This is a genomic window from Nitrospirillum pindoramense, from assembly GCF_007827955.1.
Taxonomy (GTDB): Bacteria; Pseudomonadota; Alphaproteobacteria; order Azospirillales; family Azospirillaceae; genus Nitrospirillum; species Nitrospirillum amazonense_B.
The window spans coordinates 56,403-111,938 of sequence record NZ_VITR01000004.1 but is presented as its reverse complement, the minus strand read 5'-3'; the positions used below and the strand labels follow the sequence as shown (position 1 = coordinate 111,938).

Genomic DNA, 55,536 nt, shown 5'->3' with positions numbered 1-55,536 from the left:
ACAAGCTGCGCTGGATGGACCGGCTGAAGGCCCACGCCAGCAGCCTGCTGGCCAGCGAAGTGCCCTTCGTGCTGGGCGGCGACTACAACGTCATCCCCGAGGCGCGCGACGTCTACGACCCCGCCGCCTGGGTGACGGACGCCCTGTTCCGCCCGGAAACGCGCGCCAAATTCCGTGAGATCACCCACCTGGGCCTGGTGGAAGCCTTTCGCGCCGTGCACCCCACGGCCGAGCGCGCCTACAGCTTCTGGGACTACCAGGCCGGCGCCTGGCCGCGCGACATGGGCCTGCGCATCGACCATTTCCTGCTGTCGCCCCAGGCGGCCGACCGCCTGGTCGGCTGCGCCATCGACAAGGGCCCGCGCGGCCAGGAAAAGGCGTCCGACCACACGCCCGTGGTGCTGGAACTGGCGGCCTGAGCCCGCCCTTCCTTACCCTTCCCGCTTGCCGGTCAGCAGCTCCACGGGGCCGCTGAACGGGTAGAGGAATTGCTGGACGAAGCCGCCGGGGATGGGCTTCACCGTGCCGTACTTCTCCGGCCAGCGGTCCTTGGGCTGGTGGTAGGTGCGGAACACCAGATCCCAGAAAGGGGTGTGGGCGCAGTAGTTGCGGTCGAGCGCCTCTTCATCCGAGGCATGGTGCCAATGGTGGAACTGCGGCGTCACGATGACGTAGCGCAGCCAGCCCAGATCCATGGCGATGTTGGAATGGATCAGCACCGCCTGGATGGACACGAAGATCAGGTAGGCGAACACCGTGTCCTGCGGGAAGCCCAGCAGGAAGATGGGCACCAGGATCAGCGAGCGGGTGATCAGCACCTCCAGCACATGCAGGCGGGAGCCGGAAAGCCAATCCATATGCTGAGGCGAGTGGTGGACAGCGTGCAGGCGCCACAGCCAGGGGATCTCGTGATAGGCGCGGTGGCTGGCATACTCCACGGCGTCGGCCGCCAGGATGACCAGCAGGAAGCGCACAAATCCAGGCAACGCCGCGACCTGTGTCTGCAGCCAGCCATTGACCGCCCAACCGAAGAAATCATGGGCGAAATGGTTGGACGTCAGCAGAAAGGCGCCGATCAGCAAATGGTTCACGGTGAAATAGCTGAGGTCCAGCCGCCACCCCTCCCGCAGCACCGGCTGGTCCGGGGCTACGCGGGGCAACAGGCGCTCCAGCAGGATGAAGGCGCTGCCGGTGAAGAACAGGTCCAGCACCAGCCAGTCCAGCCCCACCCAGGTCCGGGCCTGGTCGAAATCCTCATACGGCACATAGGGTCCGCCCAGAAGCAGGGCCAGCACCACGCCGCTGATGCCGATGAGACCGGCCCGCCGGCGCCGGTTCAGGACGCACGCCCCCAGACCCAGAAACACCCCCACGCCCATGGACAGCGCCAGGATCAGGCGCAACAGATCCATGTCGTAGTGCGGCCGCAGCTCCGGCGTCGTCAGCCAGGCGGGATAGCGCAGGCACAGCACCGCGCCGATGCTGAGCAGGCCGATGGCCAGGGAGATGGTGCCGGCCGCCTGGCTTGACATCAGCCGATGCCAGAGGCCGGGCGCCGACGCGACGGAATTGATCATGTCTGGGGCCTGACTGTTCACCGGGGACATACCCCCCTCCTGCGGCGGTGGAACCGTATGTCACAAATCAATAAGGAACCCAGCCTGGCAAGAACCCCGCCTCGCCGCAACCTTCGTGATGTACCCGGCACTCGTCGGCTGCCGGGCTGCTGCGCGCCATATACGATGGCGTAAACTGTCCCATCTTTGTCCGCCAAGCCCATTATCCCGTGCTAGGTTGGGGGCTAGCATCCAAGCCATCGCCCAACCCTGATGGCAGGAAATAGTCCTCATGAACCCTATGGCAACCCCCACCGCCCTGATCGTCATCGACGCGCAGGAGTCCTTCCGCCATCGGCCCTATTGGGTGGACGCTGAGTATGATGCCTATCGCCCGGCGCAGCAGGCGCTGATTAATGGCGCCAAGGCGCGCGGCGTCCCCGTCGTCCAGATCTTCCACGTGGATGGCGAGGCACCGTTCAGCCTGGCGTCCGGCACCATCCGCACGCTGGAGGGGTTGGACATCACGCCTGACGCGGTGTTCCACAAGGCGCGGCACAGCGCCCTGGTCGGCAGCGGGCTGGACGTCTGGCTGATCAGCCACGGCATCCGCCGGGTCATCATCTCCGGCGTGCGGACGGAGCAGCGCTGTGAGACGACCACCCGCCATGCCTCCGACCTGGGCTTCGGCGTCACCTACGTGACGGAGGCGACATTGACCTTCCCCATGACCGACGCGCACGGCCGCGTCTGGCCCACGGCGGAGATCAAGGCCGCCACGGAATTGGTGCTGGACGGCCGCTTCGCCCGTATCGCCACCGTCACGACGGCGTTCGACGCATGATCGCCACTCCCACCACCCTGCCCGTCTATGTGGTGCTGCCGCCCCGCACGCTGCTGCTGGACGTGGCGGGGCCGGTGGAGGTGCTGCGCCGGGCCAATGTGGAGCAGGACGACGTGCGCTTCGCCGTTCGCTATGTCGGTCCGGCGGCATCGCTGATCACATCCATCGGCCTGACGGTGTCGGGCGTGGAGCCCTTGCCCGAAACGCTGCCGGCCGACGCCATGGTGATGGTGGTCGGTTCGGTGGAACAGATGATGGGGGACGCGGGGCCGGAAGCGACCGATGTCGAGGCGGGCAATCAGGCCATCGTCGACTGGCTGCGGAGCCGCGTCCAGGCCAGCCATCGGCTGGTCAGCATCTGCGCCGGGGCCCTGCTGGCCGGCCGCGCCGGTCTGCTGGATGGGCGGTCCTGCACCACCCATCACAGCGACTGTGAAACGCTGGCGCGGCTGGCTCCGCACGCGCGGGTGCTGGAAAACCGGCTGTATGTCGAAGATGGCAAGGTGGCGACCAGCGCCGGCGTCACCGCCGGCATCGACCTGATGCTGCACCTGGTCGCCACCTTGCTGGAGCCGGCCGTGGCCCTGGCCGCCGCTCGCGCCCTGGTGGTCTATGTGCGGCGGGCGGGCGGCGATCCGCAATTGTCCGCCTGGCTGGAGGGGCGCAACCACGTGCATCCGGCGGTCCACCGGGTGCAGGACGCCATCACCGCCAACCCCGCGCATCCTTGGACGCAGGAGACACTGGCGGCGGTGGCCGGGGCCAGCCCCCGCCATCTGTCGCGGTTGTTCAACGACCATGCGGGAATGACCCTGCCGGACTATGTGAACCGGCTGCGGGTGGCGCTGGCGGCCCAATTGCTGGGCCATACGCGGCTGGACATGGAAAGCGTGGCGGAGCGCGCGGGCTTCGCCTCGACCCGGCAAATGCGGCGGGTCTGGCGCCTGTACCACCCCACGCCACCCAAGGCGGCGCGGGGATCGGGGGCGGGATGACGCCCGGAAGCTAGGGAAATGCCTTAGAAGCTGTGGATACGGGCCACAGCCACCTGGTCGTAGGCATTGGCCTGGCGGCCAGCCAGGCAGGCGTTCAGATGGTCGGCACGCTGGGCGCCCTGCTCCGCACCGGGATACAGATCGAACGCCGACAGCGAGCAACTGGAGAAGGCGGGATTTTCATCGGCCACCTGGACATAATCATGGTCCGGCGCGCCGGTGCAGGCGGCGATGGGCAGCAAAACGCCCAGGGTGGGTAACAGACGGGTGGGCAGCAGGCGGTGCACCCAGTGATTGATGGCCTTGGTCATGGCGTCATCCCCAAATTTCAGCTCGTTCCGTATCGCAAATCTAGCGAAGCGAAGCCGAGCCGGGAGTGACGGGCGTCATAAACGCGCAGATCAGCGGACATGGGCGCCCCCCGCCCACCGCATGCCAAGCGGAGGGGGCACCACCATCGGGAATATCCGGGGGCAATCAGCCCTGCGCGTCCTGATGCGCACGCCAGGCGTGGGCCAGGCGGACGAAGCCCGCCACGTCCACCTCCTCCGCCCGCGCCGTTGGCGGGATGCCCGCCGCCTCCAGCAGGGATTCCGGCTGCGCCACCAGGCCCTTCAGGCCGGCGCGCAGCATCTTGCGGCGCTGGTTGAAGCATGCTGCCACCACCCGTTCCATATCCTTGAAGGACGGGGCGTCGTCCGGAAGGACGCGCGGGGTGATGTGCACCACCGCCGACATGACCTTGGGCGGTGGGGAGAAAGCCTGCGGCGGGATATCGAACACCAGGCGGGCCTCGGCCAGCCATTGGCTCATCACCGCCAAGCGGCCGTAATCCTTGGTGCGCGGCACGGCGACGATGCGCTCCACCACCTCTTTTTGGAACATCAGCGTCAGGCTGCGGAACTCCCGGATCTGCCGCAGCCATCCCACCAGCATGGGCGTGCCGACGTTGTAGGGCAGGTTGGCGACGATGGCGCGCGGCGCCGGGGCGATGGCGGTCATGTCCACCGCCAGCGCGTCAGCCTCCACGATGGTCAGGCGGCCGGCGGCGGCCTCAACGACATCGGCCAGGGCAGCGACGAAACGGCTGTCCCGCTCCACCGCGATCACCGCCTTGGCATCGCTTTCCACCAGGGCGCGGGTCAGGCCCCCGGGGCCGGGCCCCACCTCAATGACGGTGACGCCGGCCAGGTCGCCGGCGGCGGCGGCCACCCGGGCCGTCAGGTTCAGGTCCAGCAGGAAGTGCTGGCCCAGCGCCTTGCGGGCGCCCAGGTCGAAACGGGCGATGACGTCGCGCAACGGCGGCAGATGGGCAAGGCTGGTCATGGGGCGATCTTGGAACGGGAAGGGATCAAGCGGGGGACTGGGCGCGCTGCCGCGCCAGGCGGTCGGCCGACAACAGGGCCGCCACCAGGCTGGACGGGCTGGCCTGGGCCGTGCCCGCCAGCGACAGGGCGGTGCCGTGGTCCGGCGAGGTGCGGATGAAGGGCAGGCCCAGGGTGATGTTGACCCCGGTCTCGAAATCCAGGGTCTTCAACGGGATCAGGCCCTGGTCGTGGTACTGGCAGAGGACGGCGTCATAGGCGGCGCGGGCGCCGGCATGAAACAGCGTGTCGGCCGGCAGCGGGCCGGTGACCGCCAGTCCCTCCGCCCGCAAGGCGGCGACGGCGGGGGCGATGATCTCGATCTCCTCCCGCCCCATGGCGCCCCCCTCCCCGGCATGGGGGTTCAGGGCGGCCACGGCCAGACGCGGCTGGGCAATGCCGAAATCACGGCGCAGCGCCTGACACGTCGTCCGCGCCGTGTGCAGCAGCACCGCCGGCGTCAGCAGGCCGGGCACGTCCTTCAGCGCCACATGGATGGTGGCCAGGGCGACGCGCAGCCCCCCGCCCTCCAGCAGCATCACCGGCTCCTCCGTCATCCCGGCCAGGTGGGCCAGATATTCGGTGTGACCGGGATGGCGGAAGCCGGCGGCGTACAGGCTGCTTTTCTGGATGGGGTTGGTGACGACGGCGGCCGCCCGCCCCGCCCGCACCAAGGCCACGGCCCGGTCGATGCTGGCGATGACGGCGGCGCCGTTGGCGGGGTCCGGCTGGCCGGACACCACCGGCGCGGTCAACTCCTGGCGCAGCACCGGCAGGGCGTCGGCGAAGACGGCGGCGGTATCGGCCGGATCGGCTATCTCCCGCACCGGCACGTCCAGGCCGGTGGCGTGGGCCAGGGCCAACAGGCGGTCCGGGCTGTCGATCAGGAAAAAGGGCGGGATTCCCCGGTCACGCCGCAGCCGCCAGGCCATCAAGGCGATCTCGCCGCCGATGCCGGCCGGTTCGCCCATGGTCAGGGCCAGGGGCAAGGGGGACGAAGGAAGCGGCGCGGTCATTAAACGGATCGGGGGGCTGTCGCCCCCCGCCCCTCAGCTACGGATGTCGATGGTGGCGGCCCGCCGCAGGTCGCGCAGGTTGCGCCGCTGCAGCATGTCCATGCGCTCGCCGCCGATCATGTTGGCCACCTGGTCACGCGGCGGGGCGCTGCCCTCCGGCACCTTGCGATCGCAGACCATCAGCAGCATCAGGCCGGCCTGGGTTTCCAGCGGATCGGTCGCCTGGCCGACGCCCAGCCGGCCGATCAGCTTGGCCAGCTCACCCGGGATGTCACCCAGGCGGGTCATGGGCTGCGCGCGAGTGGTGGAGCCCGGCAGGTTGGCCTTGGCGGCGGCGGCGAGAGCCTCGCAGCTGTGCGAGGTGTCACCGATCTTCTTCACGGTCTGGCCCAGGGCCTGGATGTCGGCACCGGGCGGCACCGGCACCACAACCTGGCCCACCGACACCTGGATGTCGTTGGGATCGCCGCCGGTGACGGTGCGCTCGTCGCGCACGAGGAAGATGTAATAGCCGCCGGCGCCGCGCAGCGGCACCGAGACCTGGCCCGTGGGCAGGCGCTGCAAGGCGCGGTCCAGCGCCGGCTCAAGCTGGCCCTGCTGCACCCAGCCCATGTCGCCGCCGGCCGCCGCCGTGGCGCTCTGCGAGAACTGCTGGGCGACGGCGGCGAAATTGGCGCCGTGCGTGATTTCGCCGACCAGCTTGTCGGCCAACTGGTGGGCGTCCTGGTCCAGCTTGGGATTGTCGACGGAGATGAAAATCTCCGTCAGCAGGTATTCTGGCTTGCCCGCGTTGGCGATAATGCGCTGGGTCCGGGTGTCGATCTCCTCATCGCTCACCTGGATGGTGGGACGGATACGCCGCTGCACCACCTTGTTCCAGGCGATGTTGGCGCGCATCTGGTCCTTCAGGGCGGCGACGGGAACCCCGCTGCGTTCCAGGGTGGCCGCGAACTCTTCCGGCGAGGCCGCCTTGTTCTGCTTGGCGAGGCGCGCGAACTCCCGGTCCACCTCCTCATCCGTCACCACCAGGTTCTGCTTCTTGGCCTCCTGCAGTTCCAGCTTCTCATCGATCAGCAGGCGCAGCACCTGAGGCTTCAGCTTCTGCTCCACATCCGGCGTGTCGGGCAGGCCCGTGTTGACGATGGCCAGGCGCATGCGACCGGCCAAGTCGGTCTGGGAGATCGCCTCGTCATTCACCACGGCGACGATACGCTCCTCCTGCTGCCCCTGCGTGGCGCTGACGCGCGGGCCCACGGCCAGGCCGTTGGCGGCGTTGGCCGTCCGGGGGCCGGCCAACTGCGCCAGCGCGGGCGTGGCCAGGCTGGTGGTCAGCGCCAAGCCAAAGGCAAGCACGGCAGCGGCGGAACGGCGGGAGAATTGGATCATCTGACCTTACCGGGAAAAGCAGGGAACGGAACTTATAGTGCCAAGGATGGGGGAAGGCAAACGGCCGCCGCGCGCCACGGCGCGGCCGCTCAACCATCCTCCAGATGCAGCAGGGCGGCGGCACCCAGCATGAGGCAGACCCCCGCCGGCGCCCAGGCGGCCAGGAACACCGGCAACACGCCGCTGCGCCCCAGCGCCTGGATGATGTTCTGGCTGACGAACAGCACCAGGGCGGTCACCAGGCCGGTGCCCAGCATCTGCAAGGTGCCGCCGCGGCGGGCGTGGCGCAGGGAAAAGGTGCCGGCCAGGAAGACCATGGCGCAGAAGAAGGCGGGCACGGCCAGCATCGATTCGTAATACATGCGGTGCCGCACCGACGACAGGCCGGTCTGTTCCAGGGTCTGGATGAAACCAGGAAGTTCCCAGAACGACAGGGTGTCGGGCTGGGCGAAACTTTCCTGGATGCGGGCTTCCGTCAGGTCGGTGGGCAAGGCCGTGACGTCGACATGCTGGGTGGGCCGGCCCGGACGGTTCAGCCAGGCGTTGCGCAGCACCCACTGCCCCTTCTGCAATTCCGCCGTATCCGAATCCAGGCGGCCCACGGGAATCTGGTCGGTGCCGTTGAACAACAGGATGGTGACGGTGCGCAGGTTCACCGGCTTGCCCGGCCCCACCGACTCCGCATGGATCAGGTAGTTGCCGTTCTCCCCCTCCTGCACCTGCCGCAGCCACACGCCCGAGCGGGCGACGTCCAGCGAACTTTGCTGTCCGCGCAGGTAACGGCTTTCCAGCTGCTCATAGCGGGTCAGCATGGTGGCGAAGACGGGACTGAGCAGGGTGATGTTGAGAATGCCGGCCGTCATGGCGGTCAGCAGCACTGGCGTCATGAACTGCCAGACCGAAATGCCGGAGGCGCGCACCACCACCAGTTCCGCGCTGCGGGTCATGCGGAAGAAGGTGTACATGGCGCCGAACAGCACGCCGAACGGAAAGATTTGCTGTCCGATCTCCGGCAGCTTCAGCAATGCCATGCCCAGGACGATCTGGAAGGTGGCGTCGGTCTTGGCGGCGGCACGGCGCAACAGCTCCACCGTGTCCAACAGCAGGACGAGCGCCAGCATGCCCCCCAGGATGACCAGGAACCAGAAGACGAATTGCCGGGTGATGTAGACGGACAGCGTGGGCGAGATGCGCATGATGTCAGGCCACCTTTCCGCCCAATGATCCATCCAGGGGCGGGCCACCGAGCGGCGGGGGCGCCTTGCGGGGGCCTCCGCGGCTCACCCGGCGCCAGTTCTGCAGATACCAATAACCGACAAGCACCGGGGCGATGCCGACGACATACAGCACGGCGTTGAAAAGCTGGGTTTTGACCGCGAGGTTGGAGATGCCCAGCATCATGGCCTGCAGCAACATGCCGCACACCACGGCCAGTGAAATGCGGCGGGCCTGGCCGCGGCGCGAGAACTCACCCGACATCAGGGCCGTCAGCGCGATCATGGCGAAGGCCGGCGCCAGCAGCGGCGTGGCGAAGCGCTGGTGCAGTTCCTGGTTCAGGCGTGGGCGCAACTGGGTATCCGTGGGGTTGCCGGTATCGAACAACAGGTCGCTCAAGGTCCGCTCACGCGGGTCGGGCCAGCGCGGGGCCTCCCCGGCGTTCAGCACCTTGAGGTCGACGGTGTAGCGCTTGAATTCCAGGTTGGAGGCGTGGCCGGTGTCGCGGTCATATTCCTGGCGCACGCCGTCATAGACGATGACGCGGGGCCCGGCCTCCGCCGTCACCAGGATGCCGTGGTCGGCGATGGTCATCACCGGGCGCTGCGGCTTGCTGCTGTCATAGATGATCAGGCCGCTCAGCATCCCCTCCGCCCCACGCTGGCGGACGTAGACGGTCTTGCCCTCGCCCACGTCGTTGAAGGTGCCTTCACGCAGCAGGACGGAGGAATAGTCGGTGCGGATCTCCTCGCGCAGGCGCACGAACTCGCGCTGGGCCGCGGGCGCCAGGAACAGGTTAAGCAACAGGCAGAGGAACAGGACGATGGCCGACAGCTGCAGCGCGGGCCGGGCCAGGGTCAGCGGCCCCATGCCGGCCGCGCGCATGACCACCAGCTCGCTGTCCAGCGTCAGGCGGTTGTAGGTGAACAGCGTGGCGATCAGCACGCCCCAGGGCATCACCAGCGCCAGGAAGGTCGGCAGGGTGGAGAACGCGAGGCGCAGGAACATGGTGATCGGCGCCCCGCCCTCGACCACCAGCTGGATCAGGCGCAGCGATTGCGTCATCCAGATGGTCGAGGACAACCCGGCCGTGATGAAAATCATCGCCACGACGAGGTTGCGCGACAAATACCGGCCGATCAGATTCATCGTGCTCCACAACAAGAAAAGACGGAACCGGCGCCAGCCAAAAGGGCGTCCCCCATTCCGCCATCCGGCACCGCGAACGCACCCTGAGGCACGCCCTTGGCCCGGCCACTATAGGGCCCCACAATTTGGCGAAACCAGGGCGCTTTGCCCCGGCCCCCGAAAGAGGGCAGCCGTAGTGGGACCCCGCCCACAGGGCTTGGTACGCTGTTCTTATCGACTCCCGTCTCCGGAAACAACCGCCAGGGACAAAAGGACTGGATTTCGAGCGTTGACGAACAACATTGAGAAATCCTGTATAGGACTAGGAACGCCATAAGGCGAAGCCATCCGGACGGGGTAAAGGCGCCGCGTGGGCGCCGCCGTCCCAAGGGACCACCAAGAGAGGCAAGATGAAGATCGCTTACGCCCAGAACGCCCTGCCGCAGTCCGGCGTGCTGGCCATCACGGTATCGCAGGGCCGCGGGCTGGGCAGCCTGGGCGCCGAGCTGGACCAGAAGGCCGGCGGCGCGCTGGCCCGCGCCATGGAGGCGGGCCGCTACACCGGCAAGGCGGACGAGACGCTGACCCTGCTGGCGCCCGCCGGCACCGAGTATTCGCGCATCCTGCTGGTCGGCATCGGTGCCGCCGAGAAGGTGACGGATCTGGCGGCCCAATCGCTGGGCGGCACGGTCGCGGCCAGCCTGGCCCGCGCCGGCGACTCCGACGCCACGCTGGTGCTGGACGGCCATGACGGCCTGGTGCTGTCGCCGGCGGCCTTCGCCGCCCATGTCGGCTACGGCGCCCGCCTGCGCTCCTATCGCTTCGACAAGTACAAGACCAAGGAACCGAAGGACCAGAAGCCGACGCTGAAGAAGCTGACGCTGGCCACCGCCGAGCATGCCGCCGCCAAGAAGGCCTATGGCAAGCTGGACAAGGTCGCCGACGGCGTCTTCCTGACCCGCGACGTCGTGTCCGAGCCGCCGAACGTCATCTACCCCGAAACCTTGGCCGAGCGCTGCCAGGCCCTGACCGAGCTGGGCGTCAAGGTCGAGGTGCTGGACGAGAAGCAGATGAAGAAGCTGGGCATGGGCGCGCTGCTGGGCGTGGGCCAGGGCTCGGCCCGCCCGCCGCGGCTGGTGATCATGCGCTGGGACGGCGGCGAGAAGGGTGCCGCCCCCCTGGCCTTCGTGGGCAAGGGCGTCACCTTCGACACCGGCGGCATTTCGATCAAGCCGGCCGCCGGCATGGAAGACATGAAGTGGGACATGGCGGGCTCCGGCGCCGTCATCGGCCTGATGGCCGCCCTGGCCGGCCGCAAGGCCAAGGCCAACGTCGTCGGCGTGGTGGCCCTGGTGGAGAACATGCCCGACGGCAACGCCCAGCGCCCCGGCGATGTGGTCACCACCATGTCCGGCCAGACGATCGAGGTGCTGAACACCGACGCCGAGGGCCGGCTGATCCTGGCCGACGCCCTGTGGTACACCCAGGCGACGTTCAAGCCGCGCTTCATGGTCGACCTGGCCACCCTGACCGGCGCCATCATTGTCTCGCTGGGCAACGAGCACGCCGGCCTGTTCTCCAACAACGACGAACTGTCGCAGCGTCTGACCGACGCCGGCCTGAAGACGGGCGAAACCCTGTGGCGCCTGCCACTGGGGGCCGCCTATGACAAGGACATCGACTGCGACGTCGCCGACATGAAGAACATTGGCAGCCCGGGTAAGGCCGGCAGCATCATCGGCGCCGTCTTCCTGCAGCGCTTCGTCAACGACGTGCCGTGGGCCCACCTGGACATCGCCGGCACGGCCTGGAGCAAGAAGGACGGCGGCACGGTGCCGAAGGGCGCCACCGGCTACGGCGTCCGTCTGCTGGACCGGCTGGTCGCGGACCACTACGAAGGCTGACAAAAGCCTTCGCGGTCAGGGTAAGATCGGGGGCGGCTCAGCCAAGGGCCGCCCCCTTTTTCTTGCCGCGCGGATCGCCCCCATGACCGAGGTCAACTTCTACCACCTGCAGCGCAGCAGCCTGGAGCAGACCCTGCCCGACCTGCTGGAGCGGTCGCTGGCGCGCGGCTGGCGGGCGGTGGTGCTGTCGACCATGGAGGAGCGGTCGGAACAACTGGCGCAGCATTTGTGGACCTGGCGGCCGGACAGTTTCCTGCCCCACGGCACGGCCAAGGATGGCCACGCCGCCGACCAGCCCATCTGGCTGACGGTGGTGGATGAGCGGCCCAACGACGCCCAGGTGCTGTTCCTGACCGACGGCGCCACCAGCGCGCGCATGACCGACTACGTCCGCGTCTGCGACATCTTCGACGGCATCGACCCCGACGCGGTGGCCGCTGCGCGGCAGCGCTGGAAGGCGGCCAAGGAGGCCGGCTTGGACCTCACCTACTGGCAGCAGACCGACAAGGGTTGGGAGAAGAAGGCCTGAGCCGGCCCGAACTTCTGAGTCCCCTCAACTTCTGTGCATATGCAGCATGGACGGGCACGCCGCCCCTGGAAAGATGGCGCCCGGCCCTTATTTAAGCCCGATGAACAGCCTATCCATCGCGCGCATCCTGCTGGTCGAGGACGACCCGGCGATGCGCACCCTGATCCTGCGGGTGCTCAAGGAAAACGGGTTCGAGGCCACCGGCGTGCGGGACGGCCGCGACATGGCCGACGCCCTGGGCCAGGGCAGCTACGACCTGGTGTTGCTGGACGTCATGCTGCCGGGGCAGAGCGGGCTGGACATCTGCCGGGAATTGCGGCGGACCAGCCAGGTGCCCATCATCATGGTCAGCGCCCATGGCGAGGAGATCGACATGGTGCTGGGGCTGGAGATGGGCGCCGACGACTACGTGCCCAAGCCCTTCCGCGCCAAGGAGTTGCTGGCCCGCATCCGCGCCCTGCTGCGCCGCGCCGCCAACAACGGCAACGGCGCCGGCTCCATCGGCTCCACCCCCCAGGACGTCATGGTCTTCGCCGGTTGGCGCCTGGACCGGCGGCGGCGGGAATTGACCGACCCCGAGGGCGTGGCGGTCGACCTGTCGGGGGCAGAGCATGACCTGCTGGTGAGCTTCCTGGAAAACCGGCAACGCGTCATCGGCCGGGAGCGGCTGCTGGAACTGTCCCGCGCCCGCCTGGGCGAGGTGAATGACCGCAGCGTCGACGTGCTGGTCAGCCGGCTGCGGCGCAAGCTGGGGGATGAGAACCGGCTGATCCGCACGGTGCGGGGGGTCGGCTACATCTTCACCGCCGACGTGGCCGTCCTATGACCCCGCCGTTTGTCCATCGTTGGGCGCATCTGTGGCCGCGCAGCCTGATCGGCCGCCTGGGCGTCGTGCTGTTCGGCGCCGTGCTGCTGGCCGTCATCGGCAACGCCATCGTCCTGGCCCAGGCCGAACAGGACTATGGCGACGAAACCCAGACCTGGCACATCGCGGAGCAGGTGGAGACGGCGGGCCACGTGCTGTCGGCCATCCAGCCGGAGCGCCGCGCGGCGGTCGCGGACTCCCTGTCCTCCCCCTTCCTCGCCTTCACCTGGGTGCCAAACCCGGCGGAGCGCGCCAGCCAGGGCGACAATCCCGCCAGTTGGCTGCTGCGCCATGAGATGATCGAGCATCGGCCGACGCTGGCGGGGTTGGATCTGCGGCTGCGCACGGGCACCGAAACGCCATCCAAGACCTTCGATGGCGACCTGCGGCTGGCGGACGGCAGCATCCTGCGCTTCGGCGCCACCGACCTGCCGGCCTATGTTCCCGTCCTCTATGCCCAACTGGGGTCCATCGCCCTGCTGTCCATCGGCGTGTTGCTGATGGCGCTGTTCCTGGTGCAGACGCTGGCGGCCCCCCTGAAGATGTTGGTGAAGGCGGCGGACGCGGTGGGCAATGGGCCCCCCGTCTTCATCCCCGCCCGCGGCCCGCAGGAAATCCGGCGCGTCGCCCTGGCGTTCAACGCCATGCAGCGGCGCATCGACCGCTTGATCACCAGCCGGACGGAGGCGCTGGCCGCCGTCTCCCACGATTTGCGCACCCCCATCGGACGCCTGCGCCTGCGGGCGGGCTTCCTGCCCGGCGCGGAGGAGCGCGCCGCCTTCGACAGTGACCTGGATGAGATGGAAGGCATGGTCAACGACCTGCTGGACTATCTGGGCGGGGAGGAGGACCCCGAGCGGCCGCGCCGCACCGACCTGCCGGCCCTGCTGTCCACCCTGGTCGACAGCGCCGTCGACGCCGGCCACGCGGCCCGGTATGACGGGCCGGACCGGCTACCCCTGACCCTGCGCCCGCTGGGCATGCGGCGCGCCTTTTCCAACATCATCAACAACGCCATCGCCTATGGCGGCGGCGCCCGGGTGGCGGTGCGCGACACCGCCAGGGCCGCGGTCGTGTCGATCAGCGACGATGGCCCCGGCATCCCGGAGGCCCAGTTCGAGGCGGTGTTCGAGCCGTTCCACCGCCTGGAGGAATCCCGCAACCGAGGGACAGGGGGCACGGGCCTGGGCCTGACCATCGCGCGCCAAGCGGTAACGCGGGAGGGCGGCAGCATCGCCCTCAAAAATCGTCCGGAAGGCGGCCTGACGGTTATCATTACGATACCGAAACAGGATGAGATGCCTCCGAAGCCGACCCAAAAGATCGCCGGACACACTTTGTCATAATCGAAACGTATCCGGGAAAAACTCGGGCGTTAGGTCTAGGGGGCCCCCAACGGGGACGGTTATTCGGGCATCACGCCCGCCGCCGTCCGGCCGGGGATCACCGACTGAAACGCGAGGGTCTTCCCATCATGGACAGCATCATCGACGGCGTGTCGCATTTCCGATCCGTTGTGTTCCCCGAACAGCGGTCGCTGTACCGCAAGCTGGCCCACCACGGGCAGCAGCCCAAGGCGCTGGTGATCTCCTGCGCCGACAGCCGCGTGGTGCCGGAGATCATCACCCAAAGCGGCCCGGGCGAGATGTTCGTCTGCCGCAACGCCGGCAACATCGTGCCGCCCTTCAGCCAAATGAACGGCGGCGTCTCTTCCGCCATCGAATACGCGGTGGTGGGGCTGGGGGTGAATGACATCGTCGTCTGCGGCCATTCCGACTGCGGCGCCATGAAGGCCCTGCTGAAGCCGGAGGCGCTGAAGGACATGCCCAACGTGGCCGCCTGGCTGCGCCACGCCGAAAGCGCCCGCCATGTGCTGCGCGAGGCGTACAGCCTGCTGCCCGAGGCGGAGGCCGCCCGCGTGCTGGCCATGGAAAACGTGGTGGCCCAGTTGAACCACCTGCGCAGCCATCCTTCCGTCGCCGCCAAGCTGGCCTCCGGCCAATTAAACCTGCACGGCTGGTTCTTCGACCTGGAGAACGGACACATCCTGGCGCTCGACGGCGACACGGGGACGTTCCTGCCCGTGGGGGATAGGAACCAGACGCTGCAGGTGGCCGTGCGCGGCATGCGCCGCGCGGTCGCCGATCCCTGCTGCGCCCATCACGCGGCCCACGTCACAGCCGCCGAATAAGCGGCCGCCCGAAAAGGGCCCCTGTAGAAGGGATTGGAAACATGCACCGTTTTTTTCCCGCCACGCTGGCGCGGGACCTCCCCGCGTCCATCGTGGTCTTCCTGGTGGCGATGCCGCTCTGCATGGGCATCGCCATCGCCTCCGGCGCGCCGCCTGAAAAGGGGCTGATCACCGGCATCATCGGCGGGATCATCGTGGGCCTGTTCGCTGGCTCCCCCTTGCAGGTCAGTGGGCCGGCGGCTGGCCTGGCGGTCATCGTCTTCGAACTGATCCGCGACGCCGGCATCGGCGCCCTGGGGCCGGTGCTGATCATGGCCGGCCTGATCCAAATGGCGGCGGGCATGCTGAAACTGGGGCAATGGTTCCGCGCCATCTCCCCCGCCGTGGTTCACGGCATGCTGGCCGGCATCGGCGTGCTGATCGTGGCGGGCCAGTTGCACGTCATGCTGGACGCCAAGCCACAGGCGGGGGGCCTGGCCAACATCCTGGCCGCCCCCGCCGCCTATCTCGGCCTGTTCCCGTTCAGTGGGGAAGCGGCGGAGGCGGCGCTGGGCCTGGGCCTGCTGACCATCGCCACCATGCTGGTGTGGGAATGGGCACGGCCGCAACGCCTGCGCCTGGTGCCGGGCGCCCTGGTGGGCGTCGTCGCCGCCACCCTGGCCGCCACGCTGCTGAACCTGCCCGTCGCCAAGGTGGCGGTGCCGGAAAGCCTGTGGGCGGCCATCCAGCCGCCTGACGTCGCCAACGGCTTCGGCCTGTTCGAGCCCAAGCTGATCATCATGGCGGTGGCCATCGCCTTCATCGCCAGCGCCGAAACCCTGCTGTCGGCGGCGGCGGTGGACCGCATGCACGATGGCGTGCGCACCAACTACAACCGCGAACTGACGGCCCAGGGCGTGGGCAACCTGCTCTGCGGCTTCGCCGGCGCCCTGCCCATGACCGGTGTCATCGTCCGCAGTTCCGCCAACGTGCAGGCCGGCGCCGTCAGCCGCACCTCCGCCATCCTGCATGGCGTCTGGATCCTGGGGGCGGTGGCCCTGCTGCCTTGGCTGCTGCGCGCCATCCCCATGTCGGCCCTGGCCGGCGTGCTGGTCGTCACCGGCTATCGCCTGGTCAGCGTCGCCCATGCCCGCCACCTGTTCGAGCGCTACGGCGTGCTGCCCGCCACCATCTGGGCCGTCACCCTGGTCACCGTGGTCGCCACCGACCTGCTGACCGGCGTGCTGGTGGGCCTGGGCCTCAGCCTCATCGAGTTGCTGCCCCAGGTGCGCCGCCTGCGGCTGCTGGTGGTCACCCGTGAACGGGAGGAAGGCGAGTGGGAGGTGGTGCTGTCCGGTTCCGCCAGCCTGGTGCAACTGCCCCGCCTGGCCCAGGCGCTGGAAAGTCTGCCGCCCACCCGCCGCGTCACCCTGCGCCTGCGGTCCCTGTGGTTCATGGACCATACCTGCGCCGAACTGATCAGCGGCTGGATGGACCGCCGGCGCGCCCAGGGCGAGCGGGTGGTCATCGACGATGGCGACGTCGCCCGCCACCAGGCCTTCGCCGCCAAGCTTCAGGTCAGCCACGGCTGACCCCCATCCCTCAAGACCTTACGCATCAGATCTTACCCATCACGAGGAGGAAACCATGAAAATGACCAAGACCCTGGCCCTGATCCCCGTCCTGGCCGCCCTGGCGGCCCCCCTGGGCATGGCCCACGCCGCAGGCACCGCCGAGGCGCCGACCATCACCATCACGGCGGCCCAGACCGACGCGGCCCGCCGCGTCTGCCGCGACACCCTGGGCCTGGCCCCGGCCAACGTGGACTACGCCGCCTGCGTCGAAAGCCTGAAAACCCAGGCGACCGCGGCCCGGCAGCCGCAGCCCGAAGCGCGGGCCTGCGCCGAGATGGGGCATACCCCGGGCGGCACCGACCATCACCAATGCGTCGCCCATCTGGCGGCCGCGGTGGGCCATGCCCAGACCCCGCTGAACTGAGCGGCTTCAGCGTTATCCCTTCATCTCGATCCTTCCATCGGGCGGCGTTCCTGACTGCCCGGGTGCGGCTCCCATCCACCCGGCCCCTACCCTAGCGTCCGCCCGTGCCCATCCCTCCTCACCGGAGGGGTGGGCTTTTTTTATCCCCGGCGCCACCCTGTCCCAAGGGCGGCATCTGAAAGTAATTTATCAACAAAATCATTAAGTTGCAGGTACCTCTCCAGCACGGCGACACGTCGACATTTAACGCTTCGTTTACATGTTTGTGGCCTGCTGGGAGGAGCGGCGCCCCAAGCCGCCATGCCTTTCGACGAAGCCCCGCGCAGACGGGGCCGCTTTGCTGGACCCCGAATCTGGAGGAAGCCCCCCATGTCGCTGCCAACCGCCGCCGCCCTCCCCTCCGCGCAGCCCGGCAGCGTGGCCGCCGGCGCGGCCCTGGTCCGGGTGATCAATACCAACGAACGCCTGGACGGCCTGGACGCGGGCACCTTCCGCTTCGGGGAGCGGCCGGCGGCGCTCGCCTTGGCGTTCATCTCGCCGCACCTCGATTTCCAACGCCAGGTGGAGGCGCTGCGCCGGCTGGCGGGAAGCACGCCGCTGCTGGCCATGACCACGGCGGGGGAGCTGTGCGGCGGCACCGGCCAGACAGGGCCCCTTTACTGTGCCGCCGGTGACCGGTGGTCCACCAGCGTCGTCCAGGTCTTCTCCCCCGACCTGTTCGCCGGCGTCAGCATCCACACGGCACCGCTGTGCAATGAGGATATCCGGCAAGGGAAGCCGTCGCGCACGCGGGAAGAGCGGGTGGCCCGCATCGGCGAGGGCCTGGCCGGGGTCAAGCCCGCCTTCGCGGTGGACTATCGGGACACACTGGCCCTGACCTTCATCGACGGCCTGTCCAACAGCGAGAACTATTTCATGGAGGCGGTGTACGCCAGCCGCCGCTTCCCCTGCCTGTTCGTCGGGGGGTCGGCCGGAGGCAAACTGGACTTCAAGAACACCTACCTCTACGCGGACGGACGGGTGCTGGAAAACCGTGCCGTGATCGCCTTCCTGAAACTGGCGCCCGGCAAGCATTACGGCGTGCTGAAAAGCCAGAACTTCGAGCGCACGCCCACCCGCTTCGTGGTCGCGGAGGCGGATCCCGACCGCCGCACCGTGAGCGCGGTGATCGACCCCGCCACCGGCCGGGTGGACCGTTTCGCCGATGTGCTGGCACGCACCCTGAAGACCACCCCGGCCCGCGTGCTCGACACCCTGGGACGCCAGACCTTCGGCATCGAGATCGGGGACGAATTGTTCGTGCGCTCCGTCGCCGCCGTCGATGCCGACAGCGGCGTCGTCAGCTTCTTCTGCGACGTCAACACGGGCGATGAACTGCTGCTGCTGCGCGCCACCGACTTCGTCGACCAGACGCGGCGGGACGTGGCGGCCTTCCTGCGCGACAAGCCGGCCCCCGTCGCCGTCCTTCTGAACGACTGCATCCTGCGTCGGCTGAATAATGACAAGCAACTGGGCGGTCTGACCGGCCTGTGGACCGCGCCCACGGCGGGCTTCTCCACCTTCGGGGAGCTGCTGGGCGTCAACATCAACCAGACCCTGAGCGCCCTGGTCTTCTTCGAACAGGTGCCGGGCCAGCCCTTCCACGACGCCATCGTGGACAATTTTCCCATCCACTATGCCAGCTTCGTCAACTACTTCACCTACACGACGCTGAAGCGGGCGGAACTGATGAACAGCCTGCGGTCGGGCATCATTCATCGGCTGATCGACCACTTCAACGCCAGCGCCGGCCTGGGCGAGGCCTTCGACCAGGTGCTGAAGGAGACGCACGAGATCCGGCAGACCATCAACCGCATCCGCGATGTGGTGATGTCCAGCCAGAAGGCCGCGGAGGACAATGCCGACACCAGCACCCTGGCGGCGGAGTTCGGCCGCATGGCCCAGGCCATGACCGGCCTGCGCGACGTGCTGAAGATCATCGACACCATCGCCGGCCAGACCAACCTGCTGGCGCTGAACGCCACCATCGAGGCGGCGCGCGCCGGTGAGGCCGGCCGCGGCTTCGCGGTGGTGGCGACGGAGGTAAAGAAGCTGGCCACCGACACCAAGACCACCCTGGGCAAGACCCAGGCCAACATCGCGGGCATGGAAACCAACCTCGCCACCCTGGGGGAGCACATCCAGAAGGCGCGCGACCAGTTCGCCAGTGCCCACGACCGCTACCGCGGCGTCTTTGGGCAGATGAACGAGGTGTTCGACAATACCGCCCGGATAGAGCGGACCCTGGAATCCCTGGGCACGATGGTCGCCAGCCAACAGCGCAACATGGATGAGGTGTCCAGCGACATCGCGCTGCTGAACCGTCTGGAGTGAGGAGGCGTCTGGAAATGGGGGCCCGGCATAAGGGAACTGGCAGAGACGGTGACATTCACAGCATGCCGGGGACGTGATACAGACGGCTTGTAAGATGACTAACTTGTACATCTTATTTGCCTTCTCATTCCCGCTTCCCGGTCCGCCATGCATCCCTATCTGCGCTCCTTCCGCGCCACCCAGCCCGCCTTGCCGCCGGTGGAGCGCATCCGCATCGTCGCGGGGGCCTTGCTGGGCATCCTGCTGACCACGCTCATCAGCCGCTGGTGGCTGGGTGACGGACAGGGCCTGCCCTATCTGGTGGCGCCCATCGGCGCCTCCAGCGTGCTGGTGTTCGCGGCCCCGGCCACCCCCCTGGCCCAGCCCTGGGCTGTCTTTGGCGGCAACGTGGTGTCAGGGCTGGCGGGCGTGGTGTGCGCGCGCCTGATCCCGGACCCGGTGATGGCGGGCGCCGGCGCGGTGGCCCTGGCCGTGCTGGGCATGTCGCTCCTGCGCTGCCTGCACCCGCCGGGCGGGGCCGTGGCGCTGACGGCGGTACTGGGCGGCCCCGTCATACACGCGGCGGGCTTCAGCTTCATCCTGGCACCGGTGGCGGCGAACACGGCGATCCTGATCACCATGGGCCTGGCCTTCAACAACCTGACCCGCCATCGCTATCCCCACGTCGCCCCGGCCCAGCCGACCCCGACCGCGCGCAACAACGCCGGTTACACCATCGCGGACCTGGACCAGGTGCTGGCGCATTATGGGGAGCAGTTGGACGTCGACCGCGACGATTTGGACGCTGTCTTCCGCCAGGTGGAGGCGCGGGCCTATCAGCGGCGCCACGGTGACATCCGCTGCGGCGACATCCGGTCGCGCGTCCCGGCGGCGGTGGGGCCGGAGGATACGGTGGCGACGGTGCGCGGCCTGATGGCGGACTATCATATGCGCAGCGTGCCGGTGACGGACGAGACCGGACGCCTGTTGGGCGTCGTGCCGCCGCAGCCCGCCAGCGTCGCTGGCCGTCAAGGCATCCGCCGCCTGGTGCAGCCGGCCGTGGCCGCCCTGGCGAGCACGCCGGTGGTCAACATCCTGCCGGCCATGACCGCCGGCGCGCATGAGGCCATGGTGGTGGACGAAACCGGCCGCCTGGTGGGCATGGTCACCACCGCCGACCTGCTGTCCGCGCTCTACGGCAACGAGGCCATCGTGCTGGCGGGATAAATCCTTACCGCTGCGCCTTCTCCCGCAGGTCGCGCCATTTGTCGACGTTGCGGTTGTGCTCCGCCAAGGTGGCGGCGAAGGCGTGGCCGCCGCTGCCGTCGGCGACGAAGTAGAGATCGTCGCTGGCCAGCGGGTTGGCCACGGCGCGCAGGGCCTGGCGGCCGGGGTTGGCGATGGGGCCGGGCGGCAGGCCGGCCACGGCATAAGTGTTGTAAGGTGACGCCACCGCCAGATCGGCATGGGTCAGCGTGCGGCCCAGGGGCCCGGCACCGTTGGTCAGGATATAGATGACCGTGGGATCGGACTGCAGGCGCATACCCAGCTTTAGGCGGTTATAGAAAACGGCGGCGATATGGGGCCGCTCGGCCGGGACGCCGGTTTCCTTCTCCACCAGCGAGGCCAGGGTCACCATCTCCTCCGGCGACTTCAGCGCCACATCCGGCGCGCGGGCCTGCCAGATCTCGTCCACCGTCTTGCGCATGGCCGCCTGCATGCGCTCCACCATCTGCGCACGGCCATAGTTCAGCCCGAAGAAGTAGGTTTCGGGCAGCAAGCTGCCTTCAGCCGGCTTGTCCTTGATGGTGCCTGACAGGGCGGGCTCCGCCTCGATCAACGCCACGATCTGGGCGGAGGTCAGGCCTTCGGGAATGGTCAGCCGGTGCACCACCGTCTTGCCGCTGCGCAGCAGCGCGACCACATCCTTCAGCGAGACATGGGCCGGAAAGGCGTATTCGCCGGGCTTCAGCACCTGGCTGCCCGCGCCCAGTATGCTGCTGATACGCACAGCGGCGATAAGGTCGATGTCGCCGCGCACCACGCCGGCCTCCGCCAGCGTCTGCCCCATGGCCTGCAAGCCGCCCCGCGACGAGACGACGACGATGCTTTCCTGGGCCAGCGGGCCGGGATCGACATACCGATGATAGCCCATCCAGGCCATCGCCGCCGACACCAGAACGACCAAGGCCGCCGCCTGGAACAGACGGCGGCCCAGGGAAGACGCGGGCCGGGATTGAGGTCCCGGGGCCGGAACCTTGTCGGTCACGAGCCGGTGTATTCCTTGACGATCAGCGAGGCGTTGGTGCCGCCGAACCCGAAGGAGTTCGACAGGGCCGCGCGCACCCGGCGCTTCTTCGACTTGTGCGGCACCAGGTCGACACCGGCGCACTCGTCGGACGGATTGTCCAGGTTCAGCGTCGGCGGCACTTCCTGGTCGCGGATGGCGAGCACGGAGAAGATGGCCTCGATGGCACCGGCCGCCCCCAGCAGATGGCCGGTGGCCGACTTGGTGGAGGACATGGAGGCGGTGTTGAGGGCCTCACCGAACAGGCGCTTCACGGCGCCCAACTCGATCAGGTCGCCCAGGGGCGTGGAGGTGCCGTGGGCGTTGACATAGTCGATGTCGGCCGGGGTCATGCCGGCGCGCTTCAGCGCCATGGCCATGGAGCGATAGCCGCCGTTGCCATCATCCGCCGGGGCGGTGATGTGGTGGGCGTCGCCCGACAGGCCATAGCCCACGACCTCGGCATAAATCTTGGCGCCGCGAGCCTTGGCGTGCTCCAGCTCTTCCAGGACGACGACGCCGGCACCCTCGCCCATGACGAAGCCGTCACGGTCCTTGTCATAGGGGCGCGAGGCCTTTTCCGGGGTCTCGTTGAAGCCGGTGGACAGCGCGCGGGCGGCGGCGAAGCCGGCCACGCCCAAACGGTTGATGGCGGCCTCGGCGCCGCCGGCGACCATGACGTCGCAGTCATCCCACATGATCAGGCGCGCGGCGTCGCCGATGGCGTGCGCGCCGGTGGAGCAGGCGGTGACGGCGGAATGGTTCGGCCCCTTGAAGCCGTGGATGATCGAGACATGGCCGGAGACCAGGTTGATCAGGGCCGACGGAATGAAGAAGGGGGAAATGCGGCGCGGGCCCTTCTCGGCCAGCAGCAGCGACGTTTCATAGATGGAGGACAGGCCGCCGATACCGGAGCCGATCATGACGCCGGTGCGTTCACGATCCTCTTCGGTCTGCGGTTCCCAGCCGCTGTCCTTCACCGCCTCGGCCGCCGCGGCGATACCGTAGACGATGAAATCATCCATCTTCTTCTGGTCCTTGGGCGGGACCGACAGGTCGGGGTTGAACGTGCCGTTCGTGCCGTCGCCCCGGGGAACCAAGCCGCCGACCTTGGCCGGCAGGTCGGACACGTCGAAGGTGTCGATGGCGCGGATGCCCGATTTGCCGTCGAGCAGCTGTTTCCACGAGTGCTCAACGCCCGTGCCGAGAGGGGTTACCAACCCGAGACCGGTGATGACGACGCGACGCATGGGTCAGACCTGTACTTAGTTCCGGAATGAAGCAAGGGCCTGGAATCGCATGTCATGGGATCCGTCACGGATCCGGCGCCCCCAAAGGCCCTGGAAAATCAGCAAGCGCTTTATCGGTTCCAGGCGCCGCGCCAGCGCGATGATGGCGGCGCGGCGCCTGAATTCCGGGAAAGCGGGGGATTAGCCCTGCTTGCTGGAAATGAAGTCGATGGCGTCCTTCACGGTCAGGATCTTCTCCGCCGCGTCGTCCGGGATCTCGATCCCGAACTCTTCCTCGAAGGCCATGACGAGTTCAACGGTGTCGAGGCTGTCGGCACCCAGATCGTCGATGAAGCTGGCGGTGTCGGTGACCTTGCCCTCTTCCACACCCAGGTGCTCGACGACGATCTTCTTCACCCGTTCGGCGATGTCGCTCATTTCCTATACCTTCCCGAATTTCAATGTTGGGGTTGTTTACTGACTTGTCTGATCGGCGGGGCACGTCCGTCAGGACGAATTCGAGCGCCCATCCTTTGGAAAAGTGCCGTCAGATACCACAGGTAGGCTCATCTTGCCTAGCGCCCGCAGGAACTGGGACACCCACAAAGGGGGACGCCCTCGCCAAGAGCGGGACCCGCCGATACTTAGGGGCGCCCCGCGAAAGGACAAGCCCCCAGATCGACGGGACCCGATCAGATCATGGCCATGCCGCCGTTGACGTGCAGTGTCTGGCCGGTGACGTAGCCTGCCTCGGTGGAGGCCAGGTAAAGCACGGCGGAGGCGATTTCGTCCGGCGTGCCCAGGCGACCGGCCGGCACGCCGGCGGTCAGCTTTTCCTTCTGCGCATCGGGCAGCACGTCGGTCATCGCGGTGGCGATGAAGCCGGGCGCCACGCAGTTGGCGGTGATGTTGCGCGAGGCGACCTCGGCGGCCAGCGCCTTGGTCATGCCGATCATGCCGGCCTTGCTGGCGGCATAGTTGACCTGGCCCGGGTTGCCTGTGACGCCGACGATGGAGGTGATGCCGATGATGCGGCCCCAGCGGCGCTTCATCATGCCCTTCACCACGGCGCGCGACAGGCGGAAGGCCGCGGTCAGGTTCACGTCGATGACCGACGCCCAATCCTCATCCTTCATACGCAGGATCAGGCCGTCGCGCGTCAGGCCGGCGTTGTTCACCAGGATGTCCACCTGGCCCAGCTTGGCCTCCGCGTCCTTGGCCAGGGCCTCCACGGCTTCCGGATCGGACAGGTTGGCGGGCACGACCACGGCGCGGTCGCCCAGTTCGGCGGCCAGCGCCTCCAGGGCCTCGACCTTGGTGCCGGACAAGGCGACGGTGGCGCCGGCCTGGTGCAGGGTGCGGGCGATGGCGGCGCCAATGCCGCCGGAGGCGCCAGTGACAAGCGCGGTCTTGCCGGTCAAATCGAACATGGGATGGTCCCTATCGTTCTTGCGGGGTTTGTCCGTTCAGGCCTTGAGGAAGGCGTCGATGTCGGCGGGCAGCCCCAGCGACACGGCCGTCATGTCCTTGTCGATGCGCTTGGCCATGCCGGCCAGCACCTTGCCGGCGCCCAACTCCACCAACTGCTCCACGCCCTGTTCCTTCATGAACAGCACGCTCTCGCGCCAACGCACCGACCCGGTGACCTGCTCCACCAGCAGGCGGCGGATCTCGGCGGGATCGGTGACGGTGCTGGCGATGACATTGGCCACCAGCGGCACGCGCGGCGCCTGGATGGCGGTGCCGGCCAGCGCCTCGGCCATGGCGTCGGCCGCCGGCTGCATCAGCGGGCAGTGGAAGGGGGCGGAAACCGGCAGCAGCACGGCGCGCTTGAAGCCACGCTCGGCGGCGATGGCGATGGCGCGCTCCACGGCCGTCTTGTGGCCGCTGATCACCACCTGGCCGGGCGCGTTGTCGTTGGCGGCGGTGCAGACCTCACCCTGGGCGGCATCCTGGGCGATGGCGCGGGCGGCCTCGAAATCGGCACCGATGATGGCGGCCATGGCGCCCACGCCCACCGGAACGGCGCGCTGCATGCTCTGCCCGCGCAGCTTCAGCAGGCGGGCGGTGTCGGCCAGGGTCAGGGCCCCGGCGGCGCAGAGGGCGGAGTATTCACCCAGCGAATGGCCGGCGACGAAGCGGGCGGCCTTGGCCAGGTCCAGCCCGCCGTCCTTCTCCAGCACCCGGGCCACGGCCACTGACACCGCCATCAGGGCCGGCTGGGCGTTCTCGGTCAGGGTCAGCTCGTCCAGCGGCCCCTCGAACATCAGGGCCGACAGCTTCTGCTTCAGCGCCTCGTCCACCTCACCGAAGACGTCGCGGGCGGTGGCGAAAGCATCGGCCAAGTCCCGGCCCATACCCACGGCCTGGCTGCCCTGGCCGGGAAACACGAAAGCGCGAATCATATGCGAATACCCTGGAAGCTCATTCCGGTGCGATGCCCCTTCCCCCAAACACGGGCCAGGACGGAAAACCCCGCCGCAGCCTGAAACGGGCACCGCAAGTCGCGCCATGCATACCGCCTGCGATCAATCTGTCAATCATCATTACAGCGGACGTCCCCTGGTTGACGTGGGCTGCGCCTGGGTTTTTGGCGTCGTCAGGCGGCTGTCCAGGGTATGAAGGGGCGTCCATGGCCCTCCGGCGTCTCCGGGTTCAGGAAGACCGACAGCGCCTCGGGCGTCACGTCGGCCTCCGCCGTGAGGCGGCGCGCCAGCTCGGTCGCGGCGGCGCGCATGCGCCCCGGCGGGCGGTCCAGCCAATAGCTGGTGGGGTTCAAGGCCGTGCGCGGGTCCACCCGCACCACCCGGCCGCCCTGGATTTGCGATTGCGCCAGGGGCGGCCGCGCCAGCGCGATGCCCAGCCCACAGGCACAGGCGTCCAGCACCAGATTGTAATCCTCGAACCGGCGGTCCTGTGGACGGGGCTTGTAGTCCAGGCCGTGGGCGGCGAACCAGGCGCGCCAGCCGGTCGCGTCAGAGTCGTGGATCAGGGGGAAGGCCAACAGCCGTTCGGGATCGCCCTGCCCCACCGCCGCCGCCAGGTCCGGCGACGCCAGGGGATAGCACCACTCCTCGAACAGTTTCAGCGACACCCGGCCGGGCATGGCGCCCCAGCCGCAGCGGATGGCCAGATCCATGCCCTCATCCGCCAAATCCAGGGGGCGATGGTCCACCGACAGCAGAAGGCGCAGGGCGCCGCCCGGCTCCGAGTCCCGGCCCTCCAGCAGGGTCAGGCGCGGCATGAGCCACAGCCCGCAGACCGAGGGCAGCGAGGTCAGCCGCACCACCGCCGTGCCCCTCGGCTCCGTCCAGCGGTTGGAGGTATCGGCGATGAGGGCGAAAGCCTCGCTGGTGCGCTGGAACAGCCGCTGACCGTCCGGCGTCATCGCCACGCCGCGCGCCTGGCGGTGGAACAGGCGTAGGCCCAGCCATTGCTCCAGCTTGGCGATCTGGCGGCTGACGGCGCCGTGGGTGACGTTCAGGGTGTCAGCCGCGGCGGAAAAGCTGCCGGTGCGGGCAGCCGCCTCGAAGGCGCGCAGCGCGTCCAGAGGCGGCAGGGGGTGTGAGCTGTGATCCATGCTCACAGTTGGCTGCTGATTTCATCGATTGTCAATCAGCTGGGGTCGGCGCGTACTGCATCACCTATCGCCCCCTGTCCGGAAATCCGCGATGTCCTCCACACCGCTCGCCCCCACCTGCGACTCCGCCGCCGCCATCGGCATGTCCCCCGCCAAAGGCAGCCGGCTGGACGGCGGCACCTTGGCCATCGTCGTGGTCACCGTCATCATCTGGGCATCGGCCTTCGCAGCCATTCGCGCCGGACTCAAGGCCTTCGGCCCGCTGGAATTGGGGGCGGCGCGCTTCTCCATTGCGGCGGTGCCGGCGGGGCTCTACCTGCTGATGACCCGGCCCGCCCTGCCCCGCCTGAATGAGGTGTGGCGCTTCGCCGCTGGCGGCCTGCTGTTCGTCGCGCTCTACACCGCCCTACTGAACCTGGGGGAGCGCACGGTGCCCGCCGGCGCCGCCGCCTTCATCATCAACATCAACCCCATCATCACCGCCGTGCTCGCCTCCTTCCTGTTGGGGGAGCGATTTGGCCGCTGGGGCTGGATCGGCACCGCCGGGTCGTTCAGCGGCATCGGCCTGATCGCGCTGACCGAAACGATGGGGAACGAGGCAGTAGGCAGCGGCGCCGGCCTGCAGCTGGGCTGGGGCGCCCTGCTGGTGCTGGGGGCCGCCCTGTGCAATTCCATCACCACCGTGGTGCAGAAGCCGCTGTTCGCCCGGCACAAGGCCCTGACGGTGTCGGCCAGCAACATGGTAATCGGCGCCCTGGCCCTGTCGCCCTGGCTGCCCGGCGCCTATGCCCAGGCCCAGACCGCCCCCTTGCCCGGCCTGATGGCCTCCCTGTATCTGGGCGTCATGCCCAGCCTGGTCGCCTACGCCACCTGGACCATTGTGCTGTCACGCATGCCCGCCGCCCGCGCCAGCAACTTCCTGTACTGCGCGCCACCCCTGGCCATGCTGCTGGGCTATCTCTGGCTGGGGGAGGTGCCGACCGTGATGGGCGTCATCGGTGGCCTGATGGCACTGGGCGGCGTCGCCATCGTCAATCTCAAGCGCTGAGGCCATCTCCCTTAAGGACAAGGGAAATTCCGTACCGGCGAGACGGGTATAGCAGGTAGAATGCCCCGTCCCGCCTTCTCCGCCGACGGCCCCCCTTCCATGCCGCTTCCCAGGCCCCGGTTCCTTCTCCCCGCCCTCATTTTGATGTGCGTTGTTGGTGCCGCGGCGGCGAGCCTGATGCCACCCCGCGCCGCCTTCCATCAGGCTCCCTTGCCCAACGACATCTATGTCTGGCAGCGCGCCTGGACGCCCGCCTTGGGCCAGGCCATGGACTTGGCGGCGCCAGACATCACCGCCTGGCGCGTGCTGGCGGCGGAGGTTTCGGCGGACGGCCATATCGCCCCCGCGCTGTTGAACGATGGGCGGCTGGAGGCCTTGCGCGCGCATCTGGCCGGACGGCCGGTCATCCTGGTGGTGCGCATCGACGGCCGGCTGACCGAGGGCGACCCCGCCCCCCTGGTAACCACGGCCCTGGCCTCGCTGGAGCGGTGGCGCGAGGCTGGAGTCGGGGTGGCGGGCCTGGAGATCGATCATGACTGCCCCACCGCCCGCCTGCCCTTCTACGCCCGTTTCCTGACGGACCTGCGCGCGCAATTGAAGGACAGGGGGCTGACCGGCACGCGCCTGTCCATAACCGCCCTGCCCACCTGGCTGCCGGCCCCGGCCCTGGCCGAGGTGGTGGCCGTGCCGGATGAGGTGGTGCTGCAGGTCCACGCCGTGGCCGCCCCCACCGATGGGCTGTTCAACCCGGCCCAGGCCGCGCGCTGGATCGCAGCCTATGCCCGGCGCTTCCACACACCCTTCCGCGTCGCCCTACCCGACTATGGCGCGCGGGTCAGCTGGAACGCCGACGACAGTCTGGCGACGGTGGAGGGTGAGACGCCCCTGCTGGGGGGCGGCGCGCATGCCAACGAGTTGATGGCCAGGCCCGCCGATGTGGCGGCCTTCCTGAAAGATCTGCGCGCCCAGGCGCCGGCCAACCTCACCGGCGTCGCCTGGTTCCGCCTGCCCACGGCCGAGGATCGCCGCGCCTGGTCGCTGGCCACCTGGGCGACCGTCGCACGTGGGGGAATCCCCGTCGGGCATCTCACGGCGGTGACGCGGCCCACGGCCACGCCCGGCCTGTCCACCCTGGTGCTGGTCAACGATGGCGCCGCCGATGCCGAGCTGCCATCCGGCCTGGATCTGCCGACCGCCTGTCCCTTGGGCGACGGCGCCAACGGTTATGCCCGCGATCCCCTGGCCCCCCAGACGGCCCCCCGTCTGGTGCGCCTGTCCCCCGGCCTGTTGCACCCCGGCGACCAGCGGTCCGTCGGTTGGGTGCGGTGCCCCGACTTACCCTCATCCCCGGTGATCCATGTCCGTCCGTAATAAGCGCCGTGCCCTCGCCCTGTCCGTCCTGCTGCTGACCGGCGCCGCCGGCATCGCCATCGCCTGCGGGCCGGACTTTCCCTGGCAGTTGCTGGACCGCCGCGACGTGACCCTGGCGGAGACGCCGGCCAACCCCTTCGCCTGGGAGGCGGCACATCTGGTGCCCGCGCCCACCGACACGATGAAGGCGGTGGAGAACCGCTGGGCGACCGACGACACGCGCGCCAAGCTGCGTATCGATGCCGAAACGACGGGCCTGAGCCCGGAAGCGGCCAGCCTGATCAGTGCGATGCGCGCGGCCGGCGACGGCGACAAGGCCTACGCCCAGGGGGAGAAGCTGCCGGCCGCCGTGCGCCTCTACACCGCCGCCGCCGTGGATTACCAGGCCGGCCGACTGGACCAGGCCGCCACCCGCTTCCAGGCGGTGCTGGACCTGCCGGCGGCGGAGGCGTCACCCCGCGCTGTCTGGGCCGCCTATATGCTGGGCCGGGTGGCGGCGAAACGCGAGCAGGCGGACACGGCGGTGGCCGCCTTCGCCAAGGCCCGCAGCCTGGCCCAGGCCGGCGCGCCCGACCCGCTGGGCCTGGGCGTGGCCAGCCTGGGCGAGGAGGCGCGGCTGCATCTGACACGGGCGGGGCTGTCGGTTCACGAGGCGACGGATGACGACACGCCGGCGCGCGCCGTTTCCACATATGCCGTCGAAATTCGCGCGATCGGCCCGCTTGATTCCGCCGCCCTGAGCCAGGCGATAAGCCTTTACGCACAACAAGCGGCTCATGACTCTTTCCACGGCGTGGAAGCGCTTTATCTCATCGGCACTTATTTGCTGGATCATTCGGCACCGTTGAAGACCGCCGTTACCGATCCACTGGTCCAACGCCTGTTGGCCGCCCATGTCCTGGCGTTCGAGGCGGACACGCCCAGTTGGCGGCCTCACCGGGGCATGGATCCGACAACGCCGCCCACCCCGCACCTAGGGGCGTTGACGGCGGCTCTGGCGGAAGCCCACATCGGCGCGGCGGGCGGCCCCGCCCCGGCCGCCGCCGACCAGTTGGCGACGCTGGCTTACCGCAAGGGTGACTACGAGGCGGCGGCCCGCCTGGCGGCCATGAAGCCGGGCCCGCTGTCCAGTTGGGTCCAGGCCAAGCTGGCCCTGCAAAGGGGCGACCTGGCGCAGGCGGCCAAATTCTATGCCGAGGCGGCGGCCGCCTTCCCCGCCACGGGCGACGGTCCCCAGGGAAGCGCCATGCCGGTGGCCGAGCGCAACCGCGCACTCGGTGAAAGCAGCGTGGTGGCCCTGGCACGGGGCGAATACGTGGCGGCGCTGGATCAGTTGATGCCGATGGCCGACATCTATTGGGGCGATGTGGTGCATATCGCGGAGCGGGTGCTGACCGTCGATGAGCTGAAGGCCTATGTCGACGCCAAGCTGCCCGCCAGCGTGGCCGCCAACTGGACGCAGCAGGTCGACAACACGCGATGGCCCAACACCCTGCTGGACACCATGGGCGTGGGCTATAAGTATGATGAGGAGGCTGACCGGCTGCGCTACCAGGGCGCGCCCCTGGGATTGCGCAGCCTGCTCGCCCGCCGCCTGATGCGGGCGGGCCGGGGCAAGGAGGCGTTGGCCTATTATCACAATGCGGCCGTGGCCAAGGATGCGCGCGCCTATCTGGACGCCTTGGACACCGCCGGCAGCGCCTGGTGGGGGGCCAGCCGCGCCCGCGCCTGGTTCCAGGCGGCGCAACTGGCCCGGACGAAGGGTATGGAGATCATGGGGACGGAGGGCCCGCCGGACGAGGCCGCCCTGCAAGGCGCTTACGATGTCGGCATCGGCCAGGCCACGTTGCCGCCCGCCGGAGCCCCGTACGTGGCGGATGGGGAGCGCAAACGCTTCGCCGACAGCACACCGCAGCCCGACCAGCGCTTCCATTACCGCTTCATGGCCACCGATGCCGCCGAGCATGCGGCCGACCAGTTGCCTCACACCAGCCAAGCCTATGCGGCGACCCTGTGCTGGGCGGTCAATTATGCCACGGATCAGATGATCGGCACCTGGACCGACGATCCCAGCACCATCCAGGATCCTTATTGGCAGTCGGTCGTCCGCCGCATCATCGAGCGTGACAAGCAGGCAAAGGGCCGGGCGGCCGCGCTCTACGACCGGTACATCAAGACGGGTCCACACCAACCCTGGGCCACCCATTTCGGCCACGCCTGCCCGGTGCCGGATTTCGATGCCGCCGCCAAGGAATGGTGGCAGGCGCCGGCCCGACAGGCGCACCGCTGGATCCGGCAGAACCATCGCAAGGCCCTGGTGGGCGGAGCGGCGGTCCTGGCCGTGCTGGCGGCCGGAGGCGCCCTGCTGCGGGTCCGCCGCCGACGCGCGCCCACGGACGTCAGCTGAGGAAGTAGTCCAGCTCCTTGCCCTTGTCGCCGGACAGATAGGCGTCCTGCCACTGGTCGTTGGTGGAGAGGAAACCGCCCTGCGGCGTGCTGGGCGCCGGCTGGCCCTTCAACAGGGCGTCCCGCTCCCGCTCTTCCAGGATGACGCGCTGGCGGTAGTGCTCATAGACGTCCAGGATATGGACGGCATAGGCCTGGGCCAGCGGCTGGTTGCCCTGGATGATCAGCAGGTTGTCATCGTTGGCGTAAGAGGCCTTGTAGCCCAGGTTGTGGCTGCCGGTGACAACGACGCAGTCGGGGGAGAACGGGTCGATCACCACGATCTTATCATGGATGATGGCGGCTCCGGCGGTCAGCAACTCGGGCTGCAGGTCGCCCGTGGGCGTGTCGATGGCGGCGGCGCGCACCACCAGCACCTGAGGCGCATCCTTGGGCGCGTAGACGGAGGGCTTGGGGATTTTGGCACCCTGGGCGCCCTGGGCATCCGTCTCGTCACCCGTGCCCTCGCCGCTGCTGGCGTCCCCCTCGATCGGCAGGGCCTGGGGGCTGCTGACAGCGCCCATGACCATCAGGTCGGGGCGCTGCTTGCCCAGGTCCACCGCCGCCTCGATGATGCTCTGCTTGCCCTCGACGGAGGGGTAGAAGGTCAGGAACAGGATGGCGTGTTGCGCCTGGTCCATCAGTTGAAACACATCAGCCAGGTCCGGCGGCGTAGCCGCGGTCTTGGTGGTGGCCAGCGTGGTGGGCGCGCACCACACCCGGGGATTGGCGCCGGCGTCGGGATAGGCATGGCCATCCGCCCGGCGCAGCGGCTTTTGCTGGACATTATGGTTGGGGGCGCCGGTGTCGGCCTGCACCGGAAAGCTGGCCGTGTCCGTCTTCAGCCGGTGCCAATAATCCAGGTAGGCCTGCGCCAAGGCGGTGTCCTGGGTGAGGATGGTGTTGTTGGACTGGGTGCACAGGCCCGTGGGCGTCCAGTTGGTACTGCCGGTCAGCAGGGCCAGCGGCGTGTCATTCGCGTCCGTGCGCACCAGGAACTTGTTATGGCCGATATGGGCGCTGTTGTTGAACAGGCGGTCGATGACCTCGTTGGCCGAGCCGTGCAGGACCTGGCGGGCGGCCTGGTTGGTGCGGTCCCAGGCGGGGTTGGTCTTGGTCGCCTCCCCCGCCGTCGCCAGGATCAGGTGCAGCCGGTCGCCCAGGCCGGTCAGGCCGGCCACCAGTTCCGGGTCCGACAACTCGTAAAGGGCGGCATAGACCTTCTCGGCTGGTCCCACCTGGCCCAGGAAATCGGTCAGGGTAGGCAGTACGTCCCCAGTCAGGAAGGTGCGGATGGCGTTGCCCGGCTGACGCACCTGATCCAGCACATAGCCCTTGCTGGGCGCCTGGCCGGCAGGGGTGTGCAATTGCTGGCGCAGGTTCTGCGTCGACAAGATGCCGTTGGTGAAGACGGCGGTGAAATCACCATAGGTCCAGGTGACGGTGATGGCGTTGGTCACCACCGCGTCACCGCAGATGTAAAGGGGCCTGGGCGTGCCGGTGTAGGCGCCGGGCTGGGCGCTGCTGAACGTCTCGGTCCGCTTCACCCAGTCGGCCACCGCCTCCCGCCCCGGCGCCGCGTAGCCCACGGGGATGATTTCATAATGGCAGCTGAAGGGCTGGCGCACCGACAGGCTGTCGCGGCTGCGCCGCAGGGTCAGGTCGCGCCAGGAGAATTTCTGGATGGGCCAGACGCTGCTGTCCTGCTGTTGCCAATCGGGATTGGACTGGTCCTTGAACGCCACCCAGGTGGGCAGCAGGCGGCGTTCGCCGTCCTCATGCACGCGCACGATCATGAAGCCCAGCAGGCCGTCGACGCGGGCCGTGGGGCGCCCAAAGGGACGCCACGCCAGGTAGGCCACTTCGTTGTTGCACCAGGCACGCGCGGGAACCTGAGACATGACCACCTCCATCACGACGGAAGCGTGCATGGTGCGCCCGGGATGTGACGGTTGCGACCATAACGTGCACATCTCCCGGTGTACTTCCTTGGGTGGAGCCAGCACCGCCAAGCCACGCGGCGTCATCGACGCGGGGCCCATCGGCAGGCTAGTCTTCGGCCTGCAACCATGTCGGGACGAGAAATGAACCGCAATCAGCGCCGCCTGGACAAGAAGCAGGGCACGGCCCCCGTCCCCGCGGCGGCGCAACTGCTGTTCAGCCAGGCGACGCAGCATCACCAGGCCGGCCGCCTGGCGGAGGCGGAGGCGGCTTACCGCCAGGTGCTGGCCCAAGCCCCCCGCCATGCCGACGCGCTGTACCTGCTGGGGATGGTCCATCACCAGACCGGCCGGCACGAGGCCGCCGCCGACCTGCTGGGCAAGGCCGTGGCTGCCCAGGGCGATGCCGCCCACATGCAGGCCGCCCTGGGCACCGTGCTGCTGACCCTGCGCCGCCCTGCCGACGCCCTGGCACCGCTCCAGCGGGCCCTGGCCCTGAAACCGGATCAGGCGGAGACGCGGAACACCGTGGGCAACGCGCTGAAGGATCTGGGCCGCCTGGATGAGGCGGCGACACACTATGGCCAGGCCATCGCGCTGAAGCCAGACTATGCCAACGCCCATAATGGACTGGGATCGGCCCGCCAGGCCCAAGGCCACCTGGAAGAGGCCGCTGGCCATTACCGCCGCGCCCTGGCCCTCAACCCCGGCCTGGTCCTGGCCCGGGTCAACCTAGGCAAAACCCTGAAAGCGCTGGGCGACCTGGCCGCTGCCGAGGCGGAGTTGCGCCAGGCCCTGGCGCTGGATGCCACCCACGCCGATGCCCTGAACAATTTGGGCGCCGTGTTGCAGGCCCAAGATCGGATGGCGGAGGCCACGGCCTGCCTGCGCCAGGCGGCTGCCCTGGCCCCCGGCGATGCCGACGCCCATCTGAACCTGGCCCGCCTGCTGGCCAGCGACCTGCTGATGCGCGACCCGGCCCTGGTGCGCGAGGCGCTGTCCCATGCGGAGCGGGCGCTGGCCCTGCGCCCCGGTCACGCCGCCACGCTGGACACATTGGGCACGCTGCTGCAGCGGCTGGGCCGGCTGACGGAGGCGGAACGCCACTTCCGCGCGGCCCTGGCCCTGACGCCCCAGGACGCGGACATCCTTTACAACCTGGCCACCACGGTGCAGGCGCTGGCCCGCCAGGAGGAGGCGGAGGCGCTGTACCGCCGCGCGCTGGACGCCGATCCGAACCATGCCGACGCCCGCTTCTGCCTGGGCACCACCCGCCTGGCCGCCGGCGATCTCGCCAGCGGCTGGCCGGGTTACGGGGCCCGCTGGCGGGGACGGCAGTTGGCGCCCTTCTGGCGTCCCTTCCCCGCGCCGCAGTGGCGGGGTGAGGGACTGGCGGGCAAGCGCCTGCTGGTATGGGGGGAACAGGGCCTGGGGGATGAGATCCTGTTCGCCAGCCTGCTGCCCGACCTGCACCAGCGGGTGGCAGCGGAGGGTGGGCAATTGGTGGTGGAGTGCGCGCCGCGCCTGGTGGGCCTGTTCGGCCGGGCGCTGCCGGGCGTGGTGGTCCGGTCGCCGACCTCGGCCCCGGGCGCGCCCACGCTGTCGGACATGGATTTTCATCTGCCCATGGGCAGCCTGCCCGGCCTGCTGCGCCCGCGCCTGGCCGACTGGCAGGGCGGCGCGCCCTTCCTGACACCCAGGGACGATCTGGCCGCCCTGTGGCGGAGCCGGCTGGCCCCATTGGGCCCCGGCCTGCGCGTGGGCATCAGCTGGCGCAGCGGCATCCGGCGCGGCGACCGCGACGGCGCCTACACCACGCTGGCGGACTACGCCCCGGTGCTGACCCTGCCCGGGCTCATCCCCGTCACCCTGCAATACAGCGCGCCCGAGGAGGAGGTCCGGCCGGTGGAACGGGCGCTGGGCGTCACCCTGCACCGCTGGCCGGACCTGGACCTGCGCGAGGATATGGAGGGGGTGGCGGCCCTGATGGCGGGGCTGGACCTGGTGATCACCGCCCCCACCGCCGTGGGGGAACTGGCGGCGGCGCTGGGGGTGCCGTGCTGGCGCCTGGGCACAGACCATGACTGGTCCATGCTGGGCACCGGGGCGCGGCCGTGGTTCAATGCCATGGCGGTCATTCCAGCCGCCCCGCAAGGCCCGACGGTGCCGGGTTGCGTGGCCCTGGCGGCGCAACGCCTGCTGACCCTGGCGGGCGCGCGGGGCGACCACCTTTTCCCTTGCCCACCGGCTGAGCTTCCTATATAAGCCCGCGCTTCAACCGCTCCTTGCCGGTGCCTTTGCCATGGCGCCGGCTAGGTCCGTGCGGCTGACCCACCCCTTGGCCGTCGGAATGATCCGATGTCCCGGACGGGCACAGCGGCGGACCACGTAACAGCCATGAGGAGTATCAAATGGCTTTGTATGAGACCGTGCTGATCGCACGGCAGGACATCACGTCCGCCCAGGTGGAAGGCCTGACCGAAACCTTCACCGGTATCCTGAAGGAGAACGGTGGCCAGGTTGCCAAGGTCGAGCAGTGGGGTCTGAAGACCCTCACCTACAAGATCAAGAAGAACCGCAAGGGCCACTACGTCTATTTCGCCCACGATTCCGCCCCGGCCGCCGTCGCCGAGATGGAGCGTAACATGGGCCTGAACGAAGACGTCCTGCGCTTCATGACCACCCGCATCGAGAAGATCGAGGAAGGTCAGACCGCGATGCTGTCCAACAAGGGCGATCGCGGCGAGCGTGGTGAACGCGGTGAGCGTGGCGATCGCGGTCCGCGCCGCTTCGAGGATCGTGGCGACCGCGGTGACCGCGGTGATCGCGGCCCCCGTCCGCCCCGCCGCATGGAAGCCTCTTCTGAAGGAGACCGGGCATGAGCTTCGGCACCCAGGGTAACGCCGGCGCGCCGCGTCCGGCCGGTGGCGGCGGTGGCCGTCGTCCGTTCTTCCGTCGTCGCAAGACCTGCCCCTTCTCCGGTCCGAACGCTCCGGCGATCGACTACAAGGATGTGAAGCTGCTGTCGCGCTTCATCTCCGAGCGGGGCAAGATCGTCCCGAGCCGCATCACCGCGGTTTCGGCCAAGAAGCAGCGTGAGCTGGCCCGCGCCATTAAGCGCGCCCGCTTCCTCGCCCTGCTGCCTTACATTGTGAAGTAAGGAGTAGGAACGATGGAAGTTATTCTGCTGGAGCGTGTCGAGAAGCTCGGCCGCATGGGCGAAGTGGTCACGGTGAAGCCCGGCTTCGCCCGCAACTACCTGCTGCCCCAGAAGAAGGCCCTGCGCGCCTCCAAGGACAACCTGGCTTTCTTCGAGAGCCAGAAGGCCAAGCTGGAAGCGCAGAACGCCGAGCGCAAGGTCGAGGCCGAGAAGGTCGCGTCCAAAATCAGCGACCTGTCGGTCATCATCATCCGCCAGTCTGCCGAAACCGGCATTCTGTACGGTTCGGTGAGCGCCCGTGACGTTGCCGAGGCGGTCACCGCCGCCGGCACCGCCGTGGAGCGCAGCCAGGTCGCCATCGACACCCCCATCAAGACCCTGGGCCTGTTCAAGGTCCGTCTGGTCCTGCATCCGGAAGTGTCGGTGAGCATCACCGTGAACGTCGCCCGTACCACCGAAGAAGCCGGCCTGCAGGCCGCTCGCGGTGGCATGGTCGCGGGCCAGCGTGATGAGGACGAGGACGAAGAGGTGGTGGAAGCCGCCGACGAGGCCACGGAAGAGACCGAGGCCTGATCCTTCGTCGGATCGCCTGAGTAACGGAACGGCGCGGTTCTTCGGGACCGCGCCGTTTTGCTTTTGCGCTTCTCCCGTCGGCCGTCTAGAACCGGTTGCGTTCGATCGGAACCACAACCGGCTCTAGCTGAGTCTGTCCGCGAGCAGATTCACGCTTCAAGGCGATTCCGCCTTTACGCGATCTGCTCTAGCTTGCGGAATATTCTGATTGGGAAGGCGAACTATGGCGACGGAAGCGGGTGGATTGCGCCAGGCGGCCAAGTGGGTGGCCATCATCGGCCTGATCGGCAACCACGTGCTGGCCTATCAGCAGGCGGTGGACCGCATCCGCGCGCCCTCCCGCGCGCTGGCGGATATGGCGGGCGCCATCGGCCAGATCTTCGGCCAGTCCCCGGACCGCTTCAAGGCGGGCGATCTCAGCCTCAGCGACAAGATCGACCTGTTCGTGAACCCCTACACCTCGGTGCGCGACATGGCGCATTGGGAGGGGCTGAACCATCTGCTGTTCTGGCCGGGCCTGGCGGCGCTGGCGCTGTTCCTGATCTTGACCTTCGGCGGTCGGCGGGCCTGAAGGCCACCACCGTCCGGGCTGGCGGCCCCTCCAAATACCCGGATGCAGCACCATGCCACGACACGGCGCCTCCATCGTCCTGGTGCTCCTGGCGCTGCTGATGGGTTGGCCGGCGCGGGCAACCGTGCCGCCGGTCCCGCCGGCCGCCTACATCACGCTCAGCCCACTGGGCGCCAGCCTGCGCGCCACCTATCGCCTGGACACCCCTGTCATACGCTTGAGCCTGGGCGAAGGTCCGGTCGCCTGGCAAAATCCGGTATGGCGGATGGAAACCCCGGGCCTGGTTCTGCAGAACCAGGAAGTGCGGGCGGTGGATGGCCGAGCCTTCAAGGAATTCAGCCTGCTGATCGATGAGGATAAGCGCTTCGTCGACCGCACCTATCCGGTGATGCTGCGGCTGGGGCCGCATGGGTTTCTGGTCTATGGGCCCTTCCTGCTGGTGCGCTCGGACAGCTTGGCGACCGGCTTGAGCCAGGGGACCATCCCCACCGAACCGGCGGGCGGCCGCGCCTTGGAGGGTTATGTCTTCGTCGGCCCGGCGGGTTACGTCAGGCCCATTGACGCGGCCCACCCGGGCCTGGGGCGCCTTGTCGCGCGGCCGGACCTGCCCGCCGCCTGGCGGGATGAGGTGTCGCCGGGCCTGGCCCGCGCCTTGGCCTATTATCGTGCGCGCCTGCCGCCACGCGGCAATACCGTCTCCCCCATAATCGTCTACCAGGATCAGCCGGCCCCCTTCCTGCGGGGCAGCGTCACCGGTGGCGGCATGATGCTGCTGCAGGTCGGCGGCGTCTGGCGGGTTCCGCGCCTGGAACTGAAACCGGAGCGGGACCGGGTGCTGGCGCATGAAACCTTCCACCTGTTCCTGCGCCGCCATGACAAGGCTGATTTCCCCGATTGGATGAACGAAGGGGCGGCCGACTACGCCGCGGGTCTGGTCATGCGCCACGGCGCGCTGCCCTCCCTGCCGGAGGTTCAGATCCAATTGGATTTGTGCGTCACCAGCCTGGGCGACCGTCCGCTGGACAACCCCGCCACCACGGCGCGCAACCGGATGCCCTATGCCTGCGGCTTCGTCGCCCACTGGCTGGTGGACAAGGCGCTGCGCCGGACCGGCAAGCCCGACGACATGGGCCTGTTCGCTCTATGGGCCGACATGGCGGCGCACGATGGAGTCAGCGCCGGCGACAGCCTGCGCCAGGCGGTGGCGGGCAACCCCGCCGCCTCCCGGGCGCTGTCCCTGCTGCTGACGGGCGGGGGACCGGAGCGCTGGACCAACTGGGCCGATAGCCTGGCTGGGCTGGGTGTTTCGGCCCGCTGGGTGGACGCGGGGGCCCCCTCGGCGGATGAGGTGCTGGAGCATGTGCTGAAGCAGAGTTGCACGGGCACCCATGGCTTCTGGCGGGGCGTCCGCTACACCCTGGACACCGGCGACCGCTGCGGCCCCCTGTCAGGCGATCCGGTGGTGACCGGGATGGAAGGGCATGCCCTGGCGGGTGACGCCATGGCCCTGTTCCAGGCGGTGGTGGCGCGGTGCGCCGCCGGCCAGGATGTGGCGCTGAACCGGCCGGATGGCGCCCCGCCGCTTTCCGCCCCGTGCCACGTTCCGCCACCGCCGAGCCGAGCGCTGCGCCTGGACCCGCTTCCTTAACCCCCACGCTACGCCGTCAGATAGGCCATCACCGCTCGCACCGTCTCCCGCTCCAGGGTGTGCGGGTCGGCACCGGGCGGTGGGTCCAGGACGGCGGCATGGATCAGGGCATGGGCCATGCGTCCCACGACAAAGGTGGCGACATCCAGATCGGGCACGGTAACCTCGGCGTCCGGTCCCCGGGAATAGCGTTCCAGCAGGGCCCTCAGCACGCCTTCCGTTCCATCCTCCTCATGGCGGGCTTCCAGGTGCGCCGCCTCCAGCGCCAACACCTTGTGCAGGGCGGGCTCCAGCCGGTGCGCCACCATGGCGACATGGATGGTGCGGGTGATCAAGGCTTCCAGGGGCACGCCCTGCTCCGCCGCGTCCCAAAACGCCGCCTCCCGCATCATCAGGGCGCTCATATGCCGCACATGGCGCTCCCGCAGGGCCAGGACCAACGCCTCCTTATTGGGGAAATACTGGTAGAGCGAGCCGATGCTGACCCCGGCCGCAACCGCGACGGCGTTGGTGGTCAAGGCGGCGTAGCCGTCCCGCACCAGAACGCGAGCGGTCGCGTCCAGGATGGCGTCCACCAGGGCGCGGGACCGGGCCTGGCGCGGCCGTTTCCTTGGGGTTGGGCCCGCCGCCGCGGGCCGTTCGGAACGCGAGTTTTCAGCCAGGACGCGCCCTCCTACTATGATGCGAGCTTTTACTCATGTTTACGGAGGATCATCGTGAGCGGCAACCTGTCCTGCAAGCAGGCCCCCGGCGTCATCGTCCCGCGCATCGACCGCAACCGCTGCGAAGGCAAGGACGATTGCGTGCGCGTCTGCCCCTACGACGTCTTTGAGATCGGGGTGTTGCCGGAGGCGGAGCGCCGGGATTTGAGCCTGGGCGGCCGGATAAAGGGCTTCTTCCACGGCTACCACCAGGCCTTCGCCGTGCGGGCGGACCAGTGCCGGGCCTGCGGCCTGTGCGTGGCCGCCTGCCCGGAGCACGCCATCACCCTCACCCGCGCCGCGTAGGAGAACGCCGATGGCCGCCTCATTGGGCTTCCGCCACATCGTGCTGGTCGTGACCGACATTGACCGCGCCGCCACCTTCTACCAGCGCATCATGGGTCTGGCCCGGGTGCGGACGGAGCCCCACACCATCACCTTGGCCGCCCCGGGCCTGCGCTATGTCATGAACCTGACGGATCGGAAAGAGACGCGGGAATATGACACCGGCCCCACGGCCCCTGTCGGCAGCCTGGGCGGCATCGACCATCTGGGCATAGAGGTGGACGAGCCGTCAGAGGTGGAAGGCTTGGTACAAGAATGGCTGGCCGCGGGCGGCCAGCTGCTGGAACGGCGCGACACGGATACGGCTTACCCGTCGGCATTCATGCGCGACCCGGACGGCTATCTGGTGCAGATTTACAGCTTCGCGGCCGAATTGCGGGCACGCGTCCCTTAACCCTCCAGCCGGTCGAACAGGGTGCGCAACAGGGGGGACAGGCGGCGGATTTCGTCCCGGTGCACCCGCGACAGGCCGGCCAGCAGGTCCTCCGCCGCCGGGGTCAGGCTGATGACCACCTGGCGCCGGTCTTCCGGCCCCGGGGCCCGGCGCACCCAGCCATGGCTTTCCAGGCGGTCGATCAGGCCAACGGCGCTGTGCGGGCGCACGCACAACCGTTCCGCCAGTTCCCCCACCGTCACATGGTCGCGGCCGGGATAGCCCTTGATGGCCAGCAGCGCCTGATGCTGCTGCGCCGTCAGCCCGGCCTCCGCCGCCGCGTCCTCACTGAAGGACAGGAAACAGCGCAGCATGTGCCGGAACTCCGCCAGCAGCTCATAGTCCGCCTTTTCCAAGGATTCCACGGTATCGGGCATGGGATGAGCCACTCCTGCGGTCGGGACGCAACACAGCACTGTCGGATGGCCCCTTCATAAATATCGCAATACGATATATTAAAGCCATCGGCCGGCGGGTCCGGCTTCCCCCTTTTTAACGGTTGTTGATGCGATGGCGAATGATTTGCTGTTGGGCGGCCAGTCCGGTGAGGCGCGCTCGGCCGCGCCGCAGGAGGCCACCAAGACGCCCCAGGACCCTGTGACCCAGGACCATGTGCCCCAAGACCACGTGTTGGGCGATTTCAGCGCCGACCGGCGGCTGCTGATGCTGATGGCCATGGCCGGGGTGGTGGGGGCCGCCGGCGCGGCGGCCGCCTGGGTGCTGCTGCGCCTGATCGACCTCGCCACCAACCTGTTCTACTTCGGGCGGCTCAGCACCACGCCGGCCGTAATCGCCCAGAGCGTCTGGGGGTCCTTCATGCCCCTGGTGCCCGTCGTCGGCTGCCTGATCATCGGGCTGATGGCGCGCTACGGCAGCGAGAAGATCCGGGGGCACGGCATTCCGGAGGCCATGGAGGCCATCCTGGTGGGCCGCAGCCGCATCCAGCCCAAGGTGGCGCTGCTGAAGCCCCTGTCTTCCGCCATTTCCATCGGCAGCGGCGGGCCGTTCGGCGCCGAGGGGCCCATCATCATGACGGGCGGCGCCATCGGCTCCCTCTTCGCGCAGTTCTTCCATCTGACGGATGCGGAGCGCAAAACCCTGCTGGTGGCGGGGGCGGCCGCCGGCATGAGTGCCACCTTCGGCACCCCGGTGGCGGCCATGCTGCTGGCCGTGGAACTGCTGCTGTTCGAGTGGAAGCCGCGCAGCTTCATCCCGGTGGCCATCGCCGCCGCCGTGGCGGCCGCCTGCCGTCCCGCCCTGCTGGGCGCCGGCCCGCTGTTCCCCTTGGCCGACAGCGCCGCGCTGCCGGCGACGGGCCTGGCCCTGTGCGCCCTGCTGGGCGTGCTGGCGGGCCTGGGCTCCGGCCTTCTGACCAGCCTGGTCTATGGGTTCGAGGACCTTTTCGGCCGCCTGCCCCTGCATTGGATGTGGTGGCCCATGATCGGCGGCGTGTTCATCGGCCTGGGCGGCCTGATCGACCCGCGCGCGCTGGGCGTGGGCTATGACAACATCGCCGGACTGCTGCACGGGCAAATCCCCCCGGCCTCCGCCCTCACGCTGGTGGCGGTGAAAGCGGTGATCTGGTCGGTGGCGCTGGGATCCGGCACGTCGGGCGGGGTGCTGGCGCCCCTGCTGATGATGGGCGGCGCGCTGGGCGCCATGTTCGGCGCCGTGGCCCCCGTGGGCGAGGCCGGCGAGTGGGCGCTGGTGGGCATGGCGGCCATGATGGGCGGCACCATGCGGGCACCGCTGACCGCCATGATCTTCGCCCTGGAACTGTCGCACGACGTCGGCGCGCTGCTGCCGCTCGCCATCGCCTGCGCCCTGTCGCACGGCACCACGGTGCTGCTACTGAAACGCTCTATCCTCACCGAGAAGGTGGCCCGGCGCGGGCATCACATCGTGCGCGAATACGCCGTCGACCCGTTCGAGACCATGCGCGTGGCCCAGGTGATGGCCCAGCCGGTGGACACCCTGCCGGCCGCCATGCCCCTGACCGACGCACTGGCCTTCTTCACTGAAGCCGAGGAGGAGGGGCAGGCGCCCCGGGCCCGGCACCGCAGCTATCCTGTGGTGGACGCTGACGGCCAGGTGGTGGGCATGGCGTCGCGCACCGATGCGCTGCGCTGGGCCAGGGATGGACAGTGGGACAAGGATGGCGCACGCGGAGAGGGCTGGACGCTGGGAGACCAATGCGCCCATGGATCGTTGGCCGTCGCCTATGATGACGAGTTGGTGGGACGGGTGGCCGACCGCATGGGGGCCACCGACCACAGCCGCCTGCCCGTTCTGTCACGGGACAGCGGCCGGTTGGTGGGCCTGGTGGCGCAGCGCGACCTGTTGGCGGTCCGCCACCTCAGCCTGCGGCAGGAACAACGGCGCGAGGCGCTGCTGAGCCTGCCCCTGGGCGCCCGGCGCACCAGCTGACGCCAATCGGACAGCCTCACGCCAAGCGGTCGTGTCAGACGGTGAGTTCCACATGATGGATCTCGCCGTTCTGGGCCAACAGGGCCTGCAGATAGCTGGCGATCTTGCGGGCACCGTCGCTATGCACCGCCAGGCATTGGCGCAGGGCGTCGGCCAGGCGGGCGTTCTCCAGCCGCTCGGCATCGCTCAGCTCCGCATGCTGGGGGGCGAGGTGATCCACCACATGGGCCAGTTCCTGGCCCGGGGCCGGTGGCGCCATCGGGGCCCCACTGCGGACCAGGCCGCGCAGGTTCTGGCGCAGCCGTTCCTCATGGTGCGGTTCCAGGGCGCCGGTGGGGTCGGCCTCATCCACGATGTCGTCGAAGAGGGAACGGCCATGACGCTGCCCCGCCTCGGTGGGCGGGCGGCGACGGCGGTCGCGCTGCCGCGCCTCCCTCTCCTGCACCGCGTCAACCCGGTCGACATGCAGCGACGCCGCCGGCGGGTGGGCGGGGCTGAGGTCCAGGACAGGCGGCGGCGGTATCATGATCATGATGCACCACCCTACCGCGAATCGAATCAGATCTCAAGGGAAGGGTAGACTTCCCCTAATAGAGGCCCCAGGCGCCCCCGTCATTGGGCCAATATCATCCTCACGGTTATTGCCTTTGTCGAAGACTGTCCATTCCATCCGGCAATGGAAACGAGCCGCTTTTTTTGGTCTACCGCAATAAAGCCTAATCCGATTGGCCAGGCGTCCGCCGGCACGACACGCCCCCCTGCGCCCCACGAGGACGGAACACGCGGCTTTCCGGACACTTGCCCCGAAGGCGCATGCCCAGTACGGTCGCGGGAATTGGCAGAATGAGGACGTCCCCCATGGACATTACCGGCGAATATTTGATCGCGGCCCCGCAGGATCGGGTTTGGGCGGCGTTGAACGACGCCGAGGTGTTGCGGCAAAGCGTGCCGCCGGGATATTCCAGCACCCTCACCCTGTCGGACCTGGAACCGCCCCATGCCTGCGTCCTGAACGGTGACGGCCAACGAGCCCTGGTTCGGCTGACCGACACCGGCGATGGCCGGACGCGCCTGGCCTTCGACGCGGAGATCGACGCGGGCGCCGAGGAGGACACCCGCGCCTTCTTCGCCCACCTGGCGGCTCTCTTGGAGTCCGCAAGCGGCCCGAACGCCGCCCTGGTCGCGGATGTGGCCCTGGCCGAACCCGCCGTCGACGCCGCCGCCATTTCCGAAGCGGTGCCGGCGGAGTCCATCCCGCTGGTCGAGATGGCGCCGCTGAGCGAGGCCATGGCACCGTCCCTGGTCATGGCCGCCCAGTCAGAAGTCGCCTCCGAGGCGGCCACCGAACCTGCCACCCTGCCCCTGGAACCGGAAACCCACGCCCGCGCCATCGAGCATCAGGTGCGGCCGACGGAGGCGGAGGCGCTGGGATCGGCTGGCATATCCCTGCCCCCCGAACCGGTGCCCCCAGCGGCGGCGGCCGATGACACCCAGCCGGCGCCCACGGTGGCGCACCCGGTCACCCATGCCGGCCTGCGCCCCATGATCTGGATCCCGCTGCTGGTCCTGGTCCTGCTGCTGCTGATCGTGCTGATCCGCTAGACGATCAGCACGCTTGCGGCTCCGCCCGCGTCAGGCGGAAAGCCGCCAGCATGACCAGCAGCCCCGCGACCAGCAACGTCAGAAGGAACGGCGTCCACTCCTGAAACGAAGCGCCACGCGCCGTCGCCATGGCCGGAAGGCAAATAGTAATCGGTAGGAAAGCAGCCTCCGCCCCCATGAGGCGCACGCCCCGCGTGGCACGGGTGGACACCAACTGTCCCATGCGCCGCGCGGCATGGACGCGGCGCCAGTAAAAGATGGCGGTGGCTGCCGCCTGGAACAGCAACAGGCCGCCACCGGCCACACAGGACGGGGGTACAGCGTCCCCCCACACCGCGGTCAGGATCAGGCCGGACAGGCCCATGGCGACCACCAGCCCTGCAAGCGCCCCCAGGAGAACCAGGAAAATCTTAGAAGAATACCGCATCTCGCCGCACATCATGGCCAAGCCCCGCACGCGTGACAGGATGAAGACACCGTAGGACTTACGATTTATCCGCGCAACACCACCAAAGTACGGCCCGCTGGAATCCTTATCCGTCCTCCATGTCCGCGCTGGCAAAGTGCCCCCACACCCCTTATTTGGGGAAGACCGGGCATGTCGCCATCGACAATGCAGCAGCCCAGGTCCCGTAATGGTGTCCCATGCGTTGGTGTTCATGACCGCTGATCCGTCCGCCCCCCTTATTCCGTTCACCGTCAACGCGCCGGTGGACGAGCTGTCCATCCTGCGCACGGTCGAGGGCTGGCTGGCGCAAGGGCGCCCGGCGGCCATCGCCACCGTCATCGCCACCTGGGGCTCCTCCCCCCGGCCGGTGGGCAGCAAGCTGGCGGTGGACGCGGCGGGCACCATGATCGGCTCCGTCTCCGGCGGCTGCGTCGAGGGCGCGGTGGTGGAAGAGGCCTTGCGCGCCCTGGAGGATGGGGAGCCGCGGCTGCTGACCTTCGGCGTGCCCGATGAGCGGGCGTGGGAGGTCGGGCTGGCCTGCGGTGGCACCGTGCGCATCTACGTGGCCCCCGTCGGCCCCGGCCATGGCGCCACCCGCCGGCGGCTGCTCTCCGCCCTGCTGGCCGCCGCGGACGCCAAGCGGCCGGCCGCCCTGGTGACCGACCTTGCCACGGGACAGCAGACCTTGGTGGAGGCCGACCGCCAGCAGGGCGAAACCGCCCTACCCGACGACATCCGCGCCCAGGTGCTCGACGCTGTGGCCCGCGACCGCTCCACCCTCATCACCTTCCGGACCCCGGAAGGGGAGGACCCGGAGGGGGAGGACATGGACGGGGAATGGTTCGCGCAGGTGTGGAACCCGCCCCTGCGCCTGGTCCTGGTGGGTGCCGTGCACATCGCCCAGGCGCTGGCGCCCATGGCCCGCCTGGCCGGTTATGAGGTGATCGTGGTGGACCCGCGCGCCGCCTTCGCCAGCGCCGCCCGCTTCCCCGACGCCGCCGGGGTCACGCTGGTGCGGGAATGGCCGGATGACGCCGTGGCGGCCCTGGCGCCCGACCGGCGCACCGCCGTGGTCACCCTGACCCACGACGCCAAGCTGGATGAGCCGGCCCTGCGCGCGGCGCTTGAAAGCGACGCCTTCTTCATCGGCGCCCTGGGCAGCCGCAAGACGCATCAGCGGCGGCTGGACCGCATGGCCGACTTCGGCCCCACGGCGCTGGGACGCATCCAGGGCCCCGTCGGCCTGGACATCGGCGCCGTGACTCCGGCGGAGATCGCGGTGTCCATCCTGGCGCAGGTCACCCTGGCCCTGCGCGGTGCCAAGGCCGAACGCGCCGGTGCGGGGCGCTGACGCCCATGCTGTTCGGCCCCCTGCCCGTCGCCGATGCCGAGGGGGCCGTGCTGGCCCATAGCCTGAAGGCCGGGGCGTTGCGCTATCCCAAGGGACGGCGGCTGACGCCGGCCGATCTCGCGGACCTGGCCGCCATCGGCGTGACCGAGGTGGTTGCCGTGCGGCTGGAAACGGGCGATGTGGGGGAGGATGCGGCCGCCTCCCAGGTGGCCAGCGCCATCGCCGGCCCGGGACTGGCTTTGACGCGGGCCACCACCGGCCGCGTCAACCTGATGGCGGAGCGCGCCGGCCTGCTGCTGGTAGATGCCGCGCGCCTCAACCGCCTGAACCAGGTGCATGAGGCGGTGACGGTCGCCACCGTCGCCGCGCATACGCCCCTGGAAGCGGGTACCATGGCCGCCACCGTCAAGATCATCCCCTTCGCCGTGCCGGCCGATTTGCTCGCCCGCGTGACGGCGGTCGCCGCCGGCGAGGCCACGGCCGACGCCGGGTCCATCCTCCGCCTGGCCCCCTGGCGCGGCATTCGCGCCGGCCTGGTGCAGACCCGCCTGCCCGGCCTGAAGGCCGTCACCCTGGACAAGACCGCCGGCGTCACCGCCGCCCGCCTGGCCCAGGTGGGCGGGACCTTGGTGGCCGAACGGCGCACGGCCCATGACGCGGCGTCCGTCGCCGGCGCGCTGGAGACGCTTGCGGGCCAGGACCTGGACCTGCTGCTGGTCATCGGCGCCTCCGCCATCACCGACCGGCGCGACGTCCTGCCGGCCGGCATCGAGGGCGCGGGCGGCCAAGTGCTGCATTTCGGCATGCCGGTGGACCCGGGCAACCTGATGCTGCTGGCCCGGTTGCACGGTGTGCCGGTGCTGGGCCTGCCAGGCTGCGCCCGTTCGCCTCGCGTCAACGGCTTCGACTGGATCCTGCAGCGCATCGCTGCCGGGATGGAGGTCACGCCGGACGACATCATGGGCATGGGCGTCGGCGGCCTGCTGACGGACATCCCCAGCCGTCCCATGCCGCGCCAGCGCGCGGCACCTTCCCCGGCGCACACGTCGACGGTGGGCCCCGTCACCACCCTGGTGCTGGCGGCGGGGGCCGCGCGGCGCATGGGCAGCAACAAGCTGCTGGCCGATTACGCCGGGCGCCCGCTGGTGTGGCACGCGGTGACGGCGGCGCTGGCGGCGAACCCGGGCCGGGTCACGGTGGTGCTGGGCCACCAGGCGGCCGAGGTGCGGGCCGCCCTGGCCGGGCTGGCGGTCCGCTTCATCGAGGCGCCGGACCATGCGGCGGGGCTCAGCGCCTCCCTCAAGGCGGGCTTGGCCAGCCTGGACGGGAACACGGCGGGCGTGCTGGTCTGCCTGGGCGACATGCCGCGCGTGACCGCAGCCGTCCAACACCGCCTCCTGGCGCGGTTCCGGCAAGAGCGTGGCGGCGCCATCGTGGTGCCGGTGGCGGACGGGCGGCGCGGCAACCCGGTGCTGTGGCCGGCGGATCTGATTCCCGCCATGGCCGGGATCAGCGGCGACCAGGGTGCCCGCGGGCTGCTGGCGCTTCATGCTGACCGCGTGACGGAGGTGCCGGCCGAGGACGGCGTTCACCTGGACGTGGACACGCCCGACGCGCTGGCCGCCCTGCGCAGCCTGGCGCCGCTGCGGGAGTCAGCCGCGGAGCCGGCTGTGGAATCTGTCCCCTGATGGCTCACATCAGCGGCACGAGACAGCGGCTCGTGCCGCTGTAGCCCGCGACGGCGGGCGCCGGAGATTTCCGGGGAGCCGAAGGCGGACTGGAAATTGAGGAAAATCCAAGCCAGCGGATGCTGGCGCCCGGTGTCTGAGAAGGTATTTGAGCGGTTACGATCAAATACCGAACGGCTCAGTTCAGGCGCCAGCCCAGGCGGAAGTCCTGCTCGAAGGGGTCGGCGTGGGCGATGGCCGCCGCCAGGATGGTCAGGCGCGTCAGCCGCCGCTGCAGCGCCGCCCGCCCCGGATCGCCCACCACGTTCAGCCATTCGGAAACCCGCGTGGCGTCGACCACGTTGCAGGACAGCACGTGCAGGATGGCGGAATCCGGGTCCATCATGCTGTCCCGGGGCATGCGGTAAATCAGGCCGGCGCAGAGCAGGCGCAGCCGCTCATACTCCTCCCCCGTCAGGGTGCCGTTGCCGGAGCGTTGCGACACCTGGGCGGCCAGGAAGGAGTCCACGGCCACGATGCGCTCGGCCCAGGGGGACCGCAGCAGGGCGTGTTGCGCCTCCTCCCCCATGGGGGCCAGCAGGGCCTCCAGTTGCTGGTCCACCACCAGCGGCGCCTCGGCGTAATGGGAGAAGTCCAGCTTTTCCACCAGCTCCGGCGGCAGGCCCTCGACCGCGTACTGCTTCCAGGCGGCGGCCTTCTGGGCGTGGACCATGGGCAGGTCCGTCAGCTTGTCGAAGGGCACATCCTCCTGCCCCTCGCGCAGCAGGGTGATGCGCAGCGGCGCCTGGCGCACGGGCACCATGGCCACGCGGTCCAGGTAATGGCGCAGCACCACCTCCGGCTGGAACACCGGCCGCTCATGCCCCTCCATCCCCCGGGGCAGCCAGGTGGCGAAGGCGGCGTAGAGGCGCATGAAGGGCGGGCGGCCGAACGCGAACTGGTCGTTGTACCCGGCGGGCGGGGACCAGCTGTCGGGGGTGATCAGCCCGGGGGTGCGGAACCAGTCATCCGGCAGGGTGTCGTCGAAGCGGCTGTCATAGCGCACCCGGATGATGGCGTCGAAGGGGGCCGCCTTGCCGTCCGCCCCCTTATGGCCCAGCGCCAGGGTCAGGACCTGCTGCACGGCGTGGAACATGTCGAAGATGGAAAAGGGCGGGCGGTAGTGCCAGCGCTCCGCCATGCGCCGCTTCTCCGCCGCGAAGGGCGGACGCGCCGTCACCAGATGCGCGGCCGGCTGATAGGCGGCCAGCACCTCCGACCGCTCCTCCTCCGGCACCTCATCCCACAGATGCAGGAAGGTGGTGACCTCGTGGCGGGCCACGAAGCGGTACAGGCTGTCGATGCAATGACGCCAGGTCCGCGGCTGGCCGCTCAGGCACAAGGCGACGCGCATACCCATTCCTTCCCTCAGAAACCCCTGTCCCAGCATCCGACCGGTCCCCGGGACGGCCCCAGAATGGATTTAACATCGGCCCCGAACAAGCATATTGACACCAGCCCCCCATCCCTCTACAAACCGCCCCCACGACGGATGGGCGCGTAGCTCAGCGGGAGAGCATCGCCTTCACACGGCGGGGGTCGTAGGTTCAATCCCTACCGCGCCCACCATCCGTCGAAACCAACATGATCAATGCCTTAGATCATGTTGCCGCCAGCGGAAGCTGGCACAGCCCGGACGGATGGGCGCGTAGCTCAGCGGGAGAGCATCGCCTTCACACGGCGGGGGTCGTAGGTTCAATCCCTACCGCGCCCACCATCCGTTTTTTTCTGGTTTATCAAGCAGTTGACTTGATATCCCGCACCCAGGAAAGCCCTTCAGCAACGTCAGCGCGTCACACTGGTGTCACACCCGTGAGGCTATCATGGCGACTATTCGTAAGCGTGGCGGCGGCTGGCAACTTCTAGCGCTTCCCGACCGCATACCCTGCTGGGTCATGCCCCAGGTCGGTGGACACCACCGAAGGCGCGATGGAGAGCGTTCGAGGCGACCGGTTCAAAACACCAGCCGGACGCGATGCACTCGAATGTCTGGTCCCGAAAGTAGAACAGGAAATGGCGCCCAGCGCCCGACGATCGATTGGTGGTCACCCAATCCGTAGGTTGGTCGCGGAGGGGATCATCTCCCGTCACTTCATAGAACTGTCCCCACGTCGGAGCCTGTCGGCTGTATCGACACTGTCCCCCCCACCAGCCTTCGTCATTGGTCGGGCCAAGACGGTATCGCCGGTAATCTTTGAAGCGTAGGACACCAATATCCTCTTCGGCGAATTGCGGAAATTGAAAGGCGTTCAGGAGAACCGGAGAACCAAGCCAGTCCCGTCCGGATCGAGCAGTGAATAAGGAATGCCCACGGACGCGCTCAGGTCGGTGCCCTCCACGCCATGCCCCGTCAGGCGATGCCGATGTCGCGCGCCAGGCTCAGCAAGTGCAGGCCGCAATCGACGGCGATGTCCTGGTCGGTGATGGTGTCGTGGTTCAGCAGGAAGACCACGGCGTCGGCCACCTGCTGCGCGTCGGGCGCGCGGTCCAGGGGGTTGCGGCGGCTCAGGCGCTGGAACTCCGCCTCGTCCTGGCCGGGGGCCGGCAGGACATAGCCGGGGGAGACGGCGTTGACCCGCACGGTGGGCGCCAGGGCGCGGGCCAGCACGCGTGAGGCCCCGGCCAGCGCGTATTTGGACAGGGTGTAGGACAGGTGGTCCGGGTTGGGATTGGCCAGCTTGAAGTCCAGGATGTTGACTACGGCGCCTCGCCGCCCCGCCCCTTCCGCCGCCAGCCCCTGATGCAGGGCGCGGATCAGCAGCACTGGCGCCAGGGTGTTGACCGTCTGGTGGGCCAGGAATCCCGGCGCCGTCAGGCTGGCGGCGTCATCCCATTCGAAGAGCGAGGCGGAGTTGACCAGGCCCTGGATGGCCTGGCCGGCGGCGCTGGCCGCCTGGGGCAGCAGGGCTTCCACCTGGGCGGGGTCGGCCAGATCGGCCCGCACCACCACGGCCCGCCGGCCCAGCGCCCGCACCTCATCCGCCGTGGCGTCGGCGGCCTCCGCCGAGGCGTGGCAATGCAAGGCCACGTCCCAGCCCGCCCCCGCCGCCGTCAGCGCGATCAGGCGGCCCAGGCGCTTGGCCCCGCCCGTCACCAGCAGCCAGCGGCTCATGACCGGCTTCCCGCGCGGTCATGGGCGTTCCGGCGAAAGGAGGGGCGGCACGGCATGGTCGGGGACGGCTTTCCAGCGTAAGGGGTTAAACACCCTTGAGTCTTATAGGGCCGCCTTCCCTGGCCGCAAGCCGCAAATCCCGCCGCCGCTTCCGTCCCCCGGCGTCTGTGGGTATGCTCCGCCCCCGTCGACCATCGAGAGAGATGAGGGAGCCCCATGCCTGCCCGTCACCCCCGCCGCGCCCTGCTGAAGGCCGGCCTGGCGCTGGCCGCCCTGTTGACCACCCCGGTCCTGAGCCACCCGGCCCGCGCCGCCGAGAAGCTGGTGTTCATGCTGGACTGGCAGGCGGAGGCCGAACACGGCGGCTATTTCCAGGCGGTGGCGGAGGGCCTGTACCAGAAGGCCGGGCTGGACGTGACCATCGTGCCCGGCGGCCCGGGGATGAGCGCGCAGCAAATGCTGGCCGCCGGCAAGATCGACGGCACCATCGGCTCCAACGCCTTCTACGTGCTGAACCTGGTGGAGGCGGGCGCCAAGGTGAAGGCGGTGGCGGCCATGTTCCAGAAGGACCCCACCATCCTGATGGCGCACGCCCAGAACACCACCAGCCTGGCGGACCTGAAGGGCCGCCCCATCTTCTTGGGCGACCCCAGCATCAACACCCTGTGGCGCTGGCTGAAGAGCAAGTACCCCTATGAGGACGGCCAGATCCGCCGCTACACCGGCAGCCTGGCGCCCTTCCTCACCACCCCCGCCGCGGCGGCCCAGGGCTATGTCACCAGCGAGCCGCTGATCGCCAAGAAGGCCGGGTCGGACGTGAAGGTCTTTCTGCTGGCCGACCAGGGCTATGACGGCTACAGCGGCCTGGTGATGTTCAACGACGCCTATATCCAGGCCCATCCGGCGGCGGTGAAGGCCTTCGTCGCCGCCACGGCGGAGGGCTGGCGCCACTACCTGCACGGCGACGCGGCCGCCGCCGACGCCCTGATCCGCAAGTCCAACCCCGACATGGACGCGGAAACCCTGGCCTATGGCCGCAAGGCCCTGGTGGACAACGGCATCGTGGAGGGCACACCGGCCGGTTCCAATGCCGCCGGCCCCGACGCCATCGGCCGCATGACCGCCGCCCGCTGGGAGGGCTTCACCACCGAGATGAAGCGCCTGGGCATCTACAAGGCCGGCACCGACTGGAAGGCTGGGGTCGATTTGGGCAATTAAGCAGAAGCGGCCACCGGCGCCAGCAGCGCCATGAGCTGCGCCTCCGGCATGGGCCGGCCCAGCAGATAGCCCTGGATGATGTCGCAGCCCAGCTCGCGCAGGCAGTCCAGTTGCGGCTGGGTTTCGATGCCCTCGGCGATGGTTTCCAGGCCCAGATGGTGGGCCATGGCAATGACGGCGGCCACGATCTGGCGGCTGGCGTCGTCGCCGGGCAGGCCATCGACGAAGGACTTGTCGATCTTCACATAGGCGGCGGCGAACTTGCGCAGGTAGGCCAGCGAGGAATAGCCGGTGCCGAAATCGTCGATGGCGAAGCGGAAGCCATTGGCGCGCAGCTCATGCACCGCCTGCAGGTTGCCCTCGGCATCGCCCATCAGGGCGCTTTCCGTGATCTCCAGTGCGATGTCGGCGGGGGTGCAGCCCTCCTCCGTCAGGATTTGCAGCAGGCGCTCACCACAGCCCTTGTCACGCAGTTGCACCGCCGACAGGTTGACCGCCATCTTGAAACCCACCACCCCCCGCTCCCGCACCTTGCGCGCGGTGCGGCAGGCCGTGCGGAACACCCAGTCGCCCAGCGGCACGATCAGGCCCGTCTCCTCCGCCACCGGGATGAAGCGGGCGGGCGACACGGGGCTCAAATCCTCCGGATGGTTCCAGCGCAACAGCGCCTCCGCCCCCATCAGAACACCGGCCCCACCATGGGCGCCGGGCCGGTATTGCGGCTGGTAGGCCAGGCTGAACCCCTGCACCACGCCATCGTCGCCCCCGCCGGAGGCCACCCCCAGGGAAATGCGCAAGCCCTCCTCGATCCAGGTGCGGTCGCGCACCCGGTCACCGATCTCGGGCGTGAAGAAGTGATAGCGGTCGCGGCCGGCATGTTTGGCGGCATAGAGCGCCACGTCGGCATGGCGCAGCAGCGCCTCCCACGTGTCGCCGTCGGCGGGGGCCACGGCCACACCGACGGAACAGGCCAGCCGCACCTCCCCGCCGCCGTTGCCCTCCAGCATCAGGGGCTGCTGGAAGGCGGCGACCAGCCGCTCGGCCACCTGGCCAACGGCGGCCAACGCCTCCTCCCGCCTGTCGGCGCCGGTCAGAGGTGTGCTTCCCTGCGACAGCCCGGTGAGGATAACCGCGAACTCGTCCCCGCCCAGGCGGGCCACGGTGTCGCCCGGCCGCACCGTGCGCCGGATGCGCTCCCCCGCCGCGATGATGGCGGCGTCGCCCGTCGGATGGCCGCGGGTGTCGTTCAGCAGCTTGAAATGATCCAGATCCAACAGCAGCAGGGCCACCGGCTCCCCCGTGCGGCGGCCATTGGCCAGGGCCAGACGCACCCGGCCGATCAGCAGCGCGCGGTTGGCCAGGCCCGTCAGCGGATCGTGGTAGGAGAGATGGCGGTTGCGCTCCTCCGCCTCCTTCTTGGCGGTCAGGTCGCTGAAGACGGCGATGTGGTGGGTGATGGCACCCGCCTCGTCCCGCAGCAGGGTGATGCGCAGCCATTCGGGATAAAGGGTGCCGTCCTTGCGCCGGTTCCAGATTTCGCCGGTCCAGCTGCCCTCATCCCGCAAGGCGCGCCACATGACCCGGTAGAATTCCGGCCCCTGTCGGCCCGAGTTCAACAGGCGGGGGTCCTGGCCCATCACCTCATCGGCCGCGTAGCCGGAGATTTCGGTGAAGGCGCGGTTGACCAGGACGATGCGGTTGTCGGCATCGGTGACGATGATGCCGTCGACGCTATGCTCGATCACCCGCGCGGCGACGCGCAGGTCGCGGATGGTGGCGGCCAGCGCGCCCGCCTGTTCCTCGGCCAGGTGGCGGGCCTGTTCCAGTTCCCAGGTGCGCTGGCGTACCTGGCTGCGCAACACCTCATGCCGGCGCACGCGCCCATGCACCAGGGCCGCCAGCGTCAGGCCGGCGACGATGCCCAGGGCCCCCAGTGCCATGACCAGGGGCGTGCCCATGCCGTTTTCCCGCCCCAGGCCGGCGGCGAACAGGCCGGCAAAGGATAGGGCGGCCAAGGTGACGACCAGCACCAGGGGCCGCCAGCGATGTTCCACGGCGAAGGTGCCCTCGCCCGTGCCCCCGCCCGCTGGGGCGGTCACGTCGCCGGACGAATCGTCGCCAGAAAACAGCATAAGAAAGGCATCCTGATCAGTGGGGCCCCGGTTTCACGCGCAAGCGGGACGCAGTATCAACTCTGTGGTTTAGCTGGGCAACGATGTTGCCACCGGACGGTATGTGCCAGACATCATGCGCCTGCCGCCAAGCCACGGGTATTGATCCATCGCAATTCGTTGGGCAATCAACCCCGAATCGGCCAACCAACGGCGCAATCTGGGCAGGACGGCCGATAGGCCAATGACGTTGATCCGATTGCCTATTCCGGCCAGCCGGCTTGTTCGTGGCCCCCGCCATGGGGCATGATCAGGAATGCCGGGCCCGGGGGGCGCGGACGGGGGCGAAAGGCTGGCCGGGCGCCAGCCGGATGGGGTGCGATGGCGGCGGCGAATAGAGAGTTTCCGGTTCCCGACCTGGGCCCTGTTGACCTGGGCGGCCGGGCGGAGATCCAGCCCAGCGCCCCCCTGCCCGCCTTCGACATGCCGGGCGGCCGCGCCTATCTGTGCCACCGCATGCGCGAAAAAAAGACCGAGCTATTCGCCATCGTCTGCGAGCAGCCCGTGCCGCCGCGCATCGAGGCGATGAGCAGCTTTCGCGCCATCGACAACAACAACCTGCTGCACCTCATGGACTGGGGTGTGGTCGATTGGACGCCCGAACATCGACGCCGCTTCGTTTGCGTGTTCGAGCGGCCCTCCGGCCGTCGCATCATGGAACGGTTGGACGACGTCATCGAGGGCATCGCCGACGACGCACTGGTGCGGGTGGTGTTGCCGCAGCTGACCGCCGTGTTGCGCGACATCGCCCAGCGCAGCTTGAGCTGTGGCGCGCTGAACCCCACCAACCTGTTCATCCGCGAATCGGCGGCGGCGGCCGTGGTTCT

50 protein-coding genes and 2 tRNA genes (2 of these 52 running past the window's edge) are annotated in these 55,536 nt (G+C 68.9%); 31 read left to right on the top strand and 21 right to left on the bottom strand.

Annotated features, from left to right (window positions below; all coding sequences use genetic code 11):
• Nucleotides 1-419: the 3' portion of an exodeoxyribonuclease III gene (xth, locus tag FBZ90_RS07720; RefSeq protein ID WP_145730683.1), read on the top strand. It extends 355 nt beyond the left edge of the window; 419 of the gene's 774 nt are visible here — the last part of the coding sequence; its start codon lies off the left edge, out of view; its stop codon occupies nucleotides 417-419.
• A 12-nt stretch (nucleotides 420-431) separates the two neighbouring features.
• On the opposite strand, the gene FBZ90_RS07715 is transcribed toward xth, so the two are convergent.
• Nucleotides 432-1,607: a sterol desaturase family protein gene (locus FBZ90_RS07715; RefSeq protein ID WP_211101944.1), complete on the bottom strand. Its 1,176-nt coding sequence runs from the start codon at nucleotides 1,605-1,607 to the stop codon at nucleotides 432-434.
• A gap of 241 nt (nucleotides 1,608-1,848) precedes the next feature.
• Here FBZ90_RS07715 and FBZ90_RS07710 point away from each other — a divergent pair, with 241 nt between their 5' ends.
• Both FBZ90_RS07710 and FBZ90_RS07705 read left to right on the top strand, forming a co-directional pair.
• Complete coding sequence (locus FBZ90_RS07710; RefSeq protein WP_246130211.1) at nucleotides 1,849-2,400, top strand: isochorismatase family protein; 552 nt, start codon at nucleotides 1,849-1,851, stop codon at nucleotides 2,398-2,400.
• Nucleotides 2,397-3,395, top strand: coding sequence for a GlxA family transcriptional regulator (locus tag FBZ90_RS07705; RefSeq protein ID WP_145730681.1), 999 nt, complete (start codon nucleotides 2,397-2,399; stop codon nucleotides 3,393-3,395). Before FBZ90_RS07710 ends, FBZ90_RS07705 begins: the two co-directional genes overlap by 4 nt.
• Before the next feature lie 23 nt (nucleotides 3,396-3,418).
• Here the strand turns inward: FBZ90_RS07705 and FBZ90_RS07700 are convergent, their stop codons facing one another.
• The 6 genes from FBZ90_RS07700 to lptF form a co-directional block, all read right to left on the bottom strand.
• Nucleotides 3,419-3,706 (bottom strand): hypothetical protein, encoded by a 288-nt coding sequence (locus tag FBZ90_RS07700; RefSeq protein ID WP_145730678.1) that lies wholly within the window; start codon nucleotides 3,704-3,706, stop codon nucleotides 3,419-3,421.
• Between the two features lie 166 nt (nucleotides 3,707-3,872).
• Entirely contained in the window at nucleotides 3,873-4,721 is an 849-nt protein-coding gene (rsmA, locus tag FBZ90_RS07695) for a 16S rRNA (adenine(1518)-N(6)/adenine(1519)-N(6))-dimethyltransferase RsmA (RefSeq protein WP_145730676.1), read from the bottom strand.
• A 25-nt stretch (nucleotides 4,722-4,746) separates the two neighbouring features.
• A complete protein-coding gene (gene pdxA / locus FBZ90_RS07690; protein WP_145730674.1) occupies nucleotides 4,747-5,775 on the bottom strand; it encodes a 4-hydroxythreonine-4-phosphate dehydrogenase PdxA in 1,029 nt (342 codons plus the stop codon).
• A gap of 33 nt (nucleotides 5,776-5,808) precedes the next feature.
• Nucleotides 5,809-7,161, bottom strand: a complete 1,353-nt coding sequence (locus FBZ90_RS07685; protein WP_145730672.1) for a peptidylprolyl isomerase — start codon at nucleotides 7,159-7,161, stop codon at nucleotides 5,809-5,811.
• 89 nt (nucleotides 7,162-7,250) lie between these two features.
• Nucleotides 7,251-8,357, bottom strand: a complete 1,107-nt coding sequence (lptG, locus tag FBZ90_RS07680; RefSeq protein ID WP_145730670.1) for an LPS export ABC transporter permease LptG — start codon at nucleotides 8,355-8,357, stop codon at nucleotides 7,251-7,253.
• Nucleotides 8,358-8,361: 4 nt separating this feature from the next.
• Nucleotides 8,362-9,525: an LPS export ABC transporter permease LptF gene (gene lptF, locus FBZ90_RS07675; protein WP_145730668.1), complete on the bottom strand. Its 1,164-nt coding sequence runs from the start codon at nucleotides 9,523-9,525 to the stop codon at nucleotides 8,362-8,364.
• A gap of 389 nt (nucleotides 9,526-9,914) precedes the next feature.
• Here lptF and FBZ90_RS07670 point away from each other — a divergent pair, with 389 nt between their 5' ends.
• The 9 genes from FBZ90_RS07670 (at nucleotide 9,915) to FBZ90_RS07630 (ending at nucleotide 20,549) form a co-directional block, all read left to right on the top strand.
• Nucleotides 9,915-11,408, top strand: coding sequence for a leucyl aminopeptidase (locus tag FBZ90_RS07670; protein WP_145730667.1), 1,494 nt, complete (start codon nucleotides 9,915-9,917; stop codon nucleotides 11,406-11,408).
• An 82-nt stretch (nucleotides 11,409-11,490) separates the two neighbouring features.
• Complete coding sequence (locus tag FBZ90_RS07665) at nucleotides 11,491-11,937, top strand: DNA polymerase III subunit chi (protein WP_145730665.1); 447 nt, start codon at nucleotides 11,491-11,493, stop codon at nucleotides 11,935-11,937.
• Nucleotides 11,938-12,037: 100 nt separating this feature from the next.
• Nucleotides 12,038-12,763: a response regulator transcription factor gene (locus FBZ90_RS07660; protein ID WP_145730663.1), complete on the top strand. Its 726-nt coding sequence runs from the start codon at nucleotides 12,038-12,040 to the stop codon at nucleotides 12,761-12,763.
• On the top strand, nucleotides 12,760-14,148 hold the full coding sequence (locus tag FBZ90_RS07655; protein ID WP_145730661.1) for an ATP-binding protein: 1,389 nt from the start codon (nucleotides 12,760-12,762) through the stop codon (nucleotides 14,146-14,148). The genes FBZ90_RS07660 and FBZ90_RS07655 overlap by 4 nt, the downstream gene beginning before the upstream one ends.
• Before the next feature lie 128 nt (nucleotides 14,149-14,276).
• Nucleotides 14,277-14,993, top strand: coding sequence for a carbonic anhydrase (locus FBZ90_RS07650; protein ID WP_145730659.1), 717 nt, complete (start codon nucleotides 14,277-14,279; stop codon nucleotides 14,991-14,993).
• Between the two features lie 41 nt (nucleotides 14,994-15,034).
• Nucleotides 15,035-16,564, top strand: coding sequence for a SulP family inorganic anion transporter (locus FBZ90_RS07645; protein ID WP_145730657.1), 1,530 nt, complete (start codon nucleotides 15,035-15,037; stop codon nucleotides 16,562-16,564).
• Between the two features lie 55 nt (nucleotides 16,565-16,619).
• Nucleotides 16,620-16,970 carry a hypothetical protein gene (locus tag FBZ90_RS07640; protein WP_145730655.1) on the top strand — a complete coding sequence of 117 codons (351 nt, stop codon included), beginning with the start codon at nucleotides 16,620-16,622 and terminating at the stop codon, nucleotides 16,968-16,970.
• A 369-nt stretch (nucleotides 16,971-17,339) separates the two neighbouring features.
• Nucleotides 17,340-19,343: a methyl-accepting chemotaxis protein gene (locus FBZ90_RS28630; protein ID WP_145730653.1), complete on the top strand. Its 2,004-nt coding sequence runs from the start codon at nucleotides 17,340-17,342 to the stop codon at nucleotides 19,341-19,343.
• A gap of 147 nt (nucleotides 19,344-19,490) precedes the next feature.
• Nucleotides 19,491-20,549: an HPP family protein gene (locus tag FBZ90_RS07630; protein ID WP_145730651.1), complete on the top strand. Its 1,059-nt coding sequence runs from the start codon at nucleotides 19,491-19,493 to the stop codon at nucleotides 20,547-20,549.
• A gap of 4 nt (nucleotides 20,550-20,553) precedes the next feature.
• On the opposite strand, the gene mltG is transcribed toward FBZ90_RS07630, so the two are convergent.
• From mltG to FBZ90_RS07600, 6 genes are all read right to left on the bottom strand, one after another.
• Nucleotides 20,554-21,591: an endolytic transglycosylase MltG gene (mltG, locus tag FBZ90_RS07625; RefSeq protein WP_145730649.1), complete on the bottom strand. Its 1,038-nt coding sequence runs from the start codon at nucleotides 21,589-21,591 to the stop codon at nucleotides 20,554-20,556.
• Nucleotides 21,588-22,859 (bottom strand): beta-ketoacyl-ACP synthase II, encoded by a 1,272-nt coding sequence (gene fabF, locus FBZ90_RS07620; RefSeq protein WP_145730647.1) that lies wholly within the window; start codon nucleotides 22,857-22,859, stop codon nucleotides 21,588-21,590. The genes mltG and fabF overlap by 4 nt, the downstream gene beginning before the upstream one ends.
• A gap of 180 nt (nucleotides 22,860-23,039) precedes the next feature.
• Entirely contained in the window at nucleotides 23,040-23,276 is a 237-nt protein-coding gene (locus FBZ90_RS07615; RefSeq protein ID WP_004272228.1) for an acyl carrier protein, read from the bottom strand.
• Nucleotides 23,277-23,530: 254 nt separating this feature from the next.
• The gene (fabG, locus tag FBZ90_RS07610) at nucleotides 23,531-24,268 is read right to left on the bottom strand and encodes a 3-oxoacyl-[acyl-carrier-protein] reductase (RefSeq protein WP_145730645.1); all 738 of its coding nucleotides are present in this window, start codon (nucleotides 24,266-24,268) and stop codon (nucleotides 23,531-23,533) included.
• Nucleotides 24,269-24,304: 36 nt separating this feature from the next.
• Nucleotides 24,305-25,243: an ACP S-malonyltransferase gene (gene fabD, locus FBZ90_RS07605; RefSeq protein ID WP_145730643.1), complete on the bottom strand. Its 939-nt coding sequence runs from the start codon at nucleotides 25,241-25,243 to the stop codon at nucleotides 24,305-24,307.
• A gap of 194 nt (nucleotides 25,244-25,437) precedes the next feature.
• Complete coding sequence (locus FBZ90_RS07600; RefSeq protein ID WP_145730641.1) at nucleotides 25,438-26,418, bottom strand: LysR family transcriptional regulator; 981 nt, start codon at nucleotides 26,416-26,418, stop codon at nucleotides 25,438-25,440.
• A gap of 91 nt (nucleotides 26,419-26,509) precedes the next feature.
• Between FBZ90_RS07600 and FBZ90_RS07595 the strand changes: the two genes are divergently transcribed.
• From FBZ90_RS07595 to FBZ90_RS07585, 3 genes are all read left to right on the top strand, one after another.
• Nucleotides 26,510-27,466, top strand: coding sequence for a DMT family transporter (locus tag FBZ90_RS07595; protein WP_211101943.1), 957 nt, complete (start codon nucleotides 26,510-26,512; stop codon nucleotides 27,464-27,466).
• Nucleotides 27,467-27,643: 177 nt separating this feature from the next.
• On the top strand, nucleotides 27,644-28,837 hold the full coding sequence (locus tag FBZ90_RS07590; RefSeq protein WP_186455659.1) for a DUF3142 domain-containing protein: 1,194 nt from the start codon (nucleotides 27,644-27,646) through the stop codon (nucleotides 28,835-28,837).
• Entirely contained in the window at nucleotides 28,824-31,244 is a 2,421-nt protein-coding gene (locus tag FBZ90_RS07585) for a hypothetical protein (protein WP_145730637.1), read from the top strand. The genes FBZ90_RS07590 and FBZ90_RS07585 overlap by 14 nt, the downstream gene beginning before the upstream one ends.
• Here the strand turns inward: FBZ90_RS07585 and FBZ90_RS07580 are convergent.
• On the bottom strand, nucleotides 31,237-33,183 hold the full coding sequence (locus FBZ90_RS07580; RefSeq protein ID WP_145730634.1) for a phospholipase D-like domain-containing protein: 1,947 nt from the start codon (nucleotides 33,181-33,183) through the stop codon (nucleotides 31,237-31,239). The genes FBZ90_RS07585 and FBZ90_RS07580 overlap by 8 nt on opposite strands.
• Before the next feature lie 183 nt (nucleotides 33,184-33,366).
• Here FBZ90_RS07580 and FBZ90_RS07575 point away from each other — a divergent pair, with 183 nt between their 5' ends.
• From FBZ90_RS07575 to FBZ90_RS07550, 6 genes are all read left to right on the top strand, one after another.
• The gene (locus FBZ90_RS07575) at nucleotides 33,367-35,487 is read left to right on the top strand and encodes a tetratricopeptide repeat protein (protein WP_186455658.1); all 2,121 of its coding nucleotides are present in this window, start codon (nucleotides 33,367-33,369) and stop codon (nucleotides 35,485-35,487) included.
• A gap of 146 nt (nucleotides 35,488-35,633) precedes the next feature.
• Nucleotides 35,634-36,104 (top strand): 30S ribosomal protein S6, encoded by a 471-nt coding sequence (gene rpsF, locus FBZ90_RS07570; protein WP_145619656.1) that lies wholly within the window; start codon nucleotides 35,634-35,636, stop codon nucleotides 36,102-36,104.
• A complete protein-coding gene (rpsR, locus tag FBZ90_RS07565) occupies nucleotides 36,101-36,382 on the top strand; it encodes a 30S ribosomal protein S18 (protein ID WP_044561423.1) in 282 nt (93 codons plus the stop codon). The genes rpsF and rpsR overlap by 4 nt, the downstream gene beginning before the upstream one ends.
• Before the next feature lie 12 nt (nucleotides 36,383-36,394).
• Nucleotides 36,395-36,955, top strand: coding sequence for a 50S ribosomal protein L9 (gene rplI, locus FBZ90_RS07560; protein WP_145730630.1), 561 nt, complete (start codon nucleotides 36,395-36,397; stop codon nucleotides 36,953-36,955).
• Between the two features lie 223 nt (nucleotides 36,956-37,178).
• On the top strand, nucleotides 37,179-37,526 hold the full coding sequence (locus tag FBZ90_RS07555) for a hypothetical protein (RefSeq protein ID WP_145730628.1): 348 nt from the start codon (nucleotides 37,179-37,181) through the stop codon (nucleotides 37,524-37,526).
• A gap of 52 nt (nucleotides 37,527-37,578) precedes the next feature.
• Complete coding sequence (locus tag FBZ90_RS07550) at nucleotides 37,579-39,174, top strand: hypothetical protein (RefSeq protein WP_145730626.1); 1,596 nt, start codon at nucleotides 37,579-37,581, stop codon at nucleotides 39,172-39,174.
• Between the two features lie 8 nt (nucleotides 39,175-39,182).
• Here FBZ90_RS07550 and FBZ90_RS28310 read toward each other — a convergent pair whose 3' ends face one another.
• Nucleotides 39,183-39,749 carry a TetR/AcrR family transcriptional regulator gene (locus FBZ90_RS28310; protein ID WP_246130210.1) on the bottom strand — a complete coding sequence of 189 codons (567 nt, stop codon included), beginning with the start codon at nucleotides 39,747-39,749 and terminating at the stop codon, nucleotides 39,183-39,185.
• Between the two features lie 141 nt (nucleotides 39,750-39,890).
• On the opposite strand from FBZ90_RS28310, the gene FBZ90_RS07540 reads away from it, so the two are divergent.
• Entirely contained in the window at nucleotides 39,891-40,181 is a 291-nt protein-coding gene (locus FBZ90_RS07540; RefSeq protein WP_211101942.1) for a 4Fe-4S dicluster domain-containing protein, read from the top strand.
• Nucleotides 40,182-40,191: 10 nt separating this feature from the next.
• A complete protein-coding gene (locus FBZ90_RS07535; protein ID WP_145730622.1) occupies nucleotides 40,192-40,614 on the top strand; it encodes a VOC family protein in 423 nt (140 codons plus the stop codon).
• On the opposite strand, the gene FBZ90_RS07530 is transcribed toward FBZ90_RS07535, so the two are convergent.
• On the bottom strand, nucleotides 40,611-41,030 hold the full coding sequence (locus FBZ90_RS07530; protein WP_145730620.1) for a MarR family winged helix-turn-helix transcriptional regulator: 420 nt from the start codon (nucleotides 41,028-41,030) through the stop codon (nucleotides 40,611-40,613). The two genes, FBZ90_RS07535 and FBZ90_RS07530, sit on opposite strands and share 4 nt — an antisense overlap.
• Before the next feature lie 133 nt (nucleotides 41,031-41,163).
• On the opposite strand from FBZ90_RS07530, the gene FBZ90_RS07525 reads away from it, so the two are divergent.
• Nucleotides 41,164-43,080 (top strand): chloride channel protein, encoded by a 1,917-nt coding sequence (locus FBZ90_RS07525; protein WP_145730618.1) that lies wholly within the window; start codon nucleotides 41,164-41,166, stop codon nucleotides 43,078-43,080.
• Between the two features lie 34 nt (nucleotides 43,081-43,114).
• On the opposite strand, the gene FBZ90_RS07520 is transcribed toward FBZ90_RS07525, so the two are convergent.
• Nucleotides 43,115-43,612 carry a hypothetical protein gene (locus FBZ90_RS07520; protein ID WP_145730616.1) on the bottom strand — a complete coding sequence of 166 codons (498 nt, stop codon included), beginning with the start codon at nucleotides 43,610-43,612 and terminating at the stop codon, nucleotides 43,115-43,117.
• A 326-nt stretch (nucleotides 43,613-43,938) separates the two neighbouring features.
• Between FBZ90_RS07520 and FBZ90_RS07515 the strand changes: the two genes are divergently transcribed.
• Nucleotides 43,939-44,682, top strand: coding sequence for an SRPBCC family protein (locus FBZ90_RS07515; protein WP_145730614.1), 744 nt, complete (start codon nucleotides 43,939-43,941; stop codon nucleotides 44,680-44,682).
• 4 nt (nucleotides 44,683-44,686) lie between these two features.
• Here the strand turns inward: FBZ90_RS07515 and FBZ90_RS07510 are convergent, their stop codons facing one another.
• Nucleotides 44,687-45,109, bottom strand: coding sequence for a hypothetical protein (locus tag FBZ90_RS07510; protein ID WP_145730612.1), 423 nt, complete (start codon nucleotides 45,107-45,109; stop codon nucleotides 44,687-44,689).
• Nucleotides 45,110-45,341: 232 nt separating this feature from the next.
• Here FBZ90_RS07510 and FBZ90_RS07505 point away from each other — a divergent pair, with 232 nt between their 5' ends.
• Together FBZ90_RS07505 and FBZ90_RS07500 are read left to right on the top strand one after the other, a co-directional pair.
• Nucleotides 45,342-46,481 (top strand): XdhC family protein, encoded by a 1,140-nt coding sequence (locus FBZ90_RS07505; protein WP_145730610.1) that lies wholly within the window; start codon nucleotides 45,342-45,344, stop codon nucleotides 46,479-46,481.
• Nucleotides 46,482-46,486: 5 nt separating this feature from the next.
• Nucleotides 46,487-48,169, top strand: coding sequence for an NTP transferase domain-containing protein (locus FBZ90_RS07500; protein ID WP_145730608.1), 1,683 nt, complete (start codon nucleotides 46,487-46,489; stop codon nucleotides 48,167-48,169).
• A gap of 178 nt (nucleotides 48,170-48,347) precedes the next feature.
• Here the strand turns inward: FBZ90_RS07500 and FBZ90_RS07495 are convergent, their stop codons facing one another.
• Nucleotides 48,348-49,562, bottom strand: a complete 1,215-nt coding sequence (locus FBZ90_RS07495; RefSeq protein ID WP_145730606.1) for a hypothetical protein — start codon at nucleotides 49,560-49,562, stop codon at nucleotides 48,348-48,350.
• A 140-nt stretch (nucleotides 49,563-49,702) separates the two neighbouring features.
• Here FBZ90_RS07495 and FBZ90_RS07490 point away from each other — a divergent pair.
• Together FBZ90_RS07490 and FBZ90_RS07485 are read left to right on the top strand one after the other, a co-directional pair.
• Nucleotides 49,703-49,777 (top strand) — tRNA-Val (locus FBZ90_RS07490).
• A 73-nt stretch (nucleotides 49,778-49,850) separates the two neighbouring features.
• Nucleotides 49,851-49,925: transfer RNA gene (locus tag FBZ90_RS07485), tRNA-Val, on the top strand.
• A gap of 633 nt (nucleotides 49,926-50,558) precedes the next feature.
• On the opposite strand, the gene FBZ90_RS07480 is transcribed toward FBZ90_RS07485, so the two are convergent.
• Nucleotides 50,559-51,320 (bottom strand): SDR family oxidoreductase, encoded by a 762-nt coding sequence (locus tag FBZ90_RS07480; RefSeq protein WP_145730604.1) that lies wholly within the window; start codon nucleotides 51,318-51,320, stop codon nucleotides 50,559-50,561.
• A 216-nt stretch (nucleotides 51,321-51,536) separates the two neighbouring features.
• On the opposite strand from FBZ90_RS07480, the gene FBZ90_RS07475 reads away from it, so the two are divergent.
• The gene (locus FBZ90_RS07475) at nucleotides 51,537-52,538 is read left to right on the top strand and encodes an ABC transporter substrate-binding protein (protein WP_145730602.1); all 1,002 of its coding nucleotides are present in this window, start codon (nucleotides 51,537-51,539) and stop codon (nucleotides 52,536-52,538) included.
• Here FBZ90_RS07475 and FBZ90_RS07470 read toward each other — a convergent pair.
• A complete protein-coding gene (locus FBZ90_RS07470; protein ID WP_145730599.1) occupies nucleotides 52,535-54,670 on the bottom strand; it encodes a putative bifunctional diguanylate cyclase/phosphodiesterase in 2,136 nt (711 codons plus the stop codon). The genes FBZ90_RS07475 and FBZ90_RS07470 overlap by 4 nt on opposite strands.
• 360 nt (nucleotides 54,671-55,030) lie before the next feature.
• Between FBZ90_RS07470 and FBZ90_RS07465 the strand changes: the two genes are divergently transcribed.
• Nucleotides 55,031-55,536: the beginning of a serine/threonine-protein kinase gene (locus FBZ90_RS07465; RefSeq protein ID WP_145730597.1), read on the top strand. 1,522 nt of this gene lie beyond the right edge of the window; 506 of the gene's 2,028 nt are visible here — the first part of the coding sequence; the start codon lies at nucleotides 55,031-55,033; its stop codon lies off the right edge, out of view.

Excerpts from the sequence above, each read along its gene's own strand:
- fabD (WP_145730643.1), bottom strand. The coding sequence starts at position 25,243 with ATGATTCGCGCTTTCGTGTTTCCCGGCCAGGGCAGCCAGGCCGTGGGT.
- FBZ90_RS07510 (WP_145730612.1), bottom strand. The coding sequence starts at position 45,109 with ATGCGGTATTCTTCTAAGATTTTCCTGGTTCTCCTGGGGGCGCTTGCA.
- FBZ90_RS07515 (WP_145730614.1), top strand. The coding sequence starts at position 43,939 with ATGGACATTACCGGCGAATATTTGATCGCGGCCCCGCAGGATCGGGTT.
- FBZ90_RS07660 (WP_145730663.1), top strand. The coding sequence starts at position 12,038 with ATGAACAGCCTATCCATCGCGCGCATCCTGCTGGTCGAGGACGACCCG.
- lptF (WP_145730668.1), bottom strand. The coding sequence starts at position 9,525 with ATGAATCTGATCGGCCGGTATTTGTCGCGCAACCTCGTCGTGGCGATG.
- rsmA (WP_145730676.1), bottom strand. The coding sequence starts at position 4,721 with ATGACCAGCCTTGCCCATCTGCCGCCGTTGCGCGACGTCATCGCCCGT.
- FBZ90_RS07600 (WP_145730641.1), bottom strand. The coding sequence starts at position 26,418 with ATGGATCACAGCTCACACCCCCTGCCGCCTCTGGACGCGCTGCGCGCC.
- FBZ90_RS07595 (WP_211101943.1), top strand. The coding sequence starts at position 26,510 with ATGTCCTCCACACCGCTCGCCCCCACCTGCGACTCCGCCGCCGCCATC.
- FBZ90_RS07715 (WP_211101944.1), bottom strand. The coding sequence starts at position 1,607 with ATGTCCCCGGTGAACAGTCAGGCCCCAGACATGATCAATTCCGTCGCG.
- FBZ90_RS07505 (WP_145730610.1), top strand. The coding sequence starts at position 45,342 with ATGACCGCTGATCCGTCCGCCCCCCTTATTCCGTTCACCGTCAACGCG.
- FBZ90_RS07575 (WP_186455658.1), top strand. The coding sequence starts at position 33,367 with ATGAACCGCAATCAGCGCCGCCTGGACAAGAAGCAGGGCACGGCCCCC.
- FBZ90_RS07585 (WP_145730637.1), top strand. The coding sequence starts at position 28,824 with ATGTCCGTCCGTAATAAGCGCCGTGCCCTCGCCCTGTCCGTCCTGCTG.
- FBZ90_RS07520 (WP_145730616.1), bottom strand. The coding sequence starts at position 43,612 with ATGATCATGATACCGCCGCCGCCTGTCCTGGACCTCAGCCCCGCCCAC.
- FBZ90_RS07500 (WP_145730608.1), top strand. The coding sequence starts at position 46,487 with ATGCTGTTCGGCCCCCTGCCCGTCGCCGATGCCGAGGGGGCCGTGCTG.
- FBZ90_RS07640 (WP_145730655.1), top strand. The coding sequence starts at position 16,620 with ATGAAAATGACCAAGACCCTGGCCCTGATCCCCGTCCTGGCCGCCCTG.
- FBZ90_RS07670 (WP_145730667.1), top strand. The coding sequence starts at position 9,915 with ATGAAGATCGCTTACGCCCAGAACGCCCTGCCGCAGTCCGGCGTGCTG.
- FBZ90_RS07630 (WP_145730651.1), top strand. The coding sequence starts at position 19,491 with ATGCATCCCTATCTGCGCTCCTTCCGCGCCACCCAGCCCGCCTTGCCG.
- FBZ90_RS07555 (WP_145730628.1), top strand. The coding sequence starts at position 37,179 with ATGGCGACGGAAGCGGGTGGATTGCGCCAGGCGGCCAAGTGGGTGGCC.
- FBZ90_RS07710 (WP_246130211.1), top strand. The coding sequence starts at position 1,849 with ATGAACCCTATGGCAACCCCCACCGCCCTGATCGTCATCGACGCGCAG.
- FBZ90_RS07530 (WP_145730620.1), bottom strand. The coding sequence starts at position 41,030 with ATGCCCGATACCGTGGAATCCTTGGAAAAGGCGGACTATGAGCTGCTG.
- lptG (WP_145730670.1), bottom strand. The coding sequence starts at position 8,357 with ATGCGCATCTCGCCCACGCTGTCCGTCTACATCACCCGGCAATTCGTC.
- FBZ90_RS07525 (WP_145730618.1), top strand. The coding sequence starts at position 41,164 with ATGGCGAATGATTTGCTGTTGGGCGGCCAGTCCGGTGAGGCGCGCTCG.
- FBZ90_RS07700 (WP_145730678.1), bottom strand. The coding sequence starts at position 3,706 with ATGACCAAGGCCATCAATCACTGGGTGCACCGCCTGCTGCCCACCCGT.
- FBZ90_RS07615 (WP_004272228.1), bottom strand. The coding sequence starts at position 23,276 with ATGAGCGACATCGCCGAACGGGTGAAGAAGATCGTCGTCGAGCACCTG.
- FBZ90_RS07650 (WP_145730659.1), top strand. The coding sequence starts at position 14,277 with ATGGACAGCATCATCGACGGCGTGTCGCATTTCCGATCCGTTGTGTTC.
- FBZ90_RS07685 (WP_145730672.1), bottom strand. The coding sequence starts at position 7,161 with ATGATCCAATTCTCCCGCCGTTCCGCCGCTGCCGTGCTTGCCTTTGGC.
- FBZ90_RS07705 (WP_145730681.1), top strand. The coding sequence starts at position 2,397 with ATGATCGCCACTCCCACCACCCTGCCCGTCTATGTGGTGCTGCCGCCC.
- rpsF (WP_145619656.1), top strand. The coding sequence starts at position 35,634 with ATGGCTTTGTATGAGACCGTGCTGATCGCACGGCAGGACATCACGTCC.
- FBZ90_RS07470 (WP_145730599.1), bottom strand. The coding sequence starts at position 54,670 with ATGCTGTTTTCTGGCGACGATTCGTCCGGCGACGTGACCGCCCCAGCG.
- FBZ90_RS07535 (WP_145730622.1), top strand. The coding sequence starts at position 40,192 with ATGGCCGCCTCATTGGGCTTCCGCCACATCGTGCTGGTCGTGACCGAC.
- pdxA (WP_145730674.1), bottom strand. The coding sequence starts at position 5,775 with ATGACCGCGCCGCTTCCTTCGTCCCCCTTGCCCCTGGCCCTGACCATG.
- FBZ90_RS07480 (WP_145730604.1), bottom strand. The coding sequence starts at position 51,320 with ATGAGCCGCTGGCTGCTGGTGACGGGCGGGGCCAAGCGCCTGGGCCGC.
- FBZ90_RS07495 (WP_145730606.1), bottom strand. The coding sequence starts at position 49,562 with ATGCGCGTCGCCTTGTGCCTGAGCGGCCAGCCGCGGACCTGGCGTCAT.
- rpsR (WP_044561423.1), top strand. The coding sequence starts at position 36,101 with ATGAGCTTCGGCACCCAGGGTAACGCCGGCGCGCCGCGTCCGGCCGGT.
- fabF (WP_145730647.1), bottom strand. The coding sequence starts at position 22,859 with ATGCGTCGCGTCGTCATCACCGGTCTCGGGTTGGTAACCCCTCTCGGC.
- rplI (WP_145730630.1), top strand. The coding sequence starts at position 36,395 with ATGGAAGTTATTCTGCTGGAGCGTGTCGAGAAGCTCGGCCGCATGGGC.
- FBZ90_RS07550 (WP_145730626.1), top strand. The coding sequence starts at position 37,579 with ATGCCACGACACGGCGCCTCCATCGTCCTGGTGCTCCTGGCGCTGCTG.
- FBZ90_RS07475 (WP_145730602.1), top strand. The coding sequence starts at position 51,537 with ATGCCTGCCCGTCACCCCCGCCGCGCCCTGCTGAAGGCCGGCCTGGCG.
- FBZ90_RS07580 (WP_145730634.1), bottom strand. The coding sequence starts at position 33,183 with ATGTCTCAGGTTCCCGCGCGTGCCTGGTGCAACAACGAAGTGGCCTAC.
- fabG (WP_145730645.1), bottom strand. The coding sequence starts at position 24,268 with ATGTTCGATTTGACCGGCAAGACCGCGCTTGTCACTGGCGCCTCCGGC.
- FBZ90_RS07655 (WP_145730661.1), top strand. The coding sequence starts at position 12,760 with ATGACCCCGCCGTTTGTCCATCGTTGGGCGCATCTGTGGCCGCGCAGC.
- FBZ90_RS28630 (WP_145730653.1), top strand. The coding sequence starts at position 17,340 with ATGTCGCTGCCAACCGCCGCCGCCCTCCCCTCCGCGCAGCCCGGCAGC.
- FBZ90_RS07645 (WP_145730657.1), top strand. The coding sequence starts at position 15,035 with ATGCACCGTTTTTTTCCCGCCACGCTGGCGCGGGACCTCCCCGCGTCC.
- FBZ90_RS07665 (WP_145730665.1), top strand. The coding sequence starts at position 11,491 with ATGACCGAGGTCAACTTCTACCACCTGCAGCGCAGCAGCCTGGAGCAG.
- FBZ90_RS07590 (WP_186455659.1), top strand. The coding sequence starts at position 27,644 with ATGCCACCCCGCGCCGCCTTCCATCAGGCTCCCTTGCCCAACGACATC.